The following is a 57,525-nucleotide window of genomic DNA, read 5'->3' as shown; positions in this document are numbered from 1 at the left end:
GGCTGCGGGCATCTGAGCGCAGCGACGCCAAACCGGCGTCGACGTGATGGGCGACGTCGAGCAGTTGGTGAGCCCATTCGGCGACGACCACACCGGCGGGCGTCAGCTGCGAACCCCGCGGCGTACGGACGGCTAGCTCCACGCCGATGCGGGCCTCCACCGACGCCAATCGTGCCGAGACCGCCTGCTGGGTCAGGCCGACCTTCCTGGCGGCCGCACCGAGGCTGCCCGTTTCGGCGATCGCCAGCAGCACCTCGAACTCGGCGAGATCCGGCATGCGCGAACTGAGGGGCATGACGTGAATGCAAGCACAGTCCGTGCCCTGGGCGGATGTTCAGCCCGTGTGGCTCATCGCTCGCGCCGCAGTGCGACGGCGGTGACGTCGTCGTCACCGTCGTGTTGATCGCCCGTTGCTGCCGCGCACAGCTCGTCCACGAACGTTTGTGGGCTGATCCCCTCACGGTTGGCAGACCGGGTGATCGCTGCCTGCAATTCTTCGACGGATCCGCCCCAGAGATCCAAGACGCCGTCGCTGACCAGCAGAATCGTGTCGCCGGGCGCGAGGCTGCCGGAGATCTCCCGCCACTGCTCGCCCAAACCGACCGGCATGTCGTCGGAAGCGATCCGCTCGGTCTCGCCCGAATCGCCCCGGGCGACGAAGTACAAGCCGTGGCCGGCGTCGGTGAATCGAAACTCGCCGGTCTCCATGTCGACGAGTACGTAAGCGAGAGTGACGAACCCGCTGATTCGGCGCAAGTCCTCTTCGAGGATGCGGGCGGTGTCGGTGACGACCTGCGAAGGACTCGCCGTCGGATCATGGGACCGCAGCACGGCACGGATCGCGGCTGCCAGCATGCCCGCGCCAACGCCCTTGCCCATGACGTCGCCGAGACTGACCACCATCTTGGGCGAGCGCACCCGCAAGTCGTAGAAGTCCCCGCCCACCTGGCTTGCCGGTGTGGTGGAGGTTCCGTACGTCCAGCCCGGAGTGTCCGGCAAGACGTCGGGCAGCAGAGCGCGCTGCACGTTGGCGGCCCGGTTCATTTCGTCCTGCTTGAGCTCGCGCAGCCGTAGCGATTCGGTGATGTCGTGGAAGTGCAGCACCAACAGGGTGCCATTCGTACGCTCGCCGATTTCCGCGACACTCACGTTGAGGCTGCGCCCGTCGGCCAGTGTCAACGTCCTACGCGCGTTCCCGTCGACGAGCGAATCCGCGGCGGCGGAGAGGATTGCGGTGGCCTCGGGGCCTAGAACTTCGTCGAGCGACTCGGCTCCTTCGGTCAGCCACGGGAGCAACTCCCGGGCTGACGGATTGCTGCGCTGCACGGTCCAATGGACGGGCCCCCGCGTCACCATCAGCTTGCCGGCGACCGACGAGTTGAAGCTCTTGACGAACAAGTCCTCGCTCTCGGAGAGCCGCAAGGACGTGTCCCGTTCGGCTCCCACCGCGAGGGATACCACCAGGAAGATCACCACCATCGAAATGTTGTAGAGCTGCAGTGTCAGGCTGGCCGCCGTCATTCCCCAGCGGTCGAAGCCGAACGGGCCGGTGTCTTCGAAGCTGGCGACGGAGGCCACGATCGCGATCGCCAGCGTCTCGAGGGACAACAGCCGAGTCGACATCCGAACGGCCGCCCAGGCCAGCGGCAGGAATGCGATAAAACCAAGGGAGAGGCCATCATTGACGACGAACACCCCGATGGAAACCGACAGGGCCACGAACAGTTGTACCGCGGTCTCGGCACGGGTTGCGGGCTCACGACGGCGCGGGAGGTCCATGAACAACGGGGTGATGAGCAGAATCCCAGCGGCCTGTCCGGGTGTCGAGGTCAACAGCCGGTCCCAGGCGCCCTCGGGATATCCCAGCAGCAGGGAGGCACCCCAGGCGGACACCCCGTAGAGCACCGATGCCGCAGCGGCGATCAGCAGGAACCCGGCGAGGTCGCGTAACGACGAAAGCGTCGGCCAACGATCCTGGCGACCGCGCAGCAGCAGGGTGCCGACCAACATCTCGACGCTCGCCAAGACCGTCAGCGTGACGGCCGGTGCGGGTGGCGTACCCGACCACAACAGCACCGGCAGGGTCACGGCGCCCACCGCCACCGCCAAGACCCAGGTGTGGCGACGCGAAAATCGGACTCCCAAGCCGATTGCGATGCCGGCGGTAGGCCACCACGCCGCCGTCGACCACGCCGTTGGCTGCATCTCTAACGACAACGAACTTACGGCGGCCAAGGCCAGCAGCATGCCCGCGATGAAGACCCACGCGGGGACCTGACTTTGGGATCGTGTCGGCTGTTCCGCCGATGGCCAAGAGCCGGTTGGCGACGAGGGGCGACTGCGGTGGTCGTCGATGCGGGGAGGTGCACCACCATCCCGCGCGGCGGTGGCCGCCCTAGCCGTGTCCATCGCACCCACCCATCGGGTTCATTCAGCCCGTCGCCGCATCAGTGTCCAGCAATTGCCGTCGCGATCACGGGAGTAGCAGACCCTGTCCACGACACGGTGGACGATGGCCAGGCCGCGGCCCCGCTCCGACAGCTCCTCGGGCATCGCGGCCGAGGTGAGGTCGACGGCCACGGGCCGGCCGTCGTCGTTGAGAACCACCGAGATCGTCTTCGGCCCAACGGTCACCATCATCCGAAGCCTCACCGACTGCCCGTTGCCTGAGTGCTCGATGATGTTGGTCCCGATCTCACTCACCGCCAGGTCCATGCACATCCGGGTGTATTCCGGCACTTCTTCGGCGGCCCACGCCGCGTCGAGCGTGTGCTGCAGCTTCGCCAGGGTGTCGGGACCAGTCACCGTGTCGAGCGTTCGCTCAATCGTCAAAAGCTGTGTCGACAGATTCATAGGTGGGCAGCACGCGGTTGAGGTTGGTCAACTCCAACACCGTGCCGACCTGTTTGGGGGTTGCGGCGATGCGCAGGTCGCCGCCTTCCTGACGGGCTATCTTCAGTCCGGAGATCAGCGCGCCCAATCCAGACGAATCGATGAAATCGGTCGTGCTGAGGTCGACCACGATGCGGCTACTGCCGCCTTCGACGATGTCCTGCAACTGCTTTCGAAGGGTCGACGCGGCCGCCATGTTCAGCCGGCCCGTCGGCTGGATCACGGTGACATTCGTTCCGATCGTGCGGGTGGTGAAGTCGACCATCACGCTCCTTTTTGTTCGGCGAGGTTCCGCGCCGCCGAAATAGGCAACAGACACGTCAACGACTCACGTAACAATAGAACTGCCGCGACGCTGAGCAGTGCAATCCAGCTAAGTGCTTCAATCGTGATTTCGTCGGTACCGAAAACGGCGACGCGATGTTGCAGGGCTGCGTGGCGAAAGGCGTGCCGAACAATTACGGCCCGCGGTTCCACGCTGTTCGGATGACCCGTCTTCCTACTGGTCGGTGGCTCTGGGCCCAGCACTGTCGGCCGCTATGGGAAGATACCTCAAGGTCGTTGGCATGGCATTCGGAGACGTCGTGCCAGCAAAATGCTGTTTCGGTCGTTGTTTCGCGTCCAATGGGGCTAATCTGCCCAGGCGAGGGGCGCGAGAGCTATCACTAGTGCGGGGGTGGCGGCATTTCTGGAATCGAGCTCCGTGAACTCAGGGAAGGGCTCGTCGCGACGGTTGTCGGAGCCGGCGTCGACGAATTTGCAACGAACTGGTTACTCAAACGAATTTCGGCGGACCCGGATGCTCTCGAGTCCGTGATTCGGATGACCTTGAACGGATCAGCGCGGCTCGACGCGCTGAAGAGCACAGGTCTCATGGACGGCGGTCCTCAGCCGGCGCTCGATGCCATCGCAACGATGACTGCGGAGGCACTCGCCGTACCGTCCGCTGCGGTGTCCTTGCTGGGCGGCGATGAACAGTTCCTGGCGGGATATACGGCCGCACCGGACGCCCCAGAGCGGTGGCGGCCCTTGTCGATGTCCATTTGCAAGTACACGGTGGTAAGTGGCATTCCGTTCATCGTCGACAACGCGACCACGCACCCGCTGCTCTGTGACCACCCCGTCGTCCTCAGTGGTGAGATCGGTGCCTACGCCGGCATCCCGCTGTTCAATGCCGACGATCAGGCGATAGGCACCTTGTGCACGTTCGAACAGCGCCCCCGGCTGTGGACACGCGGTCAAATCATGGTGTTGCAAGACATGGCTGATGTCGCGGCGGCCAAGATCTTCGGATAGCCGACTGAGTAAGTCGGCTGGGCGTTGTTCAGCTGGCGATCATCCGTTCCAGTTCTGCGCGTGCTAGCTGTTTGCGAAATTCTCCTGCGTGGCGCGAATCGCCGGCGTCGTGCATGACGTTCGTGATCCAGACCGCGTGGATCTGTTCGTCCCACGTGTGGCGCAGGCACGCGTCGGAGTAGCCGTCGAGCTGACTCGAATCACTTTGGCGGACATGATGTGTGACGGCGCGAGCGAAGGCTTCGGCGTCGTGGAGCGCCAGGCTCATCCCCTTCGCGCTCATGGGCGACACCAGGTGGGCCGCATCTCCGACGAGGTAGAGCCGGCCGAATCGCATCGGGCTGTAGACCACGCTGCGGAGCGGCACGAGTTGCTTGTCGGTGATGGGACCGGTCACCGTGACGGGCTCGCCTAGGCGGGCGGCGAGCTCCTCCCAGATGCGCTCGTCCGGCCACTGGTCGAGGGTGTCGGATACCGGGCATTGCAGGTAGAAGCGGCTCGTCGTCGGCCCTCGGGTGATCTGTGCGGCGAAGCCGCGCGAGTGCACGGCCATCACCGCCGGAGGATCGGCCGGGACCGCGGCCAGCAGGGCGAGCCAGGCGTATCCGTGCTCCTGGGAATGGCAGGTCAGCACCCCGTCGGGAATGGACGCCCGGCTGATGCCGCGATAACCGTCGCAGCCCGCCACGAAGTCGCAGCTGAGTTCGGTCGTCACACCGGATGCGTCACGATAGCGGACCCTCGGCTGCGACGAGTCGAGGTCGTCGAGGGTGACGTCTGCGTCGAACCGCAGGTCGCCTCCGTCGCGCAGGAACACCTCGATGAGGTTGCGCACCAACACTTGTTGCGGACAAAAGACGCCGGGATCGTCGTCGCCGTCGTCCATCGGCTTCCACATCCGCGTCTCGCCGTCGATGTGCAGCGGCATGCCGTCGGAGTCGAACTCGGCGTGGGAGACGTGACCGTTGACGACCTCGCCCAGACCCCAGTCGAGGAACGTGCGGACCGAACGGCCGTCGAGCGAGCCGGCCCGCTGCCGCCGTTCGACGTGGTCGCGGCTGCGCTTCTCCAGTACGACGCATTCAATGCCGTTGCGTAGCAGGAAGTTACCGACGGCCAGGCCGGCAACTCCGGCGCCGATGACGACCACGACGGGGTTCTGATCCGAGTTGCTCACGTGTGTCACTCCAGGTGTACGAGCCGTTGTCCGAGGCGGGCAACGCGCTACAGACCACCTTGGCCGCATGGGTCGTCGCCGACCACCGACAGCTGGCCAACCGATGCCGAAAAGTCGCCAGTCATGCGTCCAGTGCTGCCTGGTAACGCCCTGGTGTCTGTCCCACCACCCCGTTGAAGGCGTCGATGAAACTCGTCGGGTTGCACCAGCCGCACTCGATCGCGGTGTCGGTCACCGACCGGCCGGTGGTGAGGTGGATCAGCGCGTGGTGGACGCGCAGGAGGGTCCGCCAGCGTTGGAAGCTCATCCCGAGCTCCTCGCGAAAGAGGCGACTCAGCGTGCGGGCACTGGCTCCGGCGCTTCGGCCCAAATCGGTCAGGGTCGTCGACTGCCCGGGATCGGCGCGAAGCAGATCGGTGACGGCGCGCAGCCGGTCGTCGCGGGGCTCGGGCAGGTGCAGCGACCGGTCAGGGGCTTCGACGAGCTCGTCGATGGCGACCGCGCGCAGCCGGTCGTTCCTCTCGGGGCGGCGGTCCGTGCGGTCCGTCAGCGTCAGAAGCGCTTCTCGCAGTAGGGGACTGACCGCGAAGACGCCGGGGTGGGTGACCAGGGCCGCACACAGGTCCGCCGGGATCTTGACGACGCGCACGTCGGTGGAGCCGTAGAAGTGGTGGGAGTGTTCGAACCGCGGCGGGGTCCACGTGACCCGGTTGGCCGGGGCCACCCACGTCCCGCGCTCGGTGGTGGTGGCCACGAGTCCCGATGCGGCGTACACCAGCTGGCCGTGCACGTGGGTGTGGGCGTCCATGTGAAAGCCGTGGTCCAGCCAGGCGCCACCCTGGAGTGTCTCCATCGGAGGTCGATCGTCGACGGCCATCACGGTGGACCCTATTGCGAGCCGGGACCGAGTCAAGTGCTCGCTCGCTCAATCCTTCGCCCCAAGTCGTCTAGCTCGTCGAGTACGAGGCTTGCTCCCCATACCTGGTCTCGTTTGCGGTCGGTCAGTGGTCGTAGTACGCCGGTCTCGTGCAGTCGATTTATTGCCGCGAACACGCTGCTTCGAGGTGCGTCGACGAGTGATACGGCGTCGTCGGACGACACGATGGGCGTCGATGGCAACAACAGCAGGAGTTTCTCGGTCGCGCTGTGACGCCTAATCGGTCCGACCATGTTTCGCCACTCAACGGGTATCTCCGCCAGACGCTCTGCAGTAGTGCGTGATTCGGCGGCAGCAGTCTTCGATGAATTCGCGAACGTGACGATCAGTGGGCGTAGGTCGCCAGTGCGGTAGGTGTTGAGTGCGCCGAAGTAGCGCTCGCGGTGAGCAACGAGCGCCGAAGCCAAGGGGATGACGAGGCGCGTCGTCGCTCCCCTCCGCCTGAAGATGGCGTTGATGAGCGCCCGGCCGATTCGGCCGTTGCCGTCGGTGACGGGATGGATCGATTCGAACTGTGCGTGCGCGACGGCGGCCTGTATCAGGACGGGAATGTCGGTTCGGTTCGCGAACTCAATCATGTCGTCCATGTACGCGGGCACCGTGTCCGGCGGTGGCGGAACGTACAACGCGTCTCGCGGTGAGTAGTCGCTTCCGCCGATCCAGTTTTGGACGGTTCTCAGTTGACCGGCATGCTGCCTCTCGGTCGGGTCTTCTCGCATGAGCGCTTCGTGTGCGCGGAGGATCGCGGACATCTGGATGGGCGCATCTCGGTCGACGGTGGCGATCATGTCGTTCAGGGCGGTGGTTGCCGCCACCATTGAGATTGCGCTCGAATTGCCTCGTCCGCCGTGCAGTGCGCGGGCGTAGTCGTCCACGCTGGCTTCAACGTGCTCGATCTTCGACGACGCCACCGCTTCCGTGCGAAGTAGGAGAGTGCTGAGCGCTTCAAGATGGGTTTCGTGCGTGCTGTCGAGTCGCGAAACTTCGCCCATGGCGGCTTCTAGTTCGACCGCGATATCCGCATCGATGCTGGCGTTGAGTTTGGCGATGAAGGGCGGGAGCGACACCGTGATCGACCGAAGTGTCCTGTCCTCGCGGGTGCCACCCCGCTGGGTCTGCGCCCACGGGCGTTGCTCTGCGCGGTGGCTGGGCCACGCGTCGCTGGGTTGCATCAGCGCCTCCTAACTCGGACTAACTGTAGCGCTAGTCCGAGTTAAGTGTGTAAATCGGACTAGCGTGTGCACCTAGTCCGGGTTGGAAGGAAGAACGGCCAGCAACTGCACGGTCGGCGACCTAATGAGGCCACGCCGACCATGGCGTGTCGGCAGATGGTTTGTAACCGTCCTGGGGCTTCCGCTCGAGGCGCCACACGGGCGAGGTCATGTGTACGCGACCAGCGTCTTGCCCGGCAGCCTCGGTGTCACGACCCACGGCACAACACGCGAGAGTTTCGTGGAGCCGATGACGGGAATCGAACCCGCGTATTCAGCTTGGGAAGCTGATGTTCTGCCATTGAACTACATCGGCCTGACCAGCCGGGCTGGTGATCACGAAGGTTAGCACCCCGCGTCGCCGGGCCTGATCGGAGTAGCGGCAGCAGCCCAGGCGGCTGCATGCCGAGTGTGAAGTTGTGTGACGGATGATTGCGGAATGTGATGAACAAGTGCACATTCGGCGGCCCCGCCGTCAGGCCAGGGGCTTGAACGCCTCGGCCAGCGCCCGGTACGCGTCCAGGCGCGCCGGACCACGGGGCATCCCGAAGTCGGGGACGATCACCTCGTCGACGCCCTCGTCGCGCCACGTCGCGGCCGCCTCGGCGATCCGCTCGGCCGGTCCGTAGACCACCGGCTGCGGCATCGACTCGGCGGCCGACTTCGCCTTGGCTTCGGACTCCGCCGAATCGGTGACCATCACCACCGCCTGCGTGGAGCGCCACACGGTGGCCGGGTCGCGGCCCTCCTTCTCGCACGCCGCGTCCAGCGCCGACGAGCGCTCGCCGAACTCGCCCGGCGCGGACCACTGGTTCCACTCCTGGGCGTGCCGCGCGATCAGTCGCAGCATCCGCGGGCCGGTCCCGCCGACCAGCAGCGGCAACGGCGACTGCACGGGCTTCGGCTCGCACAGCGCGTCGGTCAGCTTGTAGTACTGCCCGTCGAACGTCGTCGTCTCGTCGGTCAGCAGCCCCGAAATGACGGTGAGCCCCTCGGCGAAGCGGTCGACCCGCTCCTTGGGTTCGCCCAACTCCAGGCCGTACTGCTCGTGCTCGGTCTCCTGCCAGCCCGCGCCGAGCCCAAGGGTGAAGCGGCCGTTGCTGATTCGATCGATCGTCACCGCGAGGTTCGCCAGCACGGCCGGGTGCCGGAACGTCATCGACAACACCAGGTTGGCCAACCGGACCTGCGACGTGACGGTGGCCAGCGCGGCCATCACGGCGGTGGCCTCCAGCCAATCGCTCGTCTGGCCCGGTTTGTCGCCGGGGGACATGAAGTGATCCGCAACGTAGACCGAATGCCAGAACCCGTCGTCGGCGAACTGCGCCAGTTCGAGCACGTCGTTCCACGGTTGCGTCGTCGATGGCCACACGGAGAATCGCACGTCGCCAGTCTAGGGACGAACGCCGAGAGCCCGCTGAGAACGGTCCGCCCGCTAGGCTCGTCGGGTGCTGCTCTCCGATCGCGACATTCGGGCCGAGATCTCCGCAGGCCGCCTGGCAATTGACCCGTTCGACGACAGCCTCATCCAGCCCTCGAGCGTCGACGTCCGACTCGACAACCTGTTCCGGGTCTTCAACAACACCCGGTACACCCACATCGACCCCGCCCTGCGGCAGGACGATCTGACGACCCTGGTCGAGCCGAAGGAGGGCGAACCCTTCGTGCTGCATCCCGGCGAGTTCGTGCTCGGGTCGACGCTGGAGCGCTGCGCACTTCCCGACGACCTCGCCGGCCGCCTGGAGGGCAAGTCGTCACTCGGCCGCCTGGGCCTGTTGACCCACTCGACGGCGGGTTTCATCGATCCCGGCTTCACCGGACACATCACCCTCGAGCTGTCCAACGTGGCCAACCTGCCCATCACGCTGTGGCCCGGGATGAAGATCGGTCAGCTGTGCCTGTTGCGCCTGACCAGCCCCGCCGAACACCCGTACGGCAGCGCAAAGGTCGGCTCGAAGTACCAGGGCCAGCGCGGCCCGACCCCGTCGAAGTCCTACCAAAACTTCCTCAGACACTGACCCGGCGGCCGCGGGTAGGGTCGAAAACGCGGGTTGAAGCCGGCCGCGTCCGATGTAACGATTGCTGCGGCGACGGCGATGGAACGTAAGGCGCGCTACGCGCGTTTTAGCCACTGTGGAAACAGAATACGACGGCACAGCTAACACTTTGGAGGGGTTCGTGGACATCGTACTTGGTGTGTCCTTGACGCCAAAGACGGTGCGACTCGTGCTGGTCGAGGGCAAGGAAGCCGACGGAGAGATCGTCGACCACGACACCTTCGACGTCGCACCATCTGACGGCTCGGCAACGTCCAGCGCATCCGCGCAGGTGGTCGCCGCCGTAATGGGAACGCTCGAAAGTGCCCGCGAAGGCGGTCACCAACTCAAGGCCATCGGCGTCACCTGGAGCGACCACGAAGAGGCCGCGAAGCTGCGTGACGCGCTGGCCGCCGCGGGGGTCCACGACGCGATCCTGGTCTCCGAACTGCACGCCGCGGGAGCCCTCGCTCAGACCGCGGGCCGGGCGGTGGGCTACGAGACCACCGGCCTGCTCTTCCTCGACCGCGACACCGCAACGCTGTCGGTCGTGCGCACCGACGACGGCTCCATCGTGAAGGTGCTCAGCAGAAGCCTGCACAGCACCGACGCCATGGCAGTGCTGTCCGACATGGCCTCGGCCGCCGCCGCGCAGGACTCACCCCCGCAAGGCATGTTCGTCGTCGGATCCGGCGTCGACGTCGCCTCGGTCAAGGCTCACCTGCAAGACCTCGTCGACGTGCCCGTCAACGCCCCCGAGGAGTCGGGTCTGGCGCTGGCCCGCGGCGCGGCAATCGCGGCGGCCAACGCCCCGATCTTCGACGCGTCGACCGTCGGCCTCGCCTACTCGCAGGACCCCGACGGCGTGACCGCGGGCAACGACTACCCCGGGCTGTCCGGTGCCGACACCCAGATGCGCCTGGTAGGGGTGGACGCTCCGCTGGGCGCCGACGCCCTCGACTTCGCCGACGAGACGCCGGCCGAAGAGGGCCGCAAGCCGTTCCTCCTGGTGGGAAGCGCGCTGACGTCGGTGTTCGTCATCGGCGTCATCGCCCTGGTCATCTCGCTGGCCGTGAGTATTCGCCCGACGGCAGACTCACGCCCCGATCCCGGTCAGAGTGCGATCGTGCCCAACGCCGCGGCACCGGCTGCACCCCTGCCGGAGATCGCGCCGCAGCCGAGCGCCGCCCCGGCCCCGCCCGCCCCCGCGCCCCCGGCAGAGACCATCAAGGCCCCGATCCCGGTCGTCCAGCAGGAGCCTGCCCCGAAGCGGCAGGTCTACGTCGCGCCGCCGGAGGCACCGCCCGCGCCGGCTCCCGATCCGCCTGCCGCGCCGCCGGAACCCGCGCCGGTGGTCGCCCCGCCCGTCCCCGCGGTGGTACCACCGTTGCTGCCCAACATCTTCGCTCCGCCGGTGCAGCAGTATCCGCAGTACAACCAGTATCCGAATTACAACCAATACCCCCAGTACCCGCAGCAGCAGGCGCCGTGGCAGCCGCAGCGTCCGCCGTGGCAGCAGCCTCAGAATCCGTGGCAGCCGCCAAGTAATCAGGGCCCGTCGAACGACGATGACTGGCCCGGCTCCGGTGGCCACAACGGCTGGCCGGGCTCCGGCGGCAACGACGGCCGACCTGGCCGCGGGGACGACGGTGGTCCCCGTGGTGGTGGCGGTGGGGGCGGCAAGAACTGCTTCCTGATCTTCTGCGCGCCCGCTGGCCGATAGCTCGAACCCGACTGGTCACCTGGCGTTGGTCTGCCGCTCGGTGTCACGTTGCGGTTAGCTCATCGCGCAGGCATATCCAGGCAGTATGCGATGCACTGTGTTCGGCACGGGGTACCTCGGCGCGACCCACGCCGCCGGCATGGCCGAACTCGGTCACGAGGTTATCGGGGTCGACGTCGACCCTGGCAAGGTGGCCAAGCTCGCCTCGGGTGAGATCCCCTTCTACGAGCCCGGGCTGCGAAAGGTGCTGCGCGACAACCTCGATGCTGGCCGTCTGCAGTTCACCACCGACTACGACGCGGCGGTCGACTTCGCCGACGTGCACTTCCTCGGCGTCGGAACGCCGCAGAAGAAGGGCGAGTACGGCGCCGACCTGCGCCACGTGCACGCGGTCGTCGACGAACTGGTGCCTCGGCTCAAGCGGTCCGCGGTGATCGTGGGCAAGTCGACGGTGCCGGTCGGCACTGCGGCGGACCTCTCCGAGCGCGCCCGGTTGCTAGCGCCACCGGGGGTCAGCGTCGAGATTGCCTGGAATCCCGAGTTCCTCCGGGAGGGCTTCGCCGTGCAGGACACGTTGCACCCCGATCGCATCGTGCTTGGCGTGCAACCGGATTCACACTGGGCGGAGGCGGCGATGCGCCAGCTGTACGCACCCATCCTGGACACCGGCGTGCCGCTGTTGGTGACCGACCTGCAGACCGCGGAACTGGTCAAGGTGTCGGCGAACGCCTTCCTGGCGACCAAGATTTCCTTCATCAACGCCATCTCCGAGGTGTGCGAGGCCGCGGACGCCGACGTGACGATGCTTGCCGACGCGCTCGGCCACGACCCGCGGATCGGGCGACGTTTCCTCAACGCCGGCTTGGGTTTTGGTGGCGGTTGCCTGCCCAAGGACATCCGGGCGTTCATGGCCCGCGCGGGTGAATTGGGCGCCAATCATGCGCTGACCTTTCTTCGCGAGGTGGACAGCATCAACATGCGCCGTCGCACGCGGATGGTGGAGTTGGCGACCACGGCGTGTGGCGGGTCTCTGCTCGGGGCCAACGTCGCCGTCCTCGGCGCGGCCTTCAAGCCGGAATCCGACGACGTGCGCGACTCGCCCGCTCTGAACGTCGCCGGCCTGCTTCAACTCAACGGCGCCGCCGTCAACGTCTACGACCCGAAGGCGATGGAGAATTCGCAACGCGTGTTTCCGACGCTGAACTACTCGACGTCGGTCGTCGACGCGTGCGACCGTGCCGACGCCGTCCTGGTGCTCACCGAGTGGGAAGAGTTCGTCGACCTCGACCCGGCCGAGCTCGCCGCGACGGTCCGCTCGAGGGTCGTCGTCGACGGCCGCAACTGCCTCGACGTGGAGAAGTGGCAGTCCGCCGGCTGGCAGGTGTTTGCATTGGGCCGTCGGATACCGGAGCCCTCGGTGTTTTAGCAGCCCAGCGTCGTAGCGTGGAGGCATGACCGTCTACGCGCTGAACCTGTTCGACGTCGCCGACCGCGACGAGTACCTGGCCTACTCCAAGCGGTCGGTCGCCGAGGTCGCCAGGTACGGCGGCAAGGTCGTGGCATTGGGCAAGTTCCGTGAGAGCGTCCAGGGCGAGGTTGCGGGTCGCCAGGTGCTGATCCTGGTGGAGTGGCCCGACAAGGACGCCTTCGACGGGTACTGCAACGATCCGACGCTGGCCGATCTGCACGCGCACCGCGAGAACGGAACATCGGCGTACGTCTGGCAACTCTTCGACCGGTTGGACGATCTGCGACCGGTGCTTAAGCTCGGGTCATGACGCGGGCACCCAGGCCGAAGATCAGACAACGACTCCACTGGTTCGCACTGCACGGGGTGATCCGTGGCCTGGCGGCCTACGGGGCCAAGCACGGCGAGATGCAGGGCAGGCTGATCGCCGACCCCGCGGTGCGAGCCAATCCCGGTGGCTTCGCCGACGAACTCCGCGAACACGGCACGATCGTCCGCGGTCGCGCGGCGTGGTTGACCGCCGATCATGCGGTGGCGCACCAACTTCTACGGTCCGACGACTTCTCCGTCACCGCCATCGGCAAGACCCTGCCGGGCCCGTTGGGGTGGCTCGAGCAGAAGACCACGGTCAAGGGCAGGCTGCACCCGTTGCTTCCGCCGTCGATGCTGTCGGTCGAACCGCCGGACCACACGCGCTACCGCAAGACCGTGTCGTCGGTGTTCACCACCAGAGCCGTTGCGGCACTGCGGGAACGAGTGGAGCAAGCGGCGGTCGCCCTCCTCGACGGCATCGAAGCCGGCCCCACCGATCGCGTCGACGTCGTGGACGCCTACTGCGCCCAACTGCCGGTCACCGTCATCGGAGACATCCTCGGCGTGCCCGATCACGACCGTCCTCGCATCCTGGAGTTCGGCGAGCTGGCCGCCCCGAGCCTCGACGTCGGGCTGTCGTGGAACCAGTACCTGCGCGTGGAGCATGGCCTCGACGGCTTCAACACGTGGCTCGCACAGCACCTCGGTCACCTCAAGCGCCATCCCGGTGACGACCTGATGAGTCAGATCATCGCCGCCGGCGACGACGGCACTCGGCTCGACGACGAAGAGCTGCGGGCGACGGCGGGTTTGGTGCTGGCCGCGGGTTTCGAGACCACGGTCAACCTGCTGGGCAACGGAATTCGGATTCTGCTCGAGCATCCCGACCAATTGGCCATGCTCCGCGACGATCCCGAGTTGTGGCCCGGCGCGGTCGAGGAGATTCTGCGGCTGGAGTCGCCGGTGCAGTTGAGTGCCCGCCTCGCGCGGGTCGACACCGAGGTCGCGGGCCGGGCTGTCGCGGCCGGTGAGCTAGTCATCCTGTACCTGGCGGGGGCCAACCGCGACCCCGAGGTGTTCGACGACCCGCACCGGTTCGACGTCACCCGCGGCAACGCGGGCAAGCACCTCTCGTTCTCGGGCGGCAGGCACTTCTGCCTCGGCGCGGCCCTGGCCCGCGCGGAGGGCGAGGTGGGGCTGCGCGCCTTCTTCGACCGCTACCCGGACGCGCGACTCGCGGGCGACGGAAGCCGTCGCGACACCCGGGTGCTGCGCGGATGGGCGACGTTGCCGATCACGCTCGGAGAGGCCCGCGCGGCGGTACCGTCTTAGGCGTGGACTTCCGCGCAACGCTGCTCGGGGAGACCCGGGCCCTCGGTGACGTCATCCGGACCGCAGACCCCGAGACTCCGGTGCCGTCCTGCCCCGGCTGGACGATGAATCAGCTGCTCAAACACGTCGGTCGTGGCCACCGCTGGTCGGCGCAGATCATCGCCGAGCGCAGGCGGGAACCGCTCGACCCCCGCGAGGTACGCGACGGAAAGCCGCCGGGGGACGTCGACGGCGCGGTCGACTGGCTGAACACCGGTGCCCAGGCGGTCATCGACGCCGTCGACCGGGTGGGATCGGACGCCAGGGTGTGGACGTTCACCGGGGCCAGACCCGCCGGCTGGTGGATCCGCAGGCGAGTCCATGAGGCGACCGTGCACCGCGCCGACGCCGTCCTCGCCGTCGGCGGTGAGTACGAGTTGCCCGCCGAACTCGCAGCCGACGGCATCAGCGAATGGGTCGACCTCGCCGTAACCGGCGCCGACCGCCACCACCCTCCGCTGCAGCGCAGCCAGACGCTGCACCTGCACGCCACCGACGAGGGGCTCGGCCCCACGGGGGAGTGGACCATCACCAACGACGAGGACGGCGTGCAGTGGTCCCACAATCACGCCAAGGGCGAAGCGGCGGTGCGGGGCAGTGCGGTCAACCTGCTGCTGGCGCTGGCCCGTCGCCGTACCACGGCCGAGGCGGGTCTCGAGGTGTTCGGCGACGAGGCGGTCTGGGACGCCTGGCTCAACGGCACGCCGTTCTAGGCCCTTTGTGGCTGGGGTGTCGCGAGCACGGCGGCGATACCCGTCGTCAGCGGCACCGACAGGGCAAGTGCTATGCCGCCGACCGCGGACCGCGCGACCTCGATGGCCACGCTTTCGCTGGTCAGCACGTCGCCGAGCGACCTGTTCGCGACGCTGAAGAGCAGAAGCAGCGGCAGGGCGCTGCCGGCATACGCCAGCACCAGCGTGTAGACGGTGCTGGCGATGTGGTCACGGCCTACGCGCATCGCCCCGGTGAAGATGGCCCGCCGGGTGGCGCCGTGCTCGGCGATTTCGAAGGCGGTCGACGCCTGGGTGACCGTCACGTCGTTGAGCACGCCGAGTGACCCGATGATGAACCCGGCCAGCAGCAGACCGGTGATGGAGACGTTGCCGAGGTAGGCGGCCACCTCGTTGTTCTGGTCCTCCGACAAGCCGGTGAGATGGACCAGTTCGATTGTCGCCCAGGACAATACGGCCGCGAGAAGCAGTGCTGTCAAGGTGCCGAGCAGGGCCGCGCTGGTACGCAGGCTCACCCCGTGCGCCAAGTAGATGACGGCGTACAGGATCGCCCCCGAGGCCACCAGCGACACCGGGACGGCAGGGGCACCGTCGCGCAACGCGGGCAACAGGAACACCATCAGGACGCCGAACGCGACCACGATGCCGACGATCGCACGCAGTCCGCGCCACCTCGCGACCGCGACGACCACGACCGCGAACAGGGCGGCCACGATGCCGAGGGGCCAGCTGCGCTCGAAGTCGTAGAAGGCATACGTCGTCGTACCGTTCTGGTCGACCTGCCTGCTGATTCGCACCTCGTCGCCCACCGCGAGGCTCGGCTGGCCGGGGCCACCACTGAACTCCAGCAGCGTGTCGGCGCCCGTGTTCGGCCCCGAGCCGATCTCGACGAGGGATTGGACGCACTCCCCACCGCCGGGCTGAGCGGCGACGGGGGCCGACGTCAGCACCCCGCCCGCCGACGGGCTTCCGCACGGCCCCTGGGCACTGGACACCACGCGGCCGGACTCCGTGGTGACGGCGCCGCCCGCGGCGTTCTGAAACGGCAGTGGCACGTCGACGCTCTGGTGGCCCGGCCACAGCAGGGCCATCCCGGCGATCACCGCCACGCCGATCGCGACGAGCAGTCCGACGACGATCTTGGCGGCCATCGGGCCGAGTGGCGCTGGGCCGGAGGACATGGAGTGCGAGTGCGAATGCGCCACCCGGACAGGGTAGAGGTGAGGCTCGTGCGCGGGGTGTGCGGAAGGATGACGCCGGTGCGGGTCCTGTGGCGGTTCGGTCTGGTCTGTTGGTTGGCCGCGGCGGTGTGGTACTTCCTGAGGCCGCCGTCGCTGTGGCTCCTCGACGGTGTGGTGGTCCCGCTCATGGCGGTGCTCTACCTCGTCGGCTTGGCGGCGGTGATCGTCGGGCTCGTCGCGGGCCGGCGCCGGACACTGCTGCTGACCCTGGTCCCGGTGATGGTCGTCGTCACCGCGATGGTGAACCCGGCGTGGCAGCTGGCGCCACGCACCTGGTTCGCGATGCACCGCCCGCTCTTCGACATGGCGCTCGCGACGGAACCGGGAAACCTCTACTACGGCAACGCCTTACCGCTGCCGCTGAGATTCCTGAGCGTCGAGGGGCGGGTGTCGGATCAGGAGGGGCGTCGCTTCTTCCCGCAGTGGATCGGCATTCCCGACGACGCAGGCGGCTACCTGTACGACCCGGTGCAATCACCCAGCGGCGTCGACATGTACGGAATGCTCTGTAGCAAGCCCGTCGACCTCGGTGACGGCTGGTGGATGTGCGGGATGGCAGACACCGGGCGGTGACTACTGGCGGTAGCTCGCCAGGAAGTTGCCGAGCCGGTCGATGGCGTTGGTGAGGTCACGGGCCCACGGCAGCGTCACGATGCGAAGGTGATCTGGTGCGGGCCAGTTGAATCCGGTGCCCTGCACCACCAGGATCTTCTCCTGCAGCAGCAGGTCGAGCACCAACTGCTCGTCGTCGTGGATGTCGTGCACCTCGGGGTCGAGGCGGGGGAACGCGTAGAGCGCACCCTGGGGCTTTACGCAGGACACCCCGGGGATCTCGTTGAGCTTGTTCCAGGCGACGTCGCGCTGCTCGAGCAGGCGCCCGCCGGGGAGAACCAGATCCTCGATGCTCTGGTGGCCGCCGAGCGCCACCTGAATGGCATGTTGCGCAGGCACATTCGGGCAGAGCCGCATGTTGGAGAGCAGGTTGATGCCCTCCAGGAAGCTCGCCGCGTGCTCCTTGGGGCCGGTGATCGCCAGCCAGCCGGCGCGGTAACCCGCCACGCGGTAGGCCTTCGACAGGCCGTTGAAAGTTAGGCACAGCTGATCGGGCGCCACCGACGCCATCGCGATGTGCTCGGCGTCGTCGTAGAGGATCTTGTCGTAGATCTCGTCGGCAAGCAGCAGCAACTGGTACTTGCGGGCCAATTCGGCGATCTGCTCGAGGTTTTCGCGGGTGTACACCGCACCGGTGGGGTTGTTCGGGTTGATCACGACGAGCGCCTTGGTGCGCTCGGTGATCTTCGATTCGATGTCGGCGACGTCCGGCATCCAGCCCTGGGTCTCGTCGCACAGGTAGTGCACGGGCGTGCCGCCCGCCAACGCCGTCGACGCCGTCCACAACGGGTAGTCCGGAGCCGGGATCAGCACCTGATCGCCGTTGTCGAGCAGCGCCTGCAGCGTCATCGTGATGAGCTCGGAGACGCCGTTGCCGAGGTAGACGTCGTCGACGTCCAGATACGGGAAACCGTCCACCAATTCGTACTTGGTGACCACTGCCCGGCGGGCCGAGACGATGCCCTTGGAGTCGGAGTACCCCTGGGCGTAGGGGAGTGCCTGGATCATGTCGCGCATGATCACGTCGGGCGCCTCGAAGCCGAACGGGGCTGGGTTGCCGATGTTCAGCTTGAGGATGCGATGGCCGTCCGACTCGAGCCGCGCCGCGTGCTGGTGCACGGGTCCCCGGATCTCGTAGAGGACGTCCTGCAGCTTGGTGGACTGCGCGAAGGTGCGTTGCCGTGGCTGGTTACCGGTATGCCACGGCACCTGGTGGGTACTCACGCCGTCAAGTCTCCCATGGCTGTTCAAGCGCATTTCTCGCCCGCCGCCGTCGTCGCAGGTCGAACGCGGAGTCGGTTCGCCATCGTTTTCACGTCAGGTCGGACACGAACGTGCAAATCCTGGCTAAGACCCCATGATTTGCGCCGGGGTGGCGGTTAACTTGCTGAGTCCACATTGGTCGGAAGGTACAGAGATGAAGCTGGTAGTCACACGCACGTTGGCTTCGGCCATCCCTGTAGCCATGGCAATCACGGCCGTCGCCGCGGGCCTGGCGGCGCCGGCCCTCGCAGATCCACCGTTGCTCAACGGAACGTACTCCGGTGGCGACGTCCTCAACCTCTGGACGATTGCGACGACATGCGGAGCCACGGGATGTGCGGGCAGCGTCTCCAGCAATCAGGGCTGGACCGTCCCCGCGACCCTCCTCGACGGGAAGTGGAACTTCAAGATCACCAAGCCCGACGGTGCCATCTGCGCTGACGGCAGTTACGCACCTGCCTACATCTCGCTGACCCTCGACCCCGCGACACTGGCAGGCACGATCACCACCGACTCGAATTACGACTGCCCCGGCGGCACGATCACCCAGGCCCCGTTCCAGCTACACCAGGTGAGCTGACGCACTCGGGTTCCTAGGCGCCCGCTAGCGCTTTCCGGGACGACGGACGCCCGGTGCGATGCCGAGACCCTTCACCGGGGCCTCGGGTTCGGCGGGCGTCGCCGCTGCGGCGGGTTCGCTCACCTGTTCTGACGCCGAATCCTCGACGGCGGGAGTGGCTTCCGGTTCGGGTTGCGGCGCAACGTCTTCCGCGGGCTTCGGGGCGGCCGCCTTCTTGCTCCCCGGGCGACGGGCGATGGCCAGACCCTTGACGGGCGGTTCTGGCTTCTCGAGACCGAGATCCGAATCGGCGGACTCGGCAGGGTCGGTGCCCGCCTCCGCCTCGTCGGGAGCGACGTTCGCCGGCTGGACGACCGTGGCGGACGCCTGCGCGGCCGGGGCAGCGGCCTTCTTGCTGCCGGGGCGCTTGGCGATCGACAACCCCTTCACCGGCGGTTCGGCCTTGGCGGGCTCGGCCGCAGCGGGAGCGGTCTCGGCCGCCGGCGTCTCAGCAGCAGCGGGGGCGGCGGCCTTCTTGCTACCCGGGCGCTTGGCGATGCCGAGTCCCTTGACGGGCGGTTCGGCGGCTGCCGGTGCGGTGTTGGTCTCCGTCGTCGTCGCCGCAGGCGCCGGGGCGGCCTTCTTGGCACCCGGCTTCTTGGCGATGGCGAGACCCTTGACCGGCGCTTCGGCGGCGGGTGCCTCGGGAGTGGCCTCGGCAGGTGCGGCCTCGGCCTTCGCGGCGGGCTTGCGACCCGGCTTCTTGGCGATGGTGAGACCGCCCTTGGCAGGTGCCGCAGGAGCTTCCGTCGTCGCCGTCTCGGCCGTGGCCACCGGGGCGGCCTCTTCCTCGGCGACGACCGGCTCGGCCTCGGCGGGGGCCTGCTCCTCGCGCTCGGCGACCCGGGCGGCGAATGCCTTTGCCGCCGCGCCCTTCTCCGGCAACGAGACGGTGTCCTTGTCCAACGACGCCAGCAGCAGCTGCGCGACGTCGAGAACCTCGGCCTGCTTGCCGGTCTCCTCGGCGAGGTCGCCGACACCGTCGGTCATCATGACGCGGCAGAACGGGCAGCCGGTCGCGATCTTCGAGGCGTTGGTGTTCAGGGCCTCTTCGGCGCGTTCGTGGTTCACGCGCTTGCCGATGTGCTCTTCCATCCACATTCGCGCGCCGCCCGCGCCGCAGCACAGACCGCGGTCGGCGTGGCGCGGCATCTCGGTCAGCGTGGCGCCCGAGGCACCGATGAGCTCACGCGGGGCCGAGTACTCCTTGTTGTGGCGACCGAGGAAGCACGGGTCGTGATAGGTCACGTCCTGACCGACCGGCTTGACGGCGACCAGCTTCTTGTCCCGGACCAGGCGGTTCAGCAACTGGGTGTGGTGCACCACGGTGTAGTTGCTGCCGAGCTGCGGGTATTCGCGGCCGATGGTGTTGAAGCAGTGCGGGCACGTCGCGATGATCTTGCGGTCGACGGTCTCGACACCCTCGAACACGCCGTTGATGGTCTCGACGTTCTGCGCAGCCAATTGCTGGAACAGGAACTCGTTGCCCGCGCGGCGAGCGGAGTCGCCGGTGCAGGTCTCACCGCTGCCGAGGACGAGGAACTTCACGCCCGCGGTGGCAAGCAGTTCGGCGACGGCCTTGGTGGTCTTCTTGGCGCGGTCCTCCAAGGCTCCGGCGCAGCCGACCCAGAACAGGTACTCGAAGCCGTCGAAGGAGTCGACGTCCTCGCCGTAGACCGGCACGTCGAAGTCGACCTCGTCGATCCACTTGGTGCGTTCCTTGGGGCTCTGACCCCACGGGTTGCCGTTGCGTTCGAGGTTCTTGAACAGACCGTTGAGCTCGCCGGGGAACTCGGACTCGACCATGACCTGGTAGCGGCGCATGTCGACGATGTGGTCGATGTGCTCGATGTCCACCGGGCACTGCTCGACGCAGGCGCCGCAGTTGGTGCAGGACCACAGGACGTCGGGGTCGATGACGCCACCCTGCTCCAGGGTGCCGACGAGCGGGCGGGTGGCTTGGTCGGGACCGGAGCCGAGGATGCGTTCGAACCCGGATTCGGGCACGTGGTGGTGGTCGCCGTGATCGGCGTCCTTCACCAGGGTTTCGGTGGCGCCGCCTTCGGCGGTGTTCTCGGCCGGGGTCTCCTGGCCGCCGATGATGTAGGGCGCCTTGGCGAACAGGTGGTCGCGCAGGTTCATGATGACGAGCTTGGGAGACAACGGCTTTCCGGTGTTCCAGGCCGGGCACTGCGACTGGCAGCGGCCGCACTCGGTACACGTCGTGAAGTCGAGGTAGCCCTTCCACGTGAAGTCTTCGATCTTGCCGCGACCGAGCACCGCATCCTCGGCGGGATCCTCGAAGTCGATGTACTCGCGGTTGTACTCCATGGGCAGCAGCGGGCCGAGGCCGTTGGGCAGACGCTTGAACGTGACGTTGACCGGTGCGAGGCCGATGTGAAGGTGCTTGGAGTGCAACACGATCAGCAGGAAGACGAGCATGATGCCGATGTGCAGCAGCAGCGCGACGGTTTCGATGTATTCGTTGGCGTGCTGTCCGAAGACCTGCATCCACGCGCCCATGCCGTGGGAGAAGAACGCACCCCAACCGTAGGGCAGGTTCTCGGTCACCACTGCGGCCCCGCGGAAGAACGCGTAGCTGAGGATGACCAGGAAGATCATGAAGAGGATCAGCCAGGCGCCGCCGGTGTGCGAACCGTAGAAGCGGGAGTCGCGGCCGTATTCCTTGGGCTCCGAACGGAGTCGGATGATCGAGAAGACGATGATGCCTAGCAGCACCGCGAGGGCGAAGAAGTCCTGCAGGAACCCGAGCGCGTCCCAGTGCCCGACGAACGGGATGGCGAACTTCGGGTCGAACAGGACGCCGTAGGCCTCGAGGTAGACGGTGGACAGGACGAAGAAGCCCCACATGGTGAAGAAGTGGGCGATGCCGGGGATGGACCAGCTCAGCAGTTTCTTCTGCCCGAGGACCTCGGTGAACTGCGTGGTGATGCGCGCCTTGAGGTTGTCCTTGCGGGCGTCCTCGTCGATCGTGGGCTGCCCCGAGCTGATCAGGTTCACCAGGAAGAGGACGCGTTTGACGGCGAACCCCAACACGATTGCCGTCAACAGAAGGCCAAGGGTCAGCCTGATTAGGGTTTGCGTGTCCACGCGCGCCTCCCGGGTTGAAGTTACCGCGCAGTAAGATAGCCGGTTACTGGTCGGTAACTTACGCTAGATGCCAGCTCATAGTGGCATCCGCGGCTTTCGTATCGCTACGAAGGCTGACCTAACCTACCGGTTGGTTGCCTGGGCGGTTGGTGTTAGTTCGCTAGTCGTGAACCCCGAGCCCGCCTTCGCTGTGTCAGTCGTCACATTCGCCGAAACTGCGCCGCGGGGGCCGAAATTGGCACATCTCAACTCGGCGCGCCCAACATCGCCCGCAGCATCGAGATCAACTCCGACCGGGACTCGGCTCCCAGCCGACGTCGAATACGCGCCACGTGGTGCTCGACGGTCTTCGCCGAGATGAAGAGCTGGCTGCCGATGTCGCGGTACGGCATCCCCTGCAGCAGCAGCTCGGCCACCTCGCGCTCGCGATCGGACAACCGCGATTCCCGCGTCGTCGACGAACCGGGACGTGGCGCGGCCGCCGCAGGCGCTACCGCGACGTCGCCGCCGTCCTCGGTGCCCGCGGTGGTGAGCTTCAGGTCGCGCGCCAGCTGAAGCATGGCCCCGGACACCTTGCCGTCGGGGGTGTGCAGCGCCGCCTGGCTGGCCAGCCTGGTCGCGTCCCAGGTCAGCCCGAACTGCGTCAGCGAGCGGGCGGCCGCCGTCACCTCACCCGCGTCGACGTGGTTGGCCAGCACCCGCAGCCAGGTGCGCCCCGCGCTCGCCAGGGCCCGCGCGAACGAGCTGTGGACGGCTGCCGCGGTCAGCGCCTGGCCGTGCGGTGCGACCGACGCGGGCGAGTTCGCCAGAATGCCTGCGTGCACCCCCGACCAATGCAGCGGCACCGACCACAGGGGCGGATTGCCAAGGGCGCCAAGCAGAGTGAAGGCCTCGTCGAGTGCGGACTTGACGAGGTCGACCTGTCCCAACCGGGCCGCGGCCACCCATAGTTCGCCGAGCGGCAGCAACGCGTAGAGGTCCATGGAGTACTCCGTGAGCACCTCCATCGCCGCGTACCAGTGCTTGTAGACGGCACCGCTGTCGCCGGCGCGCCGGGCCACCGCGGTCTGCAGCGCGGCGGCCCACAACGCGTCGCGCCGGTGCAGATTCGCACCGTCGACGGAGGCGGCGTCGGCTGCCGCGGCGGACAGCTGGCCGTCCAACATGCGGGCCCAGCCCAACAGCAGGGTGTGCCGGTGCGCGACGAATCCGTCGTCGTCGCCGGTGCCGCGGACGGCCCTGCCGATCACGCTGCGGGCTCGGACGGAGTCGCCGCCGTGCATCGCCACCAACGTGACGAGGGCTGACGGGGTGTCGGGGGTGACGACGGCCGAGACCTGCTCGGTCATCGACTGCGCCAACCGGGCGACGGCCGCCGGGTAGCCGCCGTCGACCGTCAGCAGCAGTCCCTCGGCGATGCCGCGCGCTGCCCGGGCGGTCGACGTCGGCGGACCCGAGACGTCGGCGCTCAACGCGGCACGGGCCGACGCGACGTCGCCGACGCCGAGGGCGGCCACGACGGCGGCCGACCCCACGACGGCATCGGGATACGGACCGAGCCAACGGAAGAGCTCCGCCGCCTGGGCGGCGCTGCCGTCGTGCAGCGCGACACTGGCCGCGATCCGGACCGCCGCGGCCCGTTCGCCCACGTTCTCCGAGGCGAGCAACTCGTCGGCGAGACGGCCCGCGGTGGCACAGTCCCCGGTCAGCGCCAGCGCGTCGGCGAGTTTCGCGTTGAGCTCGCTGGCCCCCACCTTCGTGGCGGCGCGGTACAGCCGGGCGGCGTTGGCGGGGCGACCCTGGTTGAGGGCGGCGAGATCGGTCAGTGCCGCCGCCAGCCGAGGGTCGCGTAGTCCGTGCTCGGCGAGTCGCAGCGCCAGCTCGGTGGACAGCGTCGACTGCTCGAGTTGCGTTCGGAGCAAGGATGTTTCGACCTGGTGATGACGCGCCGCACCGATGATCTGGGCGACGTTTTGATGCAGTGCGGCGGTGAACGCCGGGCTGAGCGACGGGGCGATGAGCCCGCTGGCCCTCGCGACGTCGACCAGCCGCTGCGCCTCGTCCTGGTCCACGCCCAGCGTGGCCCCGACGTCGTCCGGGCCGAGGTCCTGGCTGAGCGACGACAGCAGAAGGGTGTCGAGCACGGGTTCCTCCACCCGACGCAACCGCTCGATCAACGCCACCTTGGCGGCGTCCGCCGCGGACATGCCGTCCGCCGACACCAGCGCGGCCAATGCGGGATGGACGAGGAAGGGCAGGCCTGCGCTTGCCACCACGACGTCGCTGACCAGCTCGGTCGAAGGCGACACGCCAACGATCTCGGCGGCCAGCCGGTGCACGTCGGACGGTGTCAGGGGGGTCAGCGTCAGAACGGGTGCCTCACGGGCCATCGCCGTGCGCAGGGCGGTCAGTGCGGGCTGGTGCGACAACGGTTCTGCCGCGACCACGACCGTCGCGGCGGGGTCGCCGATCAGCTCGACCAGCCGCTCTAAGTCTGCGGCGCCCAGCAGGTGGGCGTCGTCGATGACCACCGCGGCATCCGGTGGGTCACCGGCGCGAGGAGGGCGCGCGACGACGGTGACGCCTGCCGCGCGCAACGAGGCTCTGATCTCGGCGAGCGTGGTGGTCTTCCCGGTGCCGACGCCGCCGGACACCAGAACCTTCGTCGGCTCGGTCGGCGACGACAGCCAGGTCGCGACCGCGTCGCTGACGGCCATTAATTCTCGGGAGTGTCCGGCTCGATGACCGGAGTCGTCGGCGTATCCGGTGGCGGCGCCACCGTGGTCGTCGGCGGGGCGGGAGGTTTCGTCGTCGTGGTGACCGGGGGCTGGGTCGTCGTCGTGACCGGAGGCGGGGTCGTGGTGGTGGTCGTCGTGGGCGGAGTCGTCGTGGTGGTGGTCGTCGTCGTGGTGGTGGTCGTGGTGGTCGTCGTCGTCGTGGTGGTCGGCGACGTGGTGGTCGTGGTGGTGGTCGTCGGCGACGTGGTCGCCGTGGTGGTCGTCGGCGAGTTCGAGACCGTCGAGGTGTTGCTCGGCGCGGAACTCTCCTGAGTCGACGTCAGGGTGGACAGGCTGGTGGTCACCACCCCGTTGGCGCCGGTCGACGAGATGGTGACGACCTCGGTGACGGTGCCGCTGTCGGACGAGCTGCCGGTCAGCTGCACCGCGGCGAACCCACCGACGGCAAGCAAGGCTGCGGCTGCGGCGGCGCCGAACAGGACGGGCGGCCGCTTGTACCAAGCCAGCGGCTCGGAATCCGGGAGGTCGTCCTCTTCTTCGTGCGCGAAGGCCATCTCGGGCCTGGCCCCGGTCGAGGAGTAGTCCGAGCTGTACTCGTCGCCGGCGTAGGGCATCGGCTCACCGGTGAGCGCGTCGTCGTCCTGCGACCATGCCAACGAACCGGAGTCGTCGGCGTTCGGCGGGCCGGGGAGCGGCGTTCCCGCAGCCCACCCCATCGTCGGCGCCATGCCCGTCGGGGCGTCGGCGGCAGGCGCCATTCCCGTCGGTGCCATGCCCGTCTGCGCGTCGTCGAATCCGAGAGCGCCGACGACCGCGGCACCCGCGGCGGTCGACAGCATTGGCAGCGGCGCCGTGGCGACCGGCGCGCGGAACTGCTCAGAGAGCCGCTGGGTGACGAGTGGAATGGCGGCGCCACCGCCGACCGTCGCGATCGCCGAGATGCTCGCAAGCGGAATTCGGTAGCGCTGCAACGTCTCCGAGATGGTCGACAGCAGACCGGCGAGTGGTGCGTCGACGAGCCCCTCGAGTTCGGGCCGCGTGATGCGGACATCCGACTTGTACCCGGGCACCTCCGCCTGGATCACGGTGGCGGTGTCGGCGGACAACCGTTCCTTGGCGTTTCGGCACTCGTCGCGAAGGCGGCTGAGTGATCCGACCGCGGCGGTGCTGGCCGGATCGGCGGAGTTGGCCTCCGCGATACCCGTGACGACGTGGTTGAGCAGTGCCTGGTCGACGAGGTCGCCGGAGAAGTCCTGGTATCTGACCGTGCCGCCGATGACAGCCAGCCCGGCACCCGCGTCGGCCAGCGTGATGCTGGTGCCGCTGCCGCCGAAGTCGCACAGCAGCACGACACCGTCGGACGGAAGCCCCGGTGCGGCCCGCAGACCGGCGAGCGCGGCGACCGAGTCCGGAACGAGCGTGGGGGGCACCCCGCCGGGGGACAGGCCGGGCTTGTTGCGAAGGGCGCTGCGCAGGGCGCCGACGACCCCGGGACCCCAGTGCGACGGCACCGCGATCGTGACCGGTTCACCGCCGCCGACCCCGCGGGCGATCGCATCGAGCGCTTCGACCAGGACGAGCTCGCCGCGGTGGGAGGAGCCGTCCGCCGCCACCAGCGGCACCGGGTCGCCGACCCGCTCGACGAACCCGGTGAGGACCAGCCCCGGCTGATTGGGGCCGGGGAACACACCGACCTCGGGGGCGCGGTCGTCGAACACCACGAGGACGGACCGCCGCGTGACCGGAGCGGACCCGACGCGGGCCGCCACCAAGTTGGTGGTGCCGACGGACAGTCCGAGTGGTTGTGTCATGTCCCGTTTTCCTCGTGAAGACGCGCATCCCAGGGGGATCGGAAAAGATCAGCACTCACCATAGCGGCGCACCACCCGGCGGCGGGTCACATCCCCCTAACGATTCCGAACCCCTAATGCGTCGGCCCCTAATGCCCACCAAGCGCGGGTGGTCTCAGCACCGATTCCCGCAGCCCCCGGGGCCGATAACATTCGAGCTGAACCACGGCCGCCGCACCTTCGCGGCGTCTCAACACGGTCCCGCGAGCAGAGAAGAGGAGGTACGTCGTGGCGAACTCACTCCTCGACTTCGTGATGTCGTTGGTGCGCGATCCGGACGCAGCAGCTCAGTACGCGGCCAACCCCGCCCAGACCATCGCCGACGCCAACCTGACCGACGTCACCCACGTGGACGTCGACAACCTGATTCCCGTCGTCGCGGAGTCGATGTCGAGTGTGGTGCCGTCGGGGGCTGTCCCCGCCAGCGCCGACACACTGCTGGATTCGGCCCACAACGTATGGGCCAGTGGTGCGGCCACCGCGGCCTTCGACGCCTTCGACGCCCACCTCCCGATTCAGGGGAGCGACGTCGTCGCAGATCACGTCCCCATGGTCGCCAACGTCATCGAACTGCCGGAGGACTCGACACCGACCATCGTCGACCACGGTTTCGACGACCTGAACGTTCCGACGGTCGACGCGCCCCTCATCGACGACCTGCGGGTCGACGACGCGGCCGGCTCACCGGACCTCGGCCAGCACGACGTCTCCGATCCCGTCGACGGTCATCTGGACCATCCGCACGACCCGGGTTTCGACATCTTCACCTGACCCGACGACACCAGCACGACCCGATTCGCGACAGCGCGGCCAGCAATGGCCGCGCTGTCGTCGTTTCCGGGTGTCGTCGGTGCAGGCCAGCGCCACGCAGCGCGGCCCCCGCGGCAATCCCCTAATCCCCTAACGGACACCCCCTGGTCGCCCCGCAACGGCCCCCGGGAGCAAGGGGTTGCTTCCCCGTTTCCGGGGTTCCAGCGGGCCCATAACGTAGTGAACAGATCGCCGGAGGCACGGCGACACGACCTACACCTCCACAACCGGAAGGCACTCCCATGACGAACCTCCTCGACTACATCCTCGACCTGTTCCGCAGCCCGGCAGTTGCCGCCAACTACATCTCCGACCCCGAGGGCGCGCTGCGCTCCGTCGGCCTGCAGAACGTCAGCGCCTCCCAGTTCGCCGCCGTCGCCGCCTCCGCGGCGCCCGCCGGTGTGCTGCTCGGTGGCGGCGACCCGGTCTACGGTCTGCAGAGCGCGGTCGCGAGCTACCACAACATCCCCACGGCGTTCTCCCCGCAGACGGCCTTCGCGCCGCAGACGGACTTCGCCAGCCACAACGCCACGCAGCTCGCCAGCAACAACGACACCTCGTTGCTCAGCCCCGACCAGCACGCGGGCTCCAACGCGCAGCAGGGCGCCTTCAACCTCGGCTTCGGCGACATCACCCTCGGCAACAAGACCTCCGCCACCGACGGCGCGGTCGTCAACACCGGCACCGCCGGCGACATCGACACCACCAGCGTCAAGGGCAACGGCAACGTCGTCGGCGAAGGCAACAGCGCCAACACCGGCTACATCGACGGCGGCAGCCACTCGCCGATCATCATCGGCGAGGGCAACGACACGAAGGTCACCGACACCTCGCAGCATTCCGGCGGCGACATCATCACCGGCAACGAGGGCACCGTCATCAAGGACAACGACATGTCCGGCGGCCACGGCGGCAGCGCCGGCGCCAGCGGTGGCTCAAGCGGTGGCGGCCTGCTCGGCATCGGAATCGGCAACGGCGGCAACGAAGCCAACGCAGGCAACGGCGGTGGCGGCGGGTCGATCATCGTCAACGACACGTCCTCGCACTCCACCAGCTCGACCGTGGGCGGCAACCAGACCACCGCCGGTGGCGACCTGGGCAGCGGCAACCACACCGACAGCTCGGTCAACACCCACGTCTCGACCGAGACCGAGACCCACTCGAACGTCGACAACACCGTCGACGACCACAGCTTCACCAGCAACGTGGCCTCGGGCAACTCGACGGACATCGCGTCGCACAACGACACCGATCTGGCGTCGCACAACGACACCCACCTCGACGCGTTCTGATCGATCACCACACTGGCGGGGACTCCACTGGGGTCCCCGCCAGTGTCACGCCTACCGTTGACCGCGGCGGAAGAGGAGCCCTCCCTTGACGAATTCCACGACGCAACCGAACGACCCCCGCAAGGTCAAGGTCATCGTCGAGTTGATCGACCACAGCACCAAGATCGCCGAGGCCTACGAGCGCGGCGACCTCGTCGAGCGACTCGCCATGGCCAAGGAGCGCATCAGCGACCCCCAGGTCAGGGTCGTCATCGCGGGCCAGCTCAAGCAGGGCAAGAGCCAACTGCTGAATTCGCTGCTCAACGTTCCCGTCGCCCGCGTCGGTGACGACGAGACCACCACGCTGGCGACGGTCGTCTCCTACGGCGAGCAGGCGTCGGCCCGCTTGATCGTCGCGCGAGGCGAGGGCGCCGAGCCGGAGGAGGTCGAGATCCCCATGGCCGACGTCCGCAACGACCTGCGCAGGGCGCCGCAGGCCGGGGGTCGCGAGGTGCTGCGGGTCGAGGTGACCGCGCCGAGCCCGCTGCTGCAGAACGGGCTGGCGTTCGTCGACACCCCGGGGGTGGGTGGGCACGGTCAGCCGCACCTGTCGGCGACGCTGGGCCTGCTGCCCGACGCCGACGCAGTCCTGATGGTGAGCGACACCAGCCAGGAATTCACCGAGCCCGAGATGACCTTCATTCGCCAGGCCGTCGAAATCTGCCCGGTCGCAACGATTCTGGCCACCAAGACCGACCTCTACCCGCACTGGCGCGAGATCGTCGCCGCCAACGTCGGGCACCTGCAACGGGCCGGCGTGACGGTCCCGGTGACCCCGGTGTCCTCGGTCCTGCGCAGCCACGCCATTCAGATGAACGACAAGGAACTCAACGAGGAGTCGAACTTCCCGGCGATCGTCAAGTTCCTCAGCGAGAAGGTCCTCGGCCGAGAGAACGACCGCATCCGCGACCAGGTGCTCGCCGAGGTTCGTTCCGCGGCCGAACATCTGACGATGACCGTCGAGACGGAGCTGTCTTCGATCAACGACCCCGAGGCCCGTGACGCACTCAACGCCGATCTCGAACGGCGCAAGCAGGAGGCCCAGGATGCGTTGCAGCACACCGCGTTGTGGCAGCAGGTGCTCAACGACGGCATCAACGACCTGACCGCGGACGTCGACCACGATCTGCGGGCCAGGTTCCGCGCGATCACCCAGCACACCGAACATCTGGTCGACGGGTGCGACCCCACCCAGCACTGGGCCGAGATCGGCGCCGAGTTGGAGAACGCCGTCGCCACCGCCGTCGGCGACAACTTCGTGTGGGCCTATCAACGGGCCGAAGCACTCGCGCAAGAGGTGGGCCGGACGTTCTCCGAGGCCGGGCTCGACGCGGTCAAGATGCCGCAGATCAACGCCCGCGACATGGGCGCCGGACTCGGTGAGATGAAGTCGCTCAGCAGGCTGGAGGCCAAGCCAATTGGCAAGGGCCACAAGGTCGTCACCGGCATGCGCGGTTCCTACGGCGGTGTGCTGATGTTCGGCATGCTCACCTCCTTCGCCGGCCTCGGGATGTTCAACCCGCTCTCGCTCGGCGCGGGCCTGGTGCTGGGGCGCAAGGCGTACAAGGAGGACATGGAGAACCGCATGCTCCGCGTGCGCAACGAGGCCAAGACCAACGTCCGCCGCTTCGTCGACGACGTGTCCTTCATCGTCAGCAAGGAATCCCGCGACCGGCTCAAGGGCGTGCAGCGCCAGCTCCGCGACCACTACCGCGACATCGCCAACCAGACCACCCGCTCACTGAACGAGTCGCTCCAGGCGTCGCTCACCGCAGCCAAGATGGAGATGGACGAGCGCGACACGAGGGTCCGCGAACTGGAGCGTCGGCTCAACATCCTGCGCCAGGTCACCGAGCACGCCGTCAACCTTTCGCCACGGCCGGAAAGCGTCGCTGGGTAACTTCTCGGCAGCGGTCACTAAGCTGGGCAACCGACATGAGCACCAGTGATCGAGTGCGCGCGATCCTTGGCGGCACCATGCAGGCCTACCGGAGCGACCCGGCCTACCGCGAGCGCCCCGACGTGCACAACGAACTGGACTGGATCGGCAGGCGACTCAACCAGCCCATCCGCGTTGCGCTCGCCGGGACGCTGAAGGCGGGTAAGTCGACGCTGGTCAACGCGCTCGTCGGCGAGGACATCGCCCCGACCGACGCGACCGAGGCCACCCGAATCGTCACGTGGTTCCGCAACGGGGCCACCCCGAAGGTCACCGCCAACCACCGCGGCGGCCGACGGTCGAACGTGCCCATCGCCCGCGACCCGGGGGATCGGGGCCTGACGTTCGACTTCGCCAGCCTCGACCCCGACGACGTCGTCGACCTCGACGTCGAATGGCCTGCCGCCGAACTGGTCGACACCACCATCATCGACACCCCCGGCACGTCGTCGCTGTCACGAGACGTCTCCGAGCGCACGCTGCGCCTGCTGGTCCCGGAGGACGGCGTCCCGCGCGTCGACGCCGTCGTCTTCCTGCTGCGCACGCTCAACGCGACGGACATCGGCCTGCTCAAGCAGATCGGCACCCTCGTCGGCGGCTCGTCGGGTGCGCTCGGCGTGATCGGCGTGGCGTCGCGGGCCGACGAGATCGGCGCCGGGCGGATCGACGCCATGCTGTCGGCCAAGGACGTCGCGACCAGGTTCACCGCGGAGATGGACAAGACGGGCATCTGCCAGGCCGTCGTCCCGGTGTCGGGGCTGCTCGCGCTGACCGCGCGGACGTTGCGGCAGAGCGAGTTCGTCGCGCTGGAGAAGCTCTCCGGGGTGGATGCCGGCGAGCTGGCCAAGTCGATGCTGTCGGTGGACCGGTTCGTCCGGGAGGACCACGAGGGAAGCCAGGCGCTGCCCGTAGACGCCGCCACCCGCGCGGCCTTGCTCGAGCGCTTCGGGATGTTCGGCATCCGGATCTCGATCGCGGTGCTGCGGGCGGGTATCTCCGACTCGGTTGCGCTCGCCGACGAGCTGCTCGAGCGCAGCGGTCTGATCGCGCTGCGCGACGTGATCGACCAGCAGTTCGCCCAGCGGTCGGATCTCCTGAAGGCGCACACCGCGCTGCTGTCCCTACGCCGGGTGGTCGAGGACAACCCGATCTACGCCACCCCGTACATCCTCGCCGACATCGAACCGTTGCTCGCCGACACCCACGCGTTCGAAGAGCTGCGGCTGCTGAGCCAATTGCGTTCGCGCCCAACGACGTTGAACGACGACGAAATGGCATCGCTGCGACGAATCATCGGCGGCTCGGGTACCGACGCCGCCAGCCGCCTCGGCCTGCAATCCGACGCGCCCTACGACGGTCCGCGGGCGGCGTTCTCCGCGGCGCAGCGGTGGCGCCGGCGTGCCGATCACCCGCTCAACGACCCGTTCACCACCAGGGCGTGCCGCGCGGCGGTCCGCAGCGCCGAGGCGATGGTGGCCGACTTCGCCGCCCAGGGCCGCTGACCACGCGCCGACTGCACGGTTGTTTACGGGGTCACTCGGGCGATGCGTACAACAAGCGTGCACTCGGCGAGGGGATCAGGGCCGGGGGTACAGCGTCCGTGTCTCGTTGAGCCGCGGCCGCTGACGCCCGTCGTCATACGTCGTCGACGCCCTGGTCCTCGGCAGGTTGGACGGATTGAACGACGTCGTGGTCGGCGTCGTCGACGTGTCGGTGCCGCTGGTCGTCGTGGCACCGGGGTCGATGTCGGTGGTGACCGGGGGACTGGTGCTGGTGATCGTCTCGGTACTGGTGGTCTCCCCCGATGGCCCAGTCGTGGACGCGGAACTGCGGTCGGAGAAGCTGGGATCCGGGTAGTACTGCGACGTCGTCCCCGGATCGTCTGAACCGCCGACGACGTAGGAGATGAGCAGCCACAGCAGCCCGATCACCGCGATGGCGCCGGCACTGGCTCCGACGACGGTCGACGTGCGCTCGTGCCACGGCGCCTCATCCTCGTCGTGGTCGGCGTCCTTCACGGGCTTGATGGTAGCCGCGGGTGATCATGGCGGGTGGCGTCAGCCCAGTTGCGGGATGACCTCGGCCGCGAAGAACTCGACGTGGTCGAGATCGGACTGGTCGAGGACCTGGAGGTACACGCGCTGCACGCCGGCCTCGGCGAACGGGTCCAGCTTGTCGGCGATCTCTCCGGGCGTGCCCACCAGCGGTGAACTGCTGCGCAGATCGTCGACGTCGCGACCAATCGCCGCGGCGCGGGCGGCGACCTCGGCGTCGTCGCGACCGGCGCACACCACGAACGCCGCCGAGTACGTCAGTGAGTTCGCCGCGCGTCCGGCCGCCTCGACCGCCGCTTCGACGCGGGCGTACTGCGTCTTGAGGGTCTCGAGGTCCACGAACGGGATGTTGAACTCGGTCGCGTACTTCGCCGTCAGCGCCGGGGTGCGCTTGGGCCCACCGCCGCCGATGATGATCGGCGGGTACGGCGACTGAATGGGCTTGGGCAGCGCGGGCGACTCCTTGATCGAGTAGTGCGTCCCGCTGTAGTCGTAGGTCTCACCCACCGGAGTGCTCCACATCCCGGTGAGGATGTCCAACTGTTCTTCGAGGCGGTCGAACCGCACGCCGAGCGGCGGAAACGGAATTGCGTACGCCTCGTGCTCGGCCTCGAACCAGCCCGCGCCGAGTCCCAGGTCCACCCGGCCGCCGCTCATCTCGTCGACCTGGGCGACGGAGATGGCCAGCACGCCAGGGTGGCGGAACGTGGCCGAGGTGACCATGGTGCCGAGCCGGATCGTCGACGTCTCGCGGGCGATGCCGCCGAGGGTCACCCACGAATCCGTCGGCCCAGGCATGCCGTCGCCCGACATCGCCAGGTAATGGTCGGACCGGAAGAAGGCCGAGTAGCCCGCCGCCTCCGCGGTCTTGGCCACGGCCAACTGGTCGGCGTAGGTGGCGCCCTGCTGCGGTTCGACGAAAACGCGGAAGTCCATGCGTTCGAGCCTAGTTGCTTAGAGCCCGCGCTCCCCGTCGCGCACCGCACTCACCGCGGCGTCGTCACCGGTAAAGGTCAGCTTGGCTTGATCCCGGCCGGAGATGAACATCAACAGTTCGCCGGGTTCGCCCGTCACCGTGACGGCGGGGCCCTTGCCGACGGTGGTCAACGTGGTGCCGTCGGGCGTCTTCAGCGTCACCCGCGCCGGTGTCTTCGACATCGTCATCCGCGACATCAGGCTGACCTGCCTCGCCAGCGACGACGTCGTCGTCGCATCGAGTGCCCTTGGCTCCCAACCGATTACGGCACGCCGGACGTCCTCGTGGTGGATGAACATCTCGGCGACGTTGACGAAGGGGTCGAGCAACTTGAACGGCGACAAGAGCGGCGGCCCCGACGCGATCTGGTCGAGCAGCACGTTCCAGTCGTTCTCGGCGGCCACCTGGTTCTGCACCCGCTCGGTGTAGCCGGCGAACTTCGGCACCATGATGCCCGGCGCGGCGTCGAGTCGACGTTCCCTGATGACCAGGTGGGCGGCCAGGTCGCGGGTGGTCCAATCTCCGCACAGCGTCGGCTGTTCCGGGCCGACGCCGCGCATGGTGGTGACGAGCGCGGCGCGCTCCTGCTGGGCGACTGTCATGACTTGTCTCCTGTGTCGAGTGCACGATCGAGGTTGATCGCCGCGCTGATGAGCGCGAAGTGGGTGAAGGCCTGCGGGAAGTTGCCGACCTGGTCGCCGGTGGCGCTGACCTGCTCGGCGTAGAGGCCCACGTGGTTGGCGTAGGTGAACATCTTCTCCAACGCCAGCTGCGCGTCGTCGAGGCGGCCCGCCCGCGTCAGCGCCTCCACGTACCAGAACGAGCACAGCGAGAAGGTGCCCTCCGCGCCGTCGAGACCGTCGGTTTCCGGCGAGTAGCGGAACACCAGCGTGTCGGTGACCAAATCCTTTTCGACCGCCTCCAGCGTCGAGAGGAACTTCGGGTCGGCAGGCGAGAGGAACTTCACCATCGGCATCAGCAGCACCCCGGCGTCGAGCTCGGTGCCGCCCTCGGTCTGGGTGAAGGCCTGCAAATCGTCGTTCCAGGACTGGGACATGATGCGGGCGTAGATCTCGTCGCGCGTCTTCGACCATGCGCCGATGTCACCGGGCAGCCCACGCTGGCGGGCGATGCGGATGGTGCGCTCCAGGGCGACCCAGCAGAACAGCCGCGAGGTCGTGTACGCGCGATGATCGCCGCGGACCTCCCACATGCTCGCGTCCTCGCGGTCCCAATTCTCGATCACCCATTCGACGACGTCGACGACGTCATCCCAAGCGTCGCTGCTAATTCCGGCGCCGTACTTGTTGAACAGGTAAATCGAGTCGATGAGCTCGCCGTAGATGTCGAGCTGCAGCTGGTCGACCGCGGCGTTGCCGATGCGCACCGGCTTGGAGTCGCGGTACCCGCGCAGATGGTCGAGCTCGGTCTCCTCGACGGGGCGGTTGCCGTCGATGTCGTAGAGCACCCGAAGCGGTCCGAGGTTGTCCGGGCCTTCGCCCTGCTCGCGTTCCTCGCCGAGCCGTTCGGAGAGCCAGCCGATGAACGCGCTGGCCTCGTCGGTGAAGCCGAGCCGGAGCAGGGCGTACAGGCTGAAGCCGGCGTCGCGGACCCAGACGTAGCGGTAGTCCCAGTTACGGCTTCCGCCAATGAGTTCCGGGATGCTGGTGGTCGGTGCGGCAATGACGGCACCGGTCGGCTCGTGCGTGAGCAGCTTGAGGGTGATGGCCGAGCGGTGCACCATCTCGCGCCAGCGGCCGACGTAGCGCGACTGGCGCAACCACGACCGCCAGTACGACGTGGTGGCGTCCAGAAGGTCGTCGGTCATGTCGACTGCGTTGCTCGACGGCACGTTGTCTCCGCTGAGCATCTCGAGCACGAACAGTGCGCTGTCGCCTTGGGATAGTTCGACTTCCGCGCTGACGCGGGTGTTGTCGTCGCTCTCCTCAATGGACAGGTCCACCGAGGCCACCAGACCGAGGCGAACGCCGTCACCGGTGATGAGTACGCCGTCGCCACTCTCTTCGGCGACGCATCGTTCGCGCCCGTAATCGGGTCGGGCGTCGACGCACATCCGCATCGTGATCGTGCCCCGCACCCCGCTGACCCTGCGGACCAGCCGCTGGCGGTGCTCGGGATCGCCCGAGCCGAGGACGGGCATGAAGTCGTGCACCTCGGCGACGCCGTCGGGGGTGAGGAACCGGGTGATCAGGACCGCGGTGTCGGGGAAGTAGAACTGCTGGGTGCGCGAGACCTCACCCGTCGGCGAGAGGCTCCAACTGCCGCCCCGCTCGGTGTCGAGGATCGCGCCGAACACGCTCGGGGAGTCGAAGCGCGGTGCGCAAAACCAGTCGACGGTGCCGTCGGTGGCAACCAGGGCGCAGGTGCGCAGGTCGCCGATCAGGCCATGGTCCGCGATGGCGGGCCAGTCGTCAGGCATCGGGCAGGTGCCACCCTTCCGGGCCTGCCAACTCGATCGCCTCGTCGGGGCCCCACGAACCGCGAGCGTACGGCAGCGTCGGCGGCGGGGTGTCGAGAACGGGCTGGCAGATCTCCCACAGCCGGTCGACCTCGTCGGCCCTGGTGAACAGCGTCTGGTCGCCGCGCATCACGTCGAGCAGCAACCGCTCGTAGGCCTCCAACGGGACGTCGTCCGGATCCTCTTTGGCGATCTCGAGGTTGAACGTCAACGGCACCAAGTCCATTCGAGGTCCCGGCCGCTTGGCCATCAGGCTGACGCCGAACTCCGGTGAGTCGCTGAGTTCGATCACCAGCTGATTGGGGCCGTACTCGCTGTCGCCGAACCGTCCCATCGGCGGGGTGCGGAACGTCAGGGTGACGGTGCGGCGGGTGGCGCCGAGGGCCTTGCCGGTGCGCAGCAGGAACGGCACGCCCTGCCAGCGTTCGGTCTCGACGAAGGCCTCCAGCGCCACGAAGGTCTCGACCTTCGAATCGTCGGCGACACCGTCCTCGTCGCGGTAGCCCTCGTACTGCCCGAACACGACACGTTCGGGGTTCAACGGCTGCATGGCTGCGAAGACCTTGGCCTTCTCGTTGCGCAGTGCGGTGGGGTCGAGGTGCACGGGAGGTTCCATGGCGATGAAGCCGAGCACCTGGCACAGGTGGGTGGAGATCATGTCGCGGAAGCAGCCGGTGGACTCGTAGAACGCGCCCCGCCCCTCGGCCGTCAACGTCTCCGGCACGTCGATTTGCACCGAGATCAGGTGGTCGCGGTTCCAGGCGGGCTCGATCAGGCCATTGGCGAATCGCAGTGCCAGGATGTTCTGCACCGCTTCCTTTCCCAGGAAGTGGTCGATGCGGAACACCTGATCCTCGCTGACGACCTCCTTCAGGGCGGCGTCGAGTTCGCGGGAGGACTCCAGGTCGGTGCCGAAGGGCTTCTCGACGACGACGCGGGCGTCGTCGGTCAGGTGCTCGCGGCCCAGCATGCCGATCATCGACTGCATCGCGGTCGGCGGCACGGAGAGATAGATCAGGGTGCGCGAGTCGTCGCCGAGGCCGTCGTGCGCCTTGCGGACGGCGGCGCCGAGATCCTTGCCGCCGTCGTCCTCACTGGCATCGGAGGTCTGAAAGGTCAAGCGGCTCAACAAATCTTCGAGCACGTCGGCGTCGACGTCCTCGACCGACTCCTGCAGGCCACTGCGGATCTTCTCGCGGAATTCGTCGTCGGAACCGGGGGAGTGCCGGCCGGACCCGATGATCGCGTAGTCCTCGGGAAGCCGTGACGCGGCAGCCAGCCGGTACAGGCCGGGAAAGAGCTTGCGCTTGGCCAAGTCTCCGGTGGCACCGAAGAGAACGAAGACGTGTGGACCCGGGCGTTCCTCGCGATGCTTCACCGGGGGGTTCTTCCCGTTGGGGCGCCCTGGCTAAACGTCTAGAAGGCGTCGACACCGCCGATGGCGACGAACATTCCGTGGCCGGTACCGTCGTTGGTGAACTTGGTGCCGTCTTCTCCTGCGACGATCGTCCACCCCTGGGCGGTGTAGGTGCGGTAGTCGATGGGGACGACGGGGATGTCGCCGAGATTGCCGAGCACCCACTTGAGCTGACCGTCGGCGGTGACTCGCACGCCGTTGGCCGGGGCTCCGTCGACCGTCGGGGAGCTGGTGAAGGGGGCCTCGCAGGCGACTTCGGTCGCGTTGATCTGGCATCGGGTCTGGCCCGACTTGGTGGTGATGAACACGTAGCCGTTCTGCGGCGGCAACGCCTCGGCCACGGGCGGGGGTGCGGCGATCGGCGTCGTGGTCGTCGGCGTGGGGGTCGGGCTCGAGCGTGACGGTGCGGACGTGGGGAACGTCGGCTCGGTCGGATTCTGGCCGCTGCCCTGCGGATTGCCGTCGACCGTGGACTGACAGCCGACGAGGAGCGTGCCCGCAGCGAGCACGCTCATGACCTTCCACCGCACGTCCATCGTCGTCCAGGCTACGCAGGTTGTGACGGAAGTGACGGTAGTGACTCGCTCAGTCGAACAGGTCGGGCTGTTCCCTGGTGATCTTGGCGAACAGCGGCTGGAAGCTGAACCACCCCGCGAAGTGGCTCCCGACCTGTCCGCGGGTCAGCGCCGCCATCTGGTCGTCGATGAGCACGGGAGTACCCGCGGCCTCCGCCATCAGCTGCGCCTGACACGACCGCTCCATGGTGATGAACCACCAGGCGGCCTCCTCGACGGAATGACCGACGGTCAGCAGCCCGTGGTTGCGCAGGATCGCCGCCTTGCCGTCGCCAAGCGCGTGCGCGATGCGCTTGCCTTCCTCGAGGTCGAGGACGACGCCCGAGTATTGGTCGAACAACGCGTGATCCTGATAGAACGCGCAGGCGTCCTGCGTGATCGGGTCGAGCAGCTTGCCGAGCGTCGACCACGTCTTGCCGTAGACCGAGTGGGAGTGCGCGGCCCCGATCACGTCCGGCCGGGCGGCGTGAACCTGCGAGTGAATCGCGAACGCCGCCTGGTTGACCGGGCGGTCCCCGTGCACGATCTCGCCGTCGTGCCGCACCAGCAGCAGATCGCTGACGCGGATGTGGCCGAAGTGCATCCCGAACGGATTGACCCAGAAGTGGTCGGTGAGTTCGGGATCGCGGGCGGTGATGTGCCCGGCCACGCCCTCGTCGAACCCGAACCGGCTGAACAGTCGGAAGGCGGCAGCCAGGTTCTGCTTGCGGTGCAGCCGCTCCTCCTCGACCGTGCGATCGGTGCGGGGAAGCAGGGCTGCGACGTTACCGCCGGCGAGCTTGGTGGCGTCTTCGACTCCGGTATCGACCATGGCTTGATCGTACGACTGCTACCCGAGCGGCAACAGGATGTTCTTCACGCTGGGATCGGTGGCCAGGAACTGTTGCACCGCCGGATCCTTGAACGTCTCGACGAGCTTGTTCACGTTGTCGGTGTCGGCCCACTTGCTGCCGATGGTGAGCTGTCCCGCGAACTCGTCCGGCGCGGGTGGCGCGAAGATCTGCTGCGTCAGCGGCACCTTCGCGGCCAGGTAGTACTCGGTGTAGCCGACGGCGGCGTCGAGGTCCGGCAGCGACCGCGACTGCGCGGCGAAGTCGAGCAGGGTGAACTTGAGATTCTTGGGATTGCCGACGATGTCCTTCTGGGTGGCCTGGAACTTGTCGACCGCCGGGTTCAGCGTGATCAGCCCCGCCCGCTCCAGCAGCCACAGCCCCTGTGCTTCGTTCGCCGGATCCGAGTAGAGGGACACGTTGGCGCCGTCGGGCAGTTGCGACGGATCGGTGTACTTGTCCGACCAGATGCCGAAGCCCCACCGGAAGACCGGCGTCGCGGCCGTCTCGCGGAAGTCCGGATTGGCCTCGAGCACCTGGCTCAGCCAGAGCTTGTGCTGATAGATCGTTCCGGCCACCTCGCCGTCGCTGACGGCTCGGTTGATGGTGTTGCTGTCGGCGAGGCCGCGGAACGCGACCTTGATGCCGTGCCGCGGCGCGACGTCCTTGGCGATGTATTCGATGAGCGACTGCTCGGCGGCGTTGCCCTCGTTGGTGGCGACGACCAGGGTCGCGCCGGCGATCTCGTTGGCGGACTTGGTTTCCCCGAAGAAGACGAACTTGACGGTGACGGCCGCGACGACGACTACGACGAGTCCGAGTGCGGGCCAGATCCACCTGGGGCGTCGGCGCAGTTCGAAGCCGTGGTCGTCGGCCTCCGGTGATGCGGTGGGAGTGGTTGTCATGGTGAGCCTTTCGAATTAGACGGCGGGTGCGCGTCTGCGGAGCGGGCGGGACGCGGCGGCGGCAAGTCGACGGTGCGGCGTGGTCAGGCGGACGAGGGCGTCGCCGATCAGTTGGACCGCGGCGACGGTGATCACCAGGATCACGATGGTGGCGAGCATGACGCCCTGGTCGAATCGCTGATAGCCGTAGGTGACTGCGACATAACCGATTCCGCCGGCGCCGATGGTGCCCGCGATGGCGGAGTACTCGATCATGGCGATGACGTTGATGGTGAGTCCGCCGATGATCGACGGGACGGCCTCGCCGAGTTGCACGGTGCGGATGATCTGCAGGGGCGACCCACCCGAGGCGCGGGCCACCTGCACGGCCGACGGCGGCACCGAGCGCAGCGAGTTCTCGACGATTCGGGTAAAGAACGCGATGCCCGCCAACGACATTGGCACCACCGCTGCCGCGATGCCGATGTTGGTGCCGGTGATGAATCTGGTGAACGGCATGATCGACGCCATCAGGATCAGGAACGGCAGCGACCGGCCCACGCTGATGACCCAGCTCAGTACCGTGTGCAGGCCCGGGTTCTCGAAGAGACCGCCCGGCGCCAGGTTGTGCACCAGGGCGCCCAGCGGGACGCCGACCACCACGACGATCGCCATCACGATGCCGACCATGATCAAGGTGTCCACCAGGGCCGGAAACAACAGCCCCGGGAGTTCGCCGACCGGGACCTTCGCGTTGGCCAGCAGTGTCTCGGTCATGCGACGCCCTCCAACGCACGAGCCCGTGGTGAGTGCTCGGCGAGATCTGCCGAGAGTCCGTACCGGGCCAGCACGTCGCGCACGTCGTCGCCGGATTCCACGGGAATGCCGAGGGTCACCCCGCCGACGCTGACGCCGGCCACCACTTGGACGGACGCCCCGAGGACCGACAGCGGCACCCCCAGGTCCTTGGACGCCACGGCGATCCAATCGGCGGGCACGTCGGTGCCGTCGTAGACGACGTTCCAGATCTGTTGTCCCGCCGCCGGTTCGGCGTCGGATCGTTGCGGGCGCAACTCGGCACCCAGCGACGACCGCGGGTCGGTCAGCAGGTCGACGATGCGACCCGACTCGACGATGCTGCCGTGGTCCAACCGCGCCACCGAGTCGGCGATCTTCAGCACGGTGTCCATCTCGTGGGTGATGAAGACGATGGACAGGTTCAGGTCGTCACGCAGCTCGCGGAGCAGGTCGACCACCGAATCGGTGGTGACGGGATCGAGCCCGGCCGTTGCCTCGTCGGACAGCAGCACCGACGGCCGCAGCGCCAACGCACGCGCGATGCCAACCCGCTGTCGTTGACCGCCGGAGAGTTGGAACGGGTAGTGCCCGGCACGATCGGCCAGGCCGACCCGGTCCAGCAGTTCGGCGACGCGGCGCTTCGTCTCCGACGCCGTGACGCCGAGGTAGTCCAGTGGCAGCGCGACGTTCTCGGCCGCGGTGCGTCGTTCGAGCAGGCCGGCGGCCTGGAAGACGGTGCCGATGCGCCGGCGGGCCACCCGCAGCTTGCCTGCCGACAGCGTCGTCAGGTCCTCACCGTTGACCACGACCGAACCCGACGTCGGCGGCGTCAGCAGGTTGATGCACTGCGCCAGCGTGCTCTTGCCCGCGCCGCTGGGACCGACGACGGCCAGGATCTCGCCGGCGTCGACGCGGAAGGTGACGCCGTCGAGCACCACCGTCCGCTGGTCACCGCGGCCGTAGGCCTTGGTCAGGTTGGTCAGTTCGATCACCGGTGAAGGCTCCCAGAACGGCCTGTCATGGAACACCTTTGCGATCAGCGTGAGTGCAGCACCTGGGAATTGACGCCAGGGTGATGGAAAGGCTTCTCCCCGGGCGCCGTCTCGAACCACACTTCCACCGATGAGCATCGACGAAGCGGCGTCCGGAACGGCAGAGCACGGATTCACCATCAGGAAGAGGCGACGGTGGCCGTATCTGCTGGCCGCCGTGGTCGTGATCGTCGCGGCGACAACCTATTACGTGACGCGTGCGGGCGGCACGACGTCGGCCAACGAGACGGCAGGCGCCACGCTCGAGGTCGTGTACCTCGACTCCAACCCCGCCGAGAAGCGAATCATCTCCTACATCGCCGACGAGATCGCCCCGGATTACGACGTCAAGGTCGCCGCCGTCGGGCTGGGAGACAGCACCCAGATCAACAGCGCGATCAGCGACGGACGCTATGCCGGCACCATCTTCCAGCACCGGCACTGGCTGCAGCAGGTCCTCGACGCCAACCCGGGGTTCCGCGAGCAGGCCGCGACGGGGCCGATCTTCCACTGGGTGTTCGGCATTTGGTCGGACAAGTACCGCAGCCCCGATCAGATACCCACTGGCGCAAAGCTTTCCCTGCCGTCCGACCCCGCCAACAACGCACAGGCGATCTGGTACCTCGCCCAGGCCGGACTCGTCACGCTGCGGCCCGGTGCCGACATCACCGCTCTGACGCAGAAGGACATCGTCGCCAACCCGAAGAACCTGTCGTTCACCCTGCTCGACCTCGGGGCCCAGCCGCGCGCGCTGCCGGACCTCGACGCGGTCGTCGGCTACGCGGAATCCTTTCTCGCCGCCGGTGTTCCAGAGAGCCAGTTGATCTACGCGCCGACCTCACCGGAGGAGTTCGCGTCGGTCCTGACGGTCGGCAGTGACTACGCCGACGCGCCCAACGTCCGCAACCTCGTGAAGGCGTTCGAGGACCCTCGGGTGCAGACCTTCATCGCCCAGGACCCGGACGTCAAGAAGCTCGCGCTGCCGGGGCGGCCGACGTGACATCCCGCCGCGAACTGCATCTCGGGGTCAACGTCCTCTCCGACGGCATGCATCCGGCCGCTTGGCGACACCCCGGCGCGGATCCGCAGTGGTTCACCGATCCGGCGTACTGGATCGGCCTCGCCAAGACCGCCGAGAGAGGCACCCTCGACGCGCTGTTTCTGGCCGACAGTCCGTCGCTGTTCCAGAACCCGGGGGAACCGCTGGGCGCGCCGCCGCTGGCGCTTGACCCGATCGTGCTGCTGTCGACGCTGGCGTCGGTGACCACGCATCTCGGTCTCATCGGCACGGTCTCGACGTCGTTCGAGGAGCCCTACAACGTCGCGAGGCGGTTCGCCTCGCTGGACCACCTCAGCCGAGGTCGCATCGCGTGGAACGTGGTGACCAGTAGCGACCCGTACGCGTGGAACAACTTTGGGCGGTCCGGTGACGCCGCCGGACAGCCCGACAGGCGCGAGAGGTACCGTCGTGCAGCAGAATTCGTCGATGTCGTGCGGGCGCTCTGGGATTCCTGGGACGACGACGCGGTGCTCGCCGACAAGGCGACCGGAGCGTTCGGCCGGATCGGCGCCGTCAACACGATCGACCATCGCGGCGAGTACTTCAGCGTGGACGGGCCGCTGACGCTGCCCCGCTCGCCGCAGGGCCACCCGGTGCTGTTCCAAGCCGGCGGCTCCGCGGGCGGCCTCGACCTCGCAGCGCGCTACGCCGACGGCGTCTTCGCCGCGCAGGCGTCGCTGCCGGACGCGGTGCGCTACGCCGACGACCTGAGGGCCCGCACCGTTGCCCACGGCAGGCCGCGCGACGCGATTCGAATCATGCCTGGGCTGTCCTTCGTGCTCGGCAGCACCGAGGAGGAGGCCCAGCGCCGCAACCGCGAGCTGAACGAGCTGTCGGGCGACGGTCGATTGGCCCATCTCGCGGGGCAACTCAGCGTCGACGTCTCCGAGCTGAAATGGGACGAGCCGCTGCCGGCGTGGCTGGTCGACGGCGCCGAGTCGGCGGGCGGATCGCAGGGGGCCCGCGACATCGTCGTCAACCTGGCCAGGCGCGAGCGCCTCACCGTCCGGCAGCTCCTCGACCGCGTGATCACCTGGCATCGGCTGGTCGTCGGCTCACCGGAGCAGCTCGCCGACGCGATCGAGGAGTGGTTCGTCGCAGGCGCGGTCGACGGCTTCAACCTGATGCCCGACGTGTTCCCGTCCGGTCTGGAACTCTTCGTCGACCACGTCGTCCCCATCCTGCGCGACCGCGGGTTGTTCCGGCGCGAGTACACCCACGCCACGCTGCGCGGGCATCTGGGCCTGCCACGCGTCCCCGATCGGCGGGGAGCGCTCGTGGTGTCTGCTTTGCTTTCTGGATGACCTCACTGAGTCGGCGCCGCGCGATCGCCGCGGCGGGCGGCGTGGCGGCGATGGTGGCCGGCTGCGCGCCGCGCGCCCGCGGCGACGACGATGGTGCGATGCGCTTCACCTATGGTCCGCACCCCAGCCAGTACGCCGAACTCACGCTGCCGGCAGGCGCGGCGCCGGCTCCGGTGGTCGTGGTGATCCACGGCGGGTACTGGCGGTCGAGTTACGGAGCCGAGCTCGGCCGTCCGCTGGCCGCCGACCTGGTGGGGCGCGGCTTCGCGGCGCTCAACGTCGAATACCGCCGGGTCGGCGACGGAGGTGGGTGGCCGCAGACGGGGCAGGACGTGGCGGCGGCGGTCGACGCCCTCGCGGAGCAGTCGACCGGACTGGACATCGGCCGCGTTGTCGCGCTCGGGCATTCGGCTGGCGGACAACTGGCGGGGTGGCTGGCCGCTCGCCGCGGCGGCACGGTCTCGCTGGCGGGCGCTGTGCTTCAGGCGGGTGTGCTGGACCTCGTGCGTGGGTCGGCGGACGGGCTCGGTGGCGGTGCCGTCGACGCCTACCTCGGCGGTTCGCCCGCGCACACCCCGGAGGCGTATGAGGCGGCGTCGCCCGTGGCCCTGCTGCCGCTGGGGGTGCCGACGGTGTGCGTGCACGGCACCGCCGACACCTTGGTGCCGATCGACCAGTCCGAGGGCTTCGTCGCCGCGGCGTCGAAGGCGGGCGACACGACCACGTTGCACACCTTCGACGGCGATCACTTCGACCCGATCACCGTCGGTACGCCGGCCTGGGATCTGTGCGTCGCGGGCCTGCACGCGCTGACCGGCCGTTGACGAAATACATCAGGCCGCTACTTGCCGTTGAGGTGGGCGATGTAGGCGGGGCCGTGGTTGCCGTACCAGCCGGGGCCGACGGTGGGGGCCGGGGTGGCGTAGGTGCCGGGGCTGAAGGAGTAGCCGGGGCCCTGCGGGGTGGTCGAGGTGCTGGCGCTGGCGACTCCGGCGAGTCCGAGTGCTGCCGCGCCGACGAAGGTGGCGGTGACGAGGCTGCGGGCGATGGTGTTCATGTCTTTTCCTTTGTCCGAGTGGCCTTTTGGCCTGTTTTGGTTCCTGGCTGGCCGGTGTGTTCCGGCGATGGGATAACTATGTCTCAGCTCGGGGACGAAGTCTGTCGGGTGACTGGTGGATGGGTCGGATGAACGCCGTGTCCACCGATCGGGGGACGAGCCTGCGGCGACGCGGCTCCCGACCTAGGCTGTGGTCATGGCCGACAACGAACTGTGCTGGACGCCCGCCACCTCGCTCGCCGACGCCGTCCGGACCGGTTCGGTCAGTCCCACGGAGATCGCGACCGAATTCGCCGACCGCATCGAAGCGGTCAACCCACGGCTCAACGCCTACATTCACTTCGACCGCGAGCAGGTCCTGGCCGACGCCGCGAGCCTCCAGCAAGACGTGGCCGACGGCAACACCCGCGGACCGCTGCACGGGGTGCCGTTCTCCATCAAGGGCTTGACCACGATGGCCGGTCTGCCGTTCGACTCGTCGCTGAAACCGTTGGCCGGCACGGTCGGAACGCACGACGCCACGGTGGTCACCCGGTTGAAGGCAGCCGGCGGCCTCTTTCTCGGCAAGACCAACGCGCCCGAATTCGGCTACTACGGCGGCACCGACAATCACGTGTACGGACCCACGCACAACCCGTGGCGTCAGGGCCACACCGCAGGCGGATCGAGTGGCGGTGCGGCGGCCGCGGTGGCGGCCGGGTTGGGTCCGCTCGCGGAGGGCGCCGACGGCGCGGGTTCGGTGCGCATCCCCGCCGCGATGTGCGGAGTGGTGGGCTTCAAACCGTCGCTCGGCCGCATCCCGCACACGCTTCTCGACGGGCGGCACTACACCCACATCTTCCACGGACCGATCACGCGCACCGTCGCCGACGCCGCCCTGATGTTCTCCGTCATGGCGGGACCGTCGGACTCCGACCCGAACAGCGTGCCGTCCGACGGCGTCGACTACGCCAAGGCGATCGAGGGTGACGTAACCGGTTGGCGGGTGGCCTGGTCACCCGACCTCGGTCTCGGGCACGTCGACCCCGAAGTGGTCGCGGTATGCGAAGAAGCGGTGCGCGCGTTCGAATCTCTCGGCGCCACGGTGGAGGAGGCCACGCCGAACTGGGGTGACCCCGAGGAGGCCATGTGGAAGGGCCTGTGGGTGCCCGGCTACTCGTGTGAGCACGACGTGCTCGACTGGAAGACCCAGCGTGGCGAGGTCGACGACAATCTGATCGAGATCTTCGCCCAGGCCGAAACCTTGACCGCCGTCGAGATCGGCCGCGCGGAGGCCTTCCGCGGCAGGATGTGGGACACCTTCAGCGAATTCATGCGCACCTACGACATCCTGGTAAGCCCGACTCTGGCCAGCCCCACCTTTCCGCTGGACCGCTTCGCCCCCGAGTGGCTCGACGGTCAGTCGTTGCAGCGCCAGTTGCTCGGCTGGTTGCTGACCTACCCGTTCAACATGACCACCACGCCCGCCATCACGGTGCCCGCCGGGTTCACCGCGGACGGGCGGCCCGTCGGGTTGCAGATCGCCGGCGCGCACCGTGCCGACGCCGCCGTCCTGCGCGCCGCGGCGAACTACGAGACGGCCCGGCCCTGGGCCGACGCCAAACCCGATGTGACTACAGCGCTTTGAGCCAGAACGGCCAGCGAGGATCGGACATCTTGAGCCGCGCTCGCATCAGCTTCCAGCAACCGTACTTGTGGTAGTCGAAGTCCCACGCTGAACTCAGCTGCTGGTTGACGCACGCCCACAGCCCCCACTTCGTGTCGGCCAACGCACTACACACCTGCACGCGCGCCAGCAGACCGAAGTCGGCCTTGCCGTAGAAGTCCTCGACGAGTTCGTTGATCAGTTCCTCGGTGTAGAACATCTCCGTGGTCAACAACGCCAACTCGTAGGCGCGTTCGTTGTTGGACGCGAACTCGTAGTCCACCAACTTCATCGGCTCGCCGTCGGCGACCAGGAAGTTGCCGGGCATCGGATCGTTGTGGCACGCAGCCAAATCCAATCCCGATGCCAGCAACGCCTGCTTGGCCATCCGGTACTCGCCAAGGATCAGTTCGACGTCCTGGGGAAGCCGGACGTCGAGCTCGTGGGCCTGCCCGAGGTGCTCGTCGATCATGTCGAACATGGTCTTGGTGACGGTCAGCAGTTCGCCGTCGTGGAGTTCCCGGTAGATGTCGATGATCTGGCGGGGGATGGTGACGTCCTTGAAATCACCGTTGGTGCAGGCGCGGTAGCCCTCCAGGAACTCGATGACCTCGACGCCGGTGTCCGAATCGAAGTGGACCAGCTCGGGGCCGATCCCCTTCACTCCGGCGCGGCGGGCGGCCTCGTTGGCCAGGGCACGGTCGATGAACGTCTCGCTGCCCGCGCCGGGAATCTTCAGGAAGTAGCGGGTGTCGGTGCCCTCGACGGTGATCCGCCAATTGCTGTTCTGCAGGCCGCCAAGCACCGGGGCGTACTCGAGCCGCTTGCCATGCCACGGCTCGATCGCGGCCAGGGCCGTCTCGACACTGCGCTCGGTGTCGGTGCGCGCGGTGCCCACCGCCCGGTTGCCGGTGGTGTCGCGGACGGAGTCGGTGCCGCTCACAGGTTCCTCAGCCGATCGTGGAAGTGGACGTCGCCCAACCCGGCTCGGCCTCTGAGGAATTGCCAGTCGGACAACTTCGAGTACTCGAGGGTGCCCGGCCGTGCCGCGTCCGCGTAGGCGCCAATCAGACCCCAGCGGACGCAGTCGACGATGCCGTAGACCCGCGCCCGGTCGAACAGGGCCTGATCGAAACTGCCCCACGCCGCTTCGAAGGCCTGCCGCGCGGTCGAGTCGAACGGCCGCACCTCGGCCAGCACGACGCCGATGTCCTGAAGCGGATCCATCACCGCCGCCACGTCCCAGTCCAGCAGCAGCATCCGCCCGTCCTCGGGAAGCAGGACGTTGGAGACGTTGCCGTCGCCGTGGCAGGGTGCCGTGTCGAAACCGGTTGCCACGATTCGCTCTTCGGCCATCGCCAGCATCCGGACCATCCACTCGAAGTCCGCGGGCAGGGCCACGGAGTTGGCCGCGGCCAGGTCGGTCAGCGTGCGGACGTCGTCGAAGACCGTGGCCGAGCGGGTGATCGACCCGAACTCGTGGACCCGCTTGCGCAGGGCGATCAGTTGTTCGAGCTTCGTGTCGTCGTCGAAGACGTTCAACGTCGCCGTCGACGCAGTGTCGACCAAGTTCTCCATCACCAGGATGCCGGCGGCGTGATCCGACGCGTGAACCGCGGGACCGACGCCGTTCTCGCCGGCCTCGGTCGCGGCAGCGAACGCCTGCTCCACGTCGACGTAGGCGCTGGCGTGGCCGATCATCGACTTCACGAAAACCGCTGCCGGTGAAGTGGATTCGCCATCGGGCCGGACGTCGTAACACTCCGAGTCGGCGCCCCACCAACTCGGGCTTGCCATCGTCGGGGTGGCATCGGCGGTGATGTCGGCGTCGACGAACAGTCCCAGCGAGTGCAGCGACTCGGCAATGTCGGTCGTGGGCATCAGTTTCCTCCCGTGCGGACGGCGGCCGGATCGGGCCAGGTCATCGTGCCGGGGCGCTTGCCTTCCAACCACTTGGTCAGACGCAGGACCTCGGCGTCGGCGAATCGGGGTCCGATCACCTGGATGCCGATCGGCATGCCGCCAACGAAACCGAAGCACAGGGCCGCGGCCGGCTGCGCCGTCTGGTTGGCCCAGGCGGTGAAACCGCAGTGCGCCAACGGGTGTGACGGGTCGAGCCCGACCTCCTCGGCGGCGAAGCCGACCGTCGGGATGACCGGCGAGATGACGAAGTCGAATTCGGCGGTCGCGGCGCGCACCAGCTCCGCCGAACGCGCCACCGCCTCGCCGTCGCGGGTGAAGTCGGTGGCGGAGCGGTCCGCACCAGGGGCGCACCAGCCGCGGATGGCGGGATGCACCAGCTCGCGCAGATCCTCGCGGATGGACTCCAGTTCGGCCGCAGCCCGCACCTGAAACAACCGGTCCAGCGCGGGGTAGGGGTCGTCGCGAAAGAGCGGTGCCATCGTCGAGACGTCCGCACCGCCGTCCCGTAGCGCGGCCGCGGCGTCGGTCAGCACCGCAAGCACGTCGTCGTCGGCGCCGACGTTCGGCCCCAGTTCGGGCAGCACGCTGATTCGAAGGCCGCTCGGCGCCAAGGGGTCCCGGGCAGTCGACCCCGACGACGGTGCCAGACTCCACAGGTCGCGGGCGTCGGGGCCGGACAGAACGTCGTACATGTCCATCACGTCGTCGACGGTGCGACCCATCGGCCCGGCCGAGCGCATGGTGGACGGGGCGGTGTGCGGGATGCGGCCCTGAGTGGGCTTGAGCGCCACCAGACCGCAATGCCCGGCGGGCAGTCGCACCGAGCCGGCGATGTCGGTGCCCACCGCCGAGAAGCCGATGCCCGACGCGAGCGCGGCGCCGGCGCCGGCACTGGAACCGCCGCTGTTTCTGGACGTGTCCCACGGATTGCGGGTGATGCCGTACAGCGAGCTGACACCGGCGGCCATCATGCCGAAGTCGGGCATCGTGGTCTTCCCGACGATGACGGCCCCGGCCTCCTTCAACCGGGCGGCGGGCGGGGAGTCGAACGTCGAGTCGGGCACGTCCGCGTTGGCGGCGCACCCGTGTCGCCACGGCGTTCCGACCGCGTGCACGCTGTCCTTGATGGTGACCGGAAGTCCGTCCAGCGGACCGAGTGGCGCGCCCGCGGCCCAGCGGCGGGTGGCGGCCTCCGCTGCCGACGCGGCGCCGTCGGCGTCCACGTAGGCCATCGCGTTGACGGCGGGATTGCGGGCGTCGATCCTGGCCAGGGTGAGAGCCAAGACGTCGACCGGTGTGAGGGTGCCGCTGCGGTAGGCCTCGCGCACCGCGTCCGCGGGGGAGTCCAGAACGTCGTCGCTCACGAGACGCGCGCCGTCTCGAGGGCCCCGGTCACCATGCGTCGGGCGGTCTCGGTCAGGGTGTGCAGCCCGGCGAGCATCTGCGCTTCGGTGCTGAACTCGCGTTCGTTGTGGGAGACACCGTCGACGCTTGGGATGAACAGCATGACCGTGGGGACCAGCTCCTTGAGGTTGACGGAGTCGTGCCCCGCCATGGTGGGCATTGTCCGCCAACGCAATCCGAGTCCATCGGCGACTTCCCCGGCCAAGGCGATCCCGGAGTCTTGGTAGCGGGTGGAGGGGCGCAGCGCCGCCGGTTCGATCTCGACGGTGACCTCGCCAGCCTCGGTGATGTCGGCGATCTTCGTCAGGAAGGACCGGTGGGCGGCTTCGACCGTGTCGCCGTCGAGAGCCCGTAGGTCCGCCGCGAGCCGCACTCGGGCGGGCACCACCACGGGGGAGTTGGGCTCCACGGTGAACCGCCCGACCGAACCGAGCACCGTGTCGGGGCCGAATTCGTCGGCGACGGCCCGGACGGCCAGCACGACCTGGCTGGCGCCGACCAGCGCATCGTGGCGGTACCGCATGTGGGTGGCGCCGGTGTGGGACTGCTCGCCGTGCACGGTGACGGCGTACTTGTAGGCGGCCCAGTTGCTGGTCACCACCCCGATGTCAAGGCCCTCGTCTTCGAGGGTGCGGCCCTGCTCGATGTGGATCTCGGCGTACGAGTTCGCCGTCGGAGCCACGTCGTCACCCTGAAAGCCAATGCGGCTCAGGGCATCCCGCACCGAGACGACGTCCTTGCCGACGGTGCCGAGGACCGCGTCGGCGGTCGACTTGCCGACGTAGACCGCGCTGCCCATCAAACTCGGCGAGAACCGGGAGCCCTCTTCGTTGAACCAGTTGACCGCAGCCACGTTAAACCGCGCGTCGTCCGGCCTGGCGGCCACCGCGACCGCGGCGTACGCCCCAGCCAGCACCCCGTAGGCGCCGTCGAAGCGGCCCGAGGTCGGCTGGCTGTCCAGGTGCGAGCCGAGCAGGACGTACGGGGCGCCCGCCGCGACCTCGACGCAGCCGTACATGTTTCCGACCGCGTCGACCCGGCACTGCAAGCCGTGCTGGACGAACCAGGCGCGCAACCACTCCCGCGCTAGACCGTCGGCCGCGGTGGCGGCTTCCCGATCCACCCCGCCGACCGCGGTGGCGCCGATCGCCGACAGTTCGGCGAAGTCGGCGAGGAACGCGGCGTCGGTCAGGTCGGAGGTCATCGTTGTTCGTCGGCCAACTCTTGCACCTGGTCGTCGAGGGACACCGGCGGCGTCGGCGCCGGGATTCGCATCCTGGTCATGGCGGCTTCGAACATCTCGTTCACCCGTGTCTTGTCGGCGTCGTCGGTCTTGACCACCGCAGCGGCCACCAGGAAGACGGCGAGGTTCACCACCAAGCCGACGATACCGCCGGTCAGGCTGCCGAGCCAGCGAATGTCGTCGGGGTAGATCGTGGTCAGCACCATCGCGACCAGGAACCCCGAGATCATGCCCGCCACGGCGCCCTGCTTGTTGCCGCCCCGCCAGAAGATGCCGAGGAACAACGGCACCGACAGCTGAATCACGCCCTGATAGGAGATCTGCGCGAGAAGCTGCAGCCGCGTCATGTTGAACGTGGCGTATGCGACGACGCCGGCGGCGATCATGAATACCAGCATCGAGGTCTTCGCGACCTGGGTCAGCCGCTTGTCCGTCAACGGGCGCTTCGTGGTGTTGACCAGATCGTTGGCGATCTGCAGACCGCACACCTGCACGCTGCCGTCGATGTGGCCCATGGAGGCGGCGAAGACGATGGTGATGCCGAGTCCGAGCAGCCAGGTGCCGCCGTAGTCGCTCATGATGGTGAACCAGCCCGCCTGCGGGCTCTCGGCGACGTCGGGCATGACCGTCGCGGCGATGCCGACCAGCATCAGCAGGGTGTAGAACACGCCGGAGATCAACACCGTGCACAGGGTGCCGGACTTCACCGACCGCACACTGGATGCCGTGTAGATGCGCTGGAAACTGGTTGGCCAGCATAGGGATCCGACCACACCGGTGAAGATCAGCGCGAAGATGTACAGCGGTCCGTATGCGTCACCGTCGCCGGGCAGGACGAGGTACTTGTCCGCGACGTCGTTCAGGTCGGCGACGCTGATCGGGCCGCCGGCAATCCCGGACAGCAGCACGATGCACAGGATGGCCGAGAAGACGTAGGCGACCGTGCCCTGGAAGGCGTCGGTCATGATCAGGCCGCGCATGCCCATCCGGACGGTCCAGTACTGCCGGATGAGGATCACCGCGAGGCCGACGATCAGGCACGTGGTCACCGACCAGGCGCCGTCACTGGCGAGCTCGAAAACGGTTCCCAGGGCTTGCATTCCGAGGACCACCCAGGGAAACAGCGAGACGATGCCGATGACGCTCGCGACGATGCGGACCGCGGGGGAGTCGAACCGCTTGCCCAGCAGATCGGGCTGGCTGCGCAGGTCGTACTTCTTGCCCCAGCGCCAGGCCCTGGTGGCCATGAAGTACATCATCGCCACGCCGAGGCTCGAATAGGCCAGGCCGTACAGGCCGAAGACACCCGCACCGGTGGCCAACCCGAAGAAGGCGATGAAGGTGGAACCGGGCCACCACGAGTTGACGTAGCTCATCGCCACGTACCACGGCCCGTAGCTGCGACCGCCGACCGCGTACTCGTCGAACGTGGGTGTCGTCTTCTGTTGTGTCACATAGAGAATAGCGATGACGATGGCGTAGAACACCGCCAGCATGGCGAGCATGATCCACATGTCAGCCTCCGAGGCCTTCTGCTAGGGGTTCCAGCGAATCGTCGTCGAGTTCGCCGCGGATGTCTTCGACGACGTAGAAGGCCGCCAGGGTCAGCCCAAGCACGAGGGCGTCGATCACCCAGTACATGATCGCGAAGGGGATTCCGAGGATGTCGAATCTGCTGCCGCTGCCCCACAGATAGAGGGGTGGGAAGAGCGCGAACAGCAGTGCGACGGCGTACAGCGCCCCAAAGAAGGTGACGATGGACCGTCGACTAAGTCCCCGGATGTAGGCCTTCATGGCTGAACTCCTATTTCTTGCCGATTGCCAAGCAGTGGGGTGGAAACGTAGGCGCGCAGGGTCTCGTGAATGAGCCCGTTGCTCGCAATTCCGTTGCCGCCGTCGAACACTCGTCTCCCGCCGAGATCGGTGAACCGCCCACCGGCCTCCTCGATGATGACCGGCATCGGCGCGAGATCGTAGGGCTGTGTGGTGTAGTCGACCACGGCGTCGGCGAATCCGCAGGCGACCATGGCGTATCCGAATGCGTCGCCCCAGGTGCGCACGGTCACTCCCTGCGTCCGGAGGTCCTCGACGACGTCGGGTTCCCAGTCCTCCAGCCAGGTCGCCATGACGTAGGAGCCGTCCAGGTGGGCGCGGTCCGACACCCGGACCGGGACGTCGTTGCGCAGACACCCCTTGCCGCGTTCGGCACGGACGACGATGCCGGCGCTTGGCATGTTGATGATGCCGAAGACGATCTCGTCACCCTCTTGAAGCGCGATGAGATTGGAGTACAACGGGACCCCGCGGACGAAGGACTTGGTGCCGTCGATGGGGTCGACGATCCATCGGTAGCCGGAGTCGCCTTCGGTGTCGGGGAACTCCTCGCCGACGAAGCCGTCATCGGGGAAGTTCGCCGCCACGGCGTCGCGCATGGTCTGCTCGATCTCCCGGTCGGCCGCGGTGACCGGGGTGCCGTCGTGCTTGGTCTGCACCGACATCGCGCCGCCCTCGAAGTAACGCTTCGACAGGGTCCCGGCACGTTCGGCCAGCTCAAGAGCTAGTCCGATGCGGTCTGCCCGGTTGTCGCCCATGGTTGTCGAGTGTGCGACTAGACCATTTCTGGTTTCTAGGGTCGCATGTTACGCACATGTAACACTCTCGAATGACGGATGCCTGGTCGGCCCGTGGTGGGTATCGTTCCGCCATGCTCCTTCTCGAGCACGTGCACGAAGCCTTGGTGCGGCTGGCCGGCGAGCTCGCCGACCGTGGCGAGACCAGACTGCCCACCGAACGTGTGTTGGCTGAGCGACTCGAGACGTCGCGCACCACCGTGCGCAAGGCACTGGAGCGCCTGGAGGAAGACCAGGTGATCCGTCGGGTGCGGGGCCGAGCCGGCGGCTCCTACCTCACTGCGGTGACCAGGCAGACACCTCCGGACGGGGCGCGACCACTGTGTCACGGCCACAGCATCCTTCGCAGCCTCAACACCGTGAAGGGCATCCCAGAGATCCTGCACGAACAAGGTTTTCGCGACGGGACCACCGTCATCTCGGCCGGGATGGTCCCGGTGACTGCGGGCATCGCCAGCGCTCTCGGCCTCGCGGAGGACGGCCAGGTGGTGGCCTTGAAGCGACTCCGCCACGCCGACGGGGAGACGCTGTCCCTGGAGCGGATGTACCTGCGCCCCGAGCTCGCCGGTCTGCTCGGCACCGAGATGAAGTCGGTTTACCGGACGTTGCGCGTGCGGTTTGGAGTGCAGATCTGCGTCGCCGACGAAGCCATCGAGATCGCCGCCCTTTCGCCGTCCGAGGGCGCGTTGCTCGACCAGCCGGCGGGGACGCCCGTGCTCAAGCTGGAGCGCACCGGCTACGACCAACGGGGTCGAGCCGTCGAATACTCCGTCGACCTGTTCCGCGCCGACCGCACCCGCCTCCACGTGCGGTCTCAGTCACCGGTCACCCCACGGCGGTTGTGAGGCAACGAATTTGCGTTCGAGCGCGCTCGAACCCCTAGCGTCCCGCTCATGTCACTAACCACGAACCACCTCACCTGGATCATCACCGGCGCCTCCCGCGGATTCGGCAGGGCCATCGCCGAATACGCACTCGCGAACGGGGACACCGTCCTCGCCGCCGTGCGGGAGCCGGGTGCCGTCGCCGACCTGGCCGAGCGGTATCCGGACCGGTTCGCGTCGACCTCCTTCGACGCAGGAAAGACCGCTCGGGTCGACGGCGTGGTCGAGGCGGCCCTGCAGCGGTTCGGCCGCGTCGACGTCCTGGTCAACAACGCGGGGCGCGGCATCATCGGCGCCGCCGAGGAGGTTTCGGATGCCGACCTCCGCGAGGCGATGGATCTGCACCTGTTCGTCCCCGCCGCCCTGGTGCGGGCCGTGCTGCCGACGATGCGTGAGCAGCGCAGCGGCACGATCATCCAGATGAGCAGCCAGGGTGGCCGAGTCTCGTTTCCCGGTGCGGGCTCCTATTCGGCGGGAAAGTTCGCGTTGGAGGGGTGGTCGGAGGCGCTCGCCGGTGAGGTGGCCCCGTTCGGAATTCGCGTAATGATCTTGGAGCCCAGCAGGTTTCGTACCGGATTCAACCAGCCCGACGTCATCGCCTTCGCCGACTCAAGCCCCGTCTATGGGGACGCACTCAGCGCCATGCGGGCCGACCTGGCTCGGGTCGACGGTGTCCAGGAGGGCGATCCGGTCAAGGCGGCGGAGGTGATCGCCGACCTCGCGCACGGCGACGACGTCCCGTTGCGGCTGCCGCTGGGCGCCGAGGCCGTTCGGCGCATCGGCAACGGTTATCGCACCAATCTGGCGGCGCTGGAGACGTGGGCCGACGTCGCGATCGGCACCGACTTCGAGGACGCGCCGCCGTCGGTCCGACCGGTCTAGGCTTCGCCGATGAGCGTCGACGACCTGATGACGAAGGCGCTGGCGGCCCTGGGCGAGGCTGGCGGCCCGATCTCGGTGGAGCTGTTGCACCGGATGGCCGACGGCGGTGACGTCGAGGAACCGAAGTCGATCGCCGAGGTGGCCGAGCTTCTGGACGTCACGGCGCACACCTTGCGCTACTACGAGCGCATCGGACTACTGGTCGTCGACCGCGACGTCGACGGGCACCGCAGATACTCCCCGGAAGCGATCCGTCGACTCGTCTTCCTGACTCGGATGCGGCTGTCCGGCATGGCCATTCGCGATCTCCAGCACTACGTCGAGCTGGTCGACGCCGGGGCCGACACGGTGCCAGAGCGGCTGGACATGCTCGTCGAACACCGTGACACCATTGCGCGCCAGATTCGTGAGCTGACGCTGTCCCTGGCCGCCACCGAGTACAAGATCGCGACCTACGGTGGCCGCGCCGGGGATCCGCTGCCCTAGCCGAGCGTCGAGACTGCGTCAACGGTCGTGATTCGGCGGTGATCACAACCGCCCACGCAGTCTCGACGAGTTCGGTGTCCCCCGGGAATGAATCGCACACCCCTTCGGTTGACCCATTCGACAACTTGAGTGACTCAGGCTCAACTCTCGCTTGACACCACCGCATCCGCGGGGGCAAGCTTGAGCCTGGTCCACTCAGACCCCAGAACGTTTTTCTATACAGGAGGCAGTAACTATGGCTCGTGCGGTCGGTATCGACCTCGGGACCACCAACTCCGTCGTCTCGGTGCTCGAAGGCGGAGAACCCGTCGTCGTCGCAAACTCGGAGGGCTCACGTACCACCCCGTCGGTCGTCGCGTTCGCGCGCAACGGCGAGGTGTTGGTCGGTCAGCCCGCCAAGAACCAAGCAGTCACCAACGTCGACCGGACCATCCGATCGGTCAAGCGCCACATCGGCACCGACTGGTCCGTGGCGATCGACGGCAAGGACTACACGCCGCAGGAAATCAGCGCGCGCATCCTCATGAAGCTCAAGCGTGACGCCGAGGCGTACCTGGGCGAGGACATCACCGACGCGGTCATCACCGTGCCGGCGTACTTCAACGACGCCCAGCGTCAGGCCACCAAGGAAGCCGGCCAGATCGCCGGCCTCGAGGTGCAGCGCATCGTCAACGAGCCCACCGCGGCGGCGTTGGCCTACGGCCTGGACAAGGCCGACAAGGACCAGACCATCCTGGTCTTCGACCTCGGTGGCGGCACGTTCGACGTCTCGCTGCTCGACATCGGCGACGGCGTCGTCGAGGTCCGTGCGACCTCCGGTGACAACCACCTCGGTGGCGACGACTGGGACGACCGGATCGTGACGTGGCTCGTCGACAAGTTCAAGGCCTCGGCAGGCATCGACCTGACCAAGGACAAGATGGCCATGCAGCGTCTGCGCGAGGCGGCCGAGAAGGCCAAGATCGAACTGAGCTCCGGCCAGTCGACCTCGATCAACCTGCCCTACATCACGGTCGACGCGGACAAGAACCCGCTGTTCCTCGACGAGCAGCTCAGCCGCGCGGAGTTCCAAAAGATCACTCAGGATCTGCTGGACCGCACCCGCAAGCCGTTCCAGTCCGTCATCAAGGACGCCGGCGTTTCGGTCTCCGACATCGACCATGTCGTGATGGTCGGCGGTTCCACCCGCATGCCCGCCGTGACCGAGCTGGTCAAGGAACTCAGCGGCAAGGAGCCCAACAAGGGCGTCAACCCCGACGAGGTCGTGGCCGTCGGTGCCGCGCTGCAGGCAGGTG

At 67.8% G+C, this 57,525-nt stretch carries 52 protein-coding genes and 1 tRNA gene (2 of these 53 running past the window's edge); 21 read left to right on the top strand and 32 right to left on the bottom strand.

Annotation, left to right across the window (positions count from 1 at the left end; translation table 11 throughout):
- The 4 genes from ASD37_RS11000 to ASD37_RS10985 form a co-directional block, all read right to left on the bottom strand.
- A protein-coding gene (locus tag ASD37_RS11000; protein ID WP_056550960.1) for a LysR family transcriptional regulator crosses the window boundary here: on the bottom strand, positions 1-295 show its 5' end (the start). It extends 668 nt beyond the left edge of the window; 295 of the gene's 963 nt are visible here — the first part of the coding sequence; it begins with the start codon at positions 293-295; the stop codon falls past the left edge of the window.
- Between the two features lie 53 nt (positions 296-348).
- Positions 349-2,247: a SpoIIE family protein phosphatase gene (locus ASD37_RS10995; RefSeq protein ID WP_056550959.1), complete on the bottom strand. Its 1,899-nt coding sequence runs from the start codon at positions 2,245-2,247 to the stop codon at positions 349-351.
- A gap of 180 nt (positions 2,248-2,427) precedes the next feature.
- Complete coding sequence (locus ASD37_RS10990) at positions 2,428-2,805, bottom strand: ATP-binding protein (protein WP_235568055.1); 378 nt, start codon at positions 2,803-2,805, stop codon at positions 2,428-2,430.
- A 16-nt stretch (positions 2,806-2,821) separates the two neighbouring features.
- Complete coding sequence (locus ASD37_RS10985; protein WP_056550958.1) at positions 2,822-3,157, bottom strand: STAS domain-containing protein; 336 nt, start codon at positions 3,155-3,157, stop codon at positions 2,822-2,824.
- Between the two features lie 557 nt (positions 3,158-3,714).
- Here ASD37_RS10985 and ASD37_RS10980 point away from each other — a divergent pair.
- Entirely contained in the window at positions 3,715-4,188 is a 474-nt protein-coding gene (locus ASD37_RS10980; protein WP_235568068.1) for a GAF domain-containing protein, read from the top strand.
- A gap of 28 nt (positions 4,189-4,216) precedes the next feature.
- Here ASD37_RS10980 and ASD37_RS10975 read toward each other — a convergent pair whose 3' ends face one another.
- From ASD37_RS10975 to ASD37_RS10955, 5 genes are all read right to left on the bottom strand, one after another.
- On the bottom strand, positions 4,217-5,365 hold the full coding sequence (locus ASD37_RS10975) for a 4-hydroxybenzoate 3-monooxygenase (RefSeq protein WP_056550956.1): 1,149 nt from the start codon (positions 5,363-5,365) through the stop codon (positions 4,217-4,219).
- Between the two features lie 121 nt (positions 5,366-5,486).
- Complete coding sequence (locus ASD37_RS10970) at positions 5,487-6,242, bottom strand: helix-turn-helix domain-containing protein (protein ID WP_056550955.1); 756 nt, start codon at positions 6,240-6,242, stop codon at positions 5,487-5,489.
- A gap of 32 nt (positions 6,243-6,274) precedes the next feature.
- The gene (locus ASD37_RS10965) at positions 6,275-7,474 is read right to left on the bottom strand and encodes a Fic family protein (RefSeq protein WP_056550954.1); all 1,200 of its coding nucleotides are present in this window, start codon (positions 7,472-7,474) and stop codon (positions 6,275-6,277) included.
- A 281-nt stretch (positions 7,475-7,755) separates the two neighbouring features.
- Positions 7,756-7,829 (bottom strand) — tRNA-Gly (locus ASD37_RS10960).
- Between the two features lie 159 nt (positions 7,830-7,988).
- Complete coding sequence (locus tag ASD37_RS10955; RefSeq protein ID WP_056550953.1) at positions 7,989-8,897, bottom strand: LLM class flavin-dependent oxidoreductase; 909 nt, start codon at positions 8,895-8,897, stop codon at positions 7,989-7,991.
- Between the two features lie 64 nt (positions 8,898-8,961).
- On the opposite strand from ASD37_RS10955, the gene dcd reads away from it, so the two are divergent.
- The 6 genes from dcd to ASD37_RS10925 all read left to right on the top strand — a co-directional run bounded on the left by dcd (position 8,962) and on the right by ASD37_RS10925 (position 15,136).
- On the top strand, positions 8,962-9,531 hold the full coding sequence (dcd, locus tag ASD37_RS10950) for a dCTP deaminase (RefSeq protein WP_056550952.1): 570 nt from the start codon (positions 8,962-8,964) through the stop codon (positions 9,529-9,531).
- Positions 9,532-9,691: 160 nt separating this feature from the next.
- Complete coding sequence (locus ASD37_RS10945; RefSeq protein ID WP_056551074.1) at positions 9,692-11,272, top strand: hypothetical protein; 1,581 nt, start codon at positions 9,692-9,694, stop codon at positions 11,270-11,272.
- A gap of 85 nt (positions 11,273-11,357) precedes the next feature.
- Positions 11,358-12,698, top strand: a complete 1,341-nt coding sequence (locus tag ASD37_RS10940) for a UDP-glucose/GDP-mannose dehydrogenase family protein (protein WP_056550951.1) — start codon at positions 11,358-11,360, stop codon at positions 12,696-12,698.
- A gap of 25 nt (positions 12,699-12,723) precedes the next feature.
- Positions 12,724-13,050 carry a DUF1330 domain-containing protein gene (locus ASD37_RS10935; protein WP_056550950.1) on the top strand — a complete coding sequence of 109 codons (327 nt, stop codon included), beginning with the start codon at positions 12,724-12,726 and terminating at the stop codon, positions 13,048-13,050.
- Between the two features lie 20 nt (positions 13,051-13,070).
- The gene (locus ASD37_RS10930) at positions 13,071-14,384 is read left to right on the top strand and encodes a cytochrome P450 (protein ID WP_056551073.1); all 1,314 of its coding nucleotides are present in this window, start codon (positions 13,071-13,073) and stop codon (positions 14,382-14,384) included.
- 2 nt (positions 14,385-14,386) lie between these two features.
- Positions 14,387-15,136: a maleylpyruvate isomerase family mycothiol-dependent enzyme gene (locus ASD37_RS10925; RefSeq protein ID WP_056550949.1), complete on the top strand. Its 750-nt coding sequence runs from the start codon at positions 14,387-14,389 to the stop codon at positions 15,134-15,136.
- Here ASD37_RS10925 and ASD37_RS10920 read toward each other — a convergent pair.
- On the bottom strand, positions 15,133-16,359 hold the full coding sequence (locus ASD37_RS10920) for a YibE/F family protein (RefSeq protein ID WP_156720832.1): 1,227 nt from the start codon (positions 16,357-16,359) through the stop codon (positions 15,133-15,135). The genes ASD37_RS10925 and ASD37_RS10920 overlap by 4 nt on opposite strands.
- A 54-nt stretch (positions 16,360-16,413) precedes the next feature.
- Between ASD37_RS10920 and ASD37_RS10915 the strand changes: the two genes are divergently transcribed.
- Entirely contained in the window at positions 16,414-16,968 is a 555-nt protein-coding gene (locus tag ASD37_RS10915) for a hypothetical protein (RefSeq protein ID WP_156720831.1), read from the top strand.
- On the opposite strand, the gene ASD37_RS10910 is transcribed toward ASD37_RS10915, so the two are convergent.
- Positions 16,969-18,264 (bottom strand): pyridoxal phosphate-dependent aminotransferase, encoded by a 1,296-nt coding sequence (locus ASD37_RS10910; RefSeq protein ID WP_056550947.1) that lies wholly within the window; start codon positions 18,262-18,264, stop codon positions 16,969-16,971.
- 208 nt (positions 18,265-18,472) lie between these two features.
- Between ASD37_RS10910 and ASD37_RS10905 the strand changes: the two genes are divergently transcribed.
- Positions 18,473-18,850, top strand: a complete 378-nt coding sequence (locus ASD37_RS10905; RefSeq protein ID WP_235568054.1) for a hypothetical protein — start codon at positions 18,473-18,475, stop codon at positions 18,848-18,850.
- 24 nt (positions 18,851-18,874) lie between these two features.
- On the opposite strand, the gene ASD37_RS10900 is transcribed toward ASD37_RS10905, so the two are convergent.
- The 3 genes from ASD37_RS10900 to ASD37_RS10890 all read right to left on the bottom strand — a co-directional run bounded on the left by ASD37_RS10900 (position 18,875) and on the right by ASD37_RS10890 (position 26,549).
- Entirely contained in the window at positions 18,875-22,000 is a 3,126-nt protein-coding gene (locus ASD37_RS10900) for a heterodisulfide reductase-related iron-sulfur binding cluster (protein WP_056550945.1), read from the bottom strand.
- Positions 22,001-22,245: 245 nt separating this feature from the next.
- The gene (gene iniR / locus ASD37_RS10895) at positions 22,246-24,717 is read right to left on the bottom strand and encodes an isoniazid response ATPase/transcriptional regulator IniR (protein ID WP_056550944.1); all 2,472 of its coding nucleotides are present in this window, start codon (positions 24,715-24,717) and stop codon (positions 22,246-22,248) included.
- Positions 24,717-26,549, bottom strand: a complete 1,833-nt coding sequence (locus ASD37_RS10890; RefSeq protein WP_056550943.1) for an Hsp70 family protein — start codon at positions 26,547-26,549, stop codon at positions 24,717-24,719. The genes iniR and ASD37_RS10890 overlap by 1 nt, the downstream gene beginning before the upstream one ends.
- A 267-nt stretch (positions 26,550-26,816) precedes the next feature.
- Between ASD37_RS10890 and ASD37_RS10885 the strand changes: the two genes are divergently transcribed.
- The 4 genes from ASD37_RS10885 to ASD37_RS10870 all read left to right on the top strand — a co-directional run bounded on the left by ASD37_RS10885 (position 26,817) and on the right by ASD37_RS10870 (position 32,170).
- Entirely contained in the window at positions 26,817-27,359 is a 543-nt protein-coding gene (locus ASD37_RS10885) for an IniB N-terminal domain-containing protein (protein ID WP_056550942.1), read from the top strand.
- A 281-nt stretch (positions 27,360-27,640) separates the two neighbouring features.
- Positions 27,641-28,690, top strand: coding sequence for an IniB N-terminal domain-containing protein (locus ASD37_RS10880; protein ID WP_056550941.1), 1,050 nt, complete (start codon positions 27,641-27,643; stop codon positions 28,688-28,690).
- Between the two features lie 85 nt (positions 28,691-28,775).
- Positions 28,776-30,629 (top strand): dynamin family protein, encoded by a 1,854-nt coding sequence (locus ASD37_RS10875; protein ID WP_056550940.1) that lies wholly within the window; start codon positions 28,776-28,778, stop codon positions 30,627-30,629.
- Between the two features lie 35 nt (positions 30,630-30,664).
- Positions 30,665-32,170: a dynamin-like GTPase family protein gene (locus ASD37_RS10870; RefSeq protein ID WP_056550939.1), complete on the top strand. Its 1,506-nt coding sequence runs from the start codon at positions 30,665-30,667 to the stop codon at positions 32,168-32,170.
- A 75-nt stretch (positions 32,171-32,245) separates the two neighbouring features.
- Here ASD37_RS10870 and ASD37_RS10865 read toward each other — a convergent pair whose 3' ends face one another.
- Genes ASD37_RS10865 through ASD37_RS10820 form a run of 10 tightly spaced genes read right to left on the bottom strand, consistent with a single transcriptional unit; the run spans position 32,246 to position 41,673 of the window.
- Entirely contained in the window at positions 32,246-32,686 is a 441-nt protein-coding gene (locus tag ASD37_RS10865; protein ID WP_082570064.1) for a hypothetical protein, read from the bottom strand.
- A 39-nt stretch (positions 32,687-32,725) separates the two neighbouring features.
- Positions 32,726-33,658 (bottom strand): LLM class F420-dependent oxidoreductase, encoded by a 933-nt coding sequence (locus ASD37_RS10860; RefSeq protein ID WP_056550937.1) that lies wholly within the window; start codon positions 33,656-33,658, stop codon positions 32,726-32,728.
- Between the two features lie 18 nt (positions 33,659-33,676).
- Positions 33,677-34,300, bottom strand: coding sequence for a TIGR03085 family metal-binding protein (locus ASD37_RS10855; RefSeq protein ID WP_056550936.1), 624 nt, complete (start codon positions 34,298-34,300; stop codon positions 33,677-33,679).
- Entirely contained in the window at positions 34,297-36,138 is a 1,842-nt protein-coding gene (locus ASD37_RS10850; protein ID WP_056550935.1) for a glycoside hydrolase family 15 protein, read from the bottom strand. The genes ASD37_RS10855 and ASD37_RS10850 overlap by 4 nt, the downstream gene beginning before the upstream one ends.
- Positions 36,131-37,555 (bottom strand): glucose-6-phosphate dehydrogenase, encoded by a 1,425-nt coding sequence (gene zwf / locus ASD37_RS10845; RefSeq protein WP_056550934.1) that lies wholly within the window; start codon positions 37,553-37,555, stop codon positions 36,131-36,133. The genes ASD37_RS10850 and zwf overlap by 8 nt, the downstream gene beginning before the upstream one ends.
- A 38-nt stretch (positions 37,556-37,593) precedes the next feature.
- Complete coding sequence (locus tag ASD37_RS10840; protein ID WP_056550933.1) at positions 37,594-38,130, bottom strand: hypothetical protein; 537 nt, start codon at positions 38,128-38,130, stop codon at positions 37,594-37,596.
- 49 nt (positions 38,131-38,179) lie between these two features.
- Positions 38,180-38,980: a class II aldolase/adducin family protein gene (locus ASD37_RS10835; protein WP_082570063.1), complete on the bottom strand. Its 801-nt coding sequence runs from the start codon at positions 38,978-38,980 to the stop codon at positions 38,180-38,182.
- Between the two features lie 18 nt (positions 38,981-38,998).
- Complete coding sequence (locus ASD37_RS10830) at positions 38,999-39,904, bottom strand: MetQ/NlpA family ABC transporter substrate-binding protein (RefSeq protein ID WP_056550932.1); 906 nt, start codon at positions 39,902-39,904, stop codon at positions 38,999-39,001.
- A gap of 15 nt (positions 39,905-39,919) precedes the next feature.
- Positions 39,920-40,660 carry a methionine ABC transporter permease gene (locus ASD37_RS10825; protein ID WP_056550931.1) on the bottom strand — a complete coding sequence of 247 codons (741 nt, stop codon included), beginning with the start codon at positions 40,658-40,660 and terminating at the stop codon, positions 39,920-39,922.
- Complete coding sequence (locus ASD37_RS10820) at positions 40,657-41,673, bottom strand: methionine ABC transporter ATP-binding protein (RefSeq protein WP_056550930.1); 1,017 nt, start codon at positions 41,671-41,673, stop codon at positions 40,657-40,659. Before ASD37_RS10820 ends, ASD37_RS10825 begins: the two co-directional genes overlap by 4 nt.
- A gap of 130 nt (positions 41,674-41,803) precedes the next feature.
- Between ASD37_RS10820 and ASD37_RS10815 the strand changes: the two genes are divergently transcribed.
- The 3 genes from ASD37_RS10815 to ASD37_RS10805 are packed head-to-tail and all read left to right on the top strand — an operon-like array spanning position 41,804 to position 44,900.
- Positions 41,804-42,712 (top strand): MetQ/NlpA family ABC transporter substrate-binding protein, encoded by a 909-nt coding sequence (locus tag ASD37_RS10815; protein WP_056550929.1) that lies wholly within the window; start codon positions 41,804-41,806, stop codon positions 42,710-42,712.
- Positions 42,709-44,076, top strand: a complete 1,368-nt coding sequence (locus ASD37_RS10810; protein ID WP_082570062.1) for an LLM class flavin-dependent oxidoreductase — start codon at positions 42,709-42,711, stop codon at positions 44,074-44,076. Before ASD37_RS10815 ends, ASD37_RS10810 begins: the two co-directional genes overlap by 4 nt.
- Positions 44,073-44,900, top strand: coding sequence for a S9 family peptidase (locus ASD37_RS10805; protein WP_082570061.1), 828 nt, complete (start codon positions 44,073-44,075; stop codon positions 44,898-44,900). The genes ASD37_RS10810 and ASD37_RS10805 overlap by 4 nt, the downstream gene beginning before the upstream one ends.
- Positions 44,901-44,917: 17 nt before the next feature.
- Here the strand turns inward: ASD37_RS10805 and ASD37_RS10800 are convergent, their stop codons facing one another.
- Complete coding sequence (locus ASD37_RS10800) at positions 44,918-45,133, bottom strand: hypothetical protein (protein ID WP_056550928.1); 216 nt, start codon at positions 45,131-45,133, stop codon at positions 44,918-44,920.
- 196 nt (positions 45,134-45,329) lie between these two features.
- On the opposite strand from ASD37_RS10800, the gene ASD37_RS10795 reads away from it, so the two are divergent.
- Complete coding sequence (locus ASD37_RS10795) at positions 45,330-46,760, top strand: amidase (RefSeq protein WP_056551068.1); 1,431 nt, start codon at positions 45,330-45,332, stop codon at positions 46,758-46,760.
- Here ASD37_RS10795 and ASD37_RS10790 read toward each other — a convergent pair.
- Genes ASD37_RS10790 through ASD37_RS10760 form a run of 7 tightly spaced genes read right to left on the bottom strand, consistent with a single transcriptional unit; the run spans position 46,747 to position 53,939 of the window.
- The gene (locus ASD37_RS10790; protein WP_056550927.1) at positions 46,747-47,721 is read right to left on the bottom strand and encodes a choline/ethanolamine kinase family protein; all 975 of its coding nucleotides are present in this window, start codon (positions 47,719-47,721) and stop codon (positions 46,747-46,749) included. The genes ASD37_RS10795 and ASD37_RS10790 overlap by 14 nt on opposite strands.
- Positions 47,718-48,659: an aminoglycoside phosphotransferase family protein gene (locus ASD37_RS10785; protein WP_056550926.1), complete on the bottom strand. Its 942-nt coding sequence runs from the start codon at positions 48,657-48,659 to the stop codon at positions 47,718-47,720. Before ASD37_RS10785 ends, ASD37_RS10790 begins: the two co-directional genes overlap by 4 nt.
- Complete coding sequence (locus tag ASD37_RS10780; protein ID WP_056550925.1) at positions 48,659-50,065, bottom strand: amidase family protein; 1,407 nt, start codon at positions 50,063-50,065, stop codon at positions 48,659-48,661. The genes ASD37_RS10785 and ASD37_RS10780 overlap by 1 nt, the downstream gene beginning before the upstream one ends.
- The gene (locus tag ASD37_RS10775) at positions 50,062-51,309 is read right to left on the bottom strand and encodes a M20 family metallo-hydrolase (protein ID WP_156720829.1); all 1,248 of its coding nucleotides are present in this window, start codon (positions 51,307-51,309) and stop codon (positions 50,062-50,064) included. The genes ASD37_RS10780 and ASD37_RS10775 overlap by 4 nt, the downstream gene beginning before the upstream one ends.
- Entirely contained in the window at positions 51,306-52,862 is a 1,557-nt protein-coding gene (locus tag ASD37_RS10770; RefSeq protein WP_056550924.1) for a sodium:solute symporter, read from the bottom strand. The genes ASD37_RS10775 and ASD37_RS10770 overlap by 4 nt, the downstream gene beginning before the upstream one ends.
- Position 52,863: 1 nt before the next feature.
- Positions 52,864-53,142, bottom strand: a complete 279-nt coding sequence (locus ASD37_RS10765; RefSeq protein WP_056550923.1) for a hypothetical protein — start codon at positions 53,140-53,142, stop codon at positions 52,864-52,866.
- Positions 53,139-53,939 (bottom strand): inositol monophosphatase family protein, encoded by an 801-nt coding sequence (locus ASD37_RS10760; RefSeq protein ID WP_056550922.1) that lies wholly within the window; start codon positions 53,937-53,939, stop codon positions 53,139-53,141. Before ASD37_RS10760 ends, ASD37_RS10765 begins: the two co-directional genes overlap by 4 nt.
- A 113-nt stretch (positions 53,940-54,052) precedes the next feature.
- Here ASD37_RS10760 and ASD37_RS10755 point away from each other — a divergent pair, with 113 nt between their 5' ends.
- From ASD37_RS10755 to dnaK, 4 genes are all read left to right on the top strand, one after another.
- Entirely contained in the window at positions 54,053-54,823 is a 771-nt protein-coding gene (locus ASD37_RS10755) for a GntR family transcriptional regulator (RefSeq protein WP_056550921.1), read from the top strand.
- Between the two features lie 48 nt (positions 54,824-54,871).
- Entirely contained in the window at positions 54,872-55,744 is an 873-nt protein-coding gene (locus ASD37_RS10750) for an SDR family oxidoreductase (RefSeq protein WP_056550920.1), read from the top strand.
- Between the two features lie 9 nt (positions 55,745-55,753).
- The gene (locus ASD37_RS10745) at positions 55,754-56,230 is read left to right on the top strand and encodes a MerR family transcriptional regulator (RefSeq protein ID WP_056550919.1); all 477 of its coding nucleotides are present in this window, start codon (positions 55,754-55,756) and stop codon (positions 56,228-56,230) included.
- 235 nt (positions 56,231-56,465) lie between these two features.
- On the top strand, positions 56,466-57,525 hold the 5' portion of the coding sequence (gene dnaK / locus ASD37_RS10740; protein WP_056550918.1) for a molecular chaperone DnaK. 797 nt of this gene lie beyond the right edge of the window; 1,060 of the gene's 1,857 nt are visible here — the first part of the coding sequence; it begins with the start codon at positions 56,466-56,468; its stop codon lies off the right edge, out of view.

This window comes from Mycobacterium sp. Root135, assembly GCF_001426545.1.
In the GTDB taxonomy this organism is placed as follows: domain Bacteria; phylum Actinomycetota; class Actinomycetes; order Mycobacteriales; family Mycobacteriaceae; genus Mycobacterium.
The sequence above is the reverse complement of the archived record's forward strand: the minus strand, read 5'-3'. Positions and strand labels throughout refer to the sequence as shown.

What these genes read in the sequence shown, in the direction of transcription:
- ASD37_RS10995 (WP_056550959.1), bottom strand. Translation starts at nt 2,247, where the DNA reads ATGCTGCTGGCCTTGGCCGCCGTAAGTTCGTTGTCGTTAGAGATGCAG.
- ASD37_RS10985 (WP_056550958.1), bottom strand. Translation starts at nt 3,157, where the DNA reads ATGGTCGACTTCACCACCCGCACGATCGGAACGAATGTCACCGTGATC.
- ASD37_RS10980 (WP_235568068.1), top strand. Translation starts at nt 3,715, where the DNA reads ATGACCTTGAACGGATCAGCGCGGCTCGACGCGCTGAAGAGCACAGGT.
- ASD37_RS10970 (WP_056550955.1), bottom strand. Translation starts at nt 6,242, where the DNA reads ATGGCCGTCGACGATCGACCTCCGATGGAGACACTCCAGGGTGGCGCC.
- ASD37_RS10965 (WP_056550954.1), bottom strand. Translation starts at nt 7,474, where the DNA reads ATGCAACCCAGCGACGCGTGGCCCAGCCACCGCGCAGAGCAACGCCCG.
- ASD37_RS10940 (WP_056550951.1), top strand. Translation starts at nt 11,358, where the DNA reads ATGCGATGCACTGTGTTCGGCACGGGGTACCTCGGCGCGACCCACGCC.
- ASD37_RS10935 (WP_056550950.1), top strand. Translation starts at nt 12,724, where the DNA reads ATGACCGTCTACGCGCTGAACCTGTTCGACGTCGCCGACCGCGACGAG.
- ASD37_RS10910 (WP_056550947.1), bottom strand. Translation starts at nt 18,264, where the DNA reads ATGCGCTTGAACAGCCATGGGAGACTTGACGGCGTGAGTACCCACCAG.
- ASD37_RS10905 (WP_235568054.1), top strand. Translation starts at nt 18,473, where the DNA reads ATGGCAATCACGGCCGTCGCCGCGGGCCTGGCGGCGCCGGCCCTCGCA.
- iniR (WP_056550944.1), bottom strand. Translation starts at nt 24,717, where the DNA reads ATGGCCGTCAGCGACGCGGTCGCGACCTGGCTGTCGTCGCCGACCGAG.
- ASD37_RS10890 (WP_056550943.1), bottom strand. Translation starts at nt 26,549, where the DNA reads ATGACACAACCACTCGGACTGTCCGTCGGCACCACCAACTTGGTGGCG.
- ASD37_RS10880 (WP_056550941.1), top strand. Translation starts at nt 27,641, where the DNA reads ATGACGAACCTCCTCGACTACATCCTCGACCTGTTCCGCAGCCCGGCA.
- ASD37_RS10870 (WP_056550939.1), top strand. Translation starts at nt 30,665, where the DNA reads ATGAGCACCAGTGATCGAGTGCGCGCGATCCTTGGCGGCACCATGCAG.
- ASD37_RS10860 (WP_056550937.1), bottom strand. Translation starts at nt 33,658, where the DNA reads ATGGACTTCCGCGTTTTCGTCGAACCGCAGCAGGGCGCCACCTACGCC.
- ASD37_RS10855 (WP_056550936.1), bottom strand. Translation starts at nt 34,300, where the DNA reads ATGACAGTCGCCCAGCAGGAGCGCGCCGCGCTCGTCACCACCATGCGC.
- ASD37_RS10850 (WP_056550935.1), bottom strand. Translation starts at nt 36,138, where the DNA reads ATGCCTGACGACTGGCCCGCCATCGCGGACCATGGCCTGATCGGCGAC.
- ASD37_RS10840 (WP_056550933.1), bottom strand. Translation starts at nt 38,130, where the DNA reads ATGGACGTGCGGTGGAAGGTCATGAGCGTGCTCGCTGCGGGCACGCTC.
- ASD37_RS10835 (WP_082570063.1), bottom strand. Translation starts at nt 38,980, where the DNA reads ATGGTCGATACCGGAGTCGAAGACGCCACCAAGCTCGCCGGCGGTAAC.
- ASD37_RS10830 (WP_056550932.1), bottom strand. Translation starts at nt 39,904, where the DNA reads ATGACAACCACTCCCACCGCATCACCGGAGGCCGACGACCACGGCTTC.
- ASD37_RS10825 (WP_056550931.1), bottom strand. Translation starts at nt 40,660, where the DNA reads ATGACCGAGACACTGCTGGCCAACGCGAAGGTCCCGGTCGGCGAACTC.
- ASD37_RS10815 (WP_056550929.1), top strand. Translation starts at nt 41,804, where the DNA reads ATGAGCATCGACGAAGCGGCGTCCGGAACGGCAGAGCACGGATTCACC.
- ASD37_RS10805 (WP_082570061.1), top strand. Translation starts at nt 44,073, where the DNA reads ATGACCTCACTGAGTCGGCGCCGCGCGATCGCCGCGGCGGGCGGCGTG.
- ASD37_RS10800 (WP_056550928.1), bottom strand. Translation starts at nt 45,133, where the DNA reads ATGAACACCATCGCCCGCAGCCTCGTCACCGCCACCTTCGTCGGCGCG.
- ASD37_RS10795 (WP_056551068.1), top strand. Translation starts at nt 45,330, where the DNA reads ATGGCCGACAACGAACTGTGCTGGACGCCCGCCACCTCGCTCGCCGAC.
- ASD37_RS10785 (WP_056550926.1), bottom strand. Translation starts at nt 48,659, where the DNA reads ATGCCCACGACCGACATTGCCGAGTCGCTGCACTCGCTGGGACTGTTC.
- ASD37_RS10775 (WP_156720829.1), bottom strand. Translation starts at nt 51,309, where the DNA reads ATGACCTCCGACCTGACCGACGCCGCGTTCCTCGCCGACTTCGCCGAA.
- ASD37_RS10770 (WP_056550924.1), bottom strand. Translation starts at nt 52,862, where the DNA reads ATGTGGATCATGCTCGCCATGCTGGCGGTGTTCTACGCCATCGTCATC.
- ASD37_RS10765 (WP_056550923.1), bottom strand. Translation starts at nt 53,142, where the DNA reads ATGAAGGCCTACATCCGGGGACTTAGTCGACGGTCCATCGTCACCTTC.
- ASD37_RS10760 (WP_056550922.1), bottom strand. Translation starts at nt 53,939, where the DNA reads ATGGGCGACAACCGGGCAGACCGCATCGGACTAGCTCTTGAGCTGGCC.
- ASD37_RS10755 (WP_056550921.1), top strand. Translation starts at nt 54,053, where the DNA reads ATGCTCCTTCTCGAGCACGTGCACGAAGCCTTGGTGCGGCTGGCCGGC.
- ASD37_RS10750 (WP_056550920.1), top strand. Translation starts at nt 54,872, where the DNA reads ATGTCACTAACCACGAACCACCTCACCTGGATCATCACCGGCGCCTCC.
- ASD37_RS10745 (WP_056550919.1), top strand. Translation starts at nt 55,754, where the DNA reads ATGAGCGTCGACGACCTGATGACGAAGGCGCTGGCGGCCCTGGGCGAG.